At 45.5% G+C, this 57671-nt stretch carries 55 protein-coding genes and 3 pseudogenes (1 of these 58 only partly in view); 13 read left to right on the top strand and 45 right to left on the bottom strand.

Annotated features, from left to right (window positions below; genetic code table 11):
• The 5 genes from ADS79_RS16070 to ADS79_RS16050 form a co-directional block, all read right to left on the bottom strand.
• Positions 1-1196, bottom strand: partial view of a D-alanyl-D-alanine carboxypeptidase family protein gene (locus ADS79_RS16070; RefSeq protein ID WP_049739439.1) — the 5' portion only. 25 nt of this gene lie to the left of the window's left edge; only the first 1196 of its 1221 coding nucleotides appear in the window; its start codon is at positions 1194-1196; its stop codon lies beyond the left edge, outside the window.
• Between the two features lie 72 nt (positions 1197-1268).
• Positions 1269-2084: a GTP pyrophosphokinase gene (locus tag ADS79_RS16065; protein WP_049739438.1), complete on the bottom strand. Its 816-nt coding sequence runs from the start codon at positions 2082-2084 to the stop codon at positions 1269-1271.
• 16 nt (positions 2085-2100) lie between these two features.
• Entirely contained in the window at positions 2101-2979 is an 879-nt protein-coding gene (locus ADS79_RS16060; RefSeq protein WP_049739437.1) for a M23 family metallopeptidase, read from the bottom strand.
• A 92-nt stretch (positions 2980-3071) separates the two neighbouring features.
• Complete coding sequence (locus ADS79_RS16055) at positions 3072-3329, bottom strand: hypothetical protein (RefSeq protein WP_049739436.1); 258 nt, start codon at positions 3327-3329, stop codon at positions 3072-3074.
• 194 nt (positions 3330-3523) lie between these two features.
• Complete coding sequence (locus ADS79_RS16050) at positions 3524-3724, bottom strand: alpha/beta-type small acid-soluble spore protein (protein WP_049739435.1); 201 nt, start codon at positions 3722-3724, stop codon at positions 3524-3526.
• A gap of 241 nt (positions 3725-3965) precedes the next feature.
• On the opposite strand from ADS79_RS16050, the gene ADS79_RS16045 reads away from it, so the two are divergent.
• Positions 3966-4844 (top strand): 5'-3' exonuclease, encoded by an 879-nt coding sequence (locus ADS79_RS16045; protein WP_049739434.1) that lies wholly within the window; start codon positions 3966-3968, stop codon positions 4842-4844.
• 21 nt (positions 4845-4865) lie between these two features.
• Positions 4866-5555, top strand: a complete 690-nt coding sequence (locus ADS79_RS16040; RefSeq protein WP_049739433.1) for a YdeI/OmpD-associated family protein — start codon at positions 4866-4868, stop codon at positions 5553-5555.
• 67 nt (positions 5556-5622) lie between these two features.
• On the opposite strand, the gene ADS79_RS16035 is transcribed toward ADS79_RS16040, so the two are convergent.
• Positions 5623-7341: a hypothetical protein gene (locus ADS79_RS16035; RefSeq protein ID WP_049739432.1), complete on the bottom strand. Its 1719-nt coding sequence runs from the start codon at positions 7339-7341 to the stop codon at positions 5623-5625.
• Positions 7342-7353: 12 nt separating this feature from the next.
• Positions 7354-8655 (bottom strand): AAA family ATPase, encoded by a 1302-nt coding sequence (locus ADS79_RS16030; protein WP_049739431.1) that lies wholly within the window; start codon positions 8653-8655, stop codon positions 7354-7356.
• A gap of 256 nt (positions 8656-8911) precedes the next feature.
• On the opposite strand from ADS79_RS16030, the gene ADS79_RS16025 reads away from it, so the two are divergent.
• Together ADS79_RS16025 and ADS79_RS16020 are read left to right on the top strand one after the other, a co-directional pair.
• Positions 8912-10309, top strand: a complete 1398-nt coding sequence (locus ADS79_RS16025; protein ID WP_049739430.1) for a hypothetical protein — start codon at positions 8912-8914, stop codon at positions 10307-10309.
• 136 nt (positions 10310-10445) lie between these two features.
• Entirely contained in the window at positions 10446-11471 is a 1026-nt protein-coding gene (locus tag ADS79_RS16020; protein ID WP_049739429.1) for a YkvI family membrane protein, read from the top strand.
• Between the two features lie 14 nt (positions 11472-11485).
• Here ADS79_RS16020 and ADS79_RS16015 read toward each other — a convergent pair whose 3' ends face one another.
• Positions 11486-12079 (bottom strand): YdeI/OmpD-associated family protein, encoded by a 594-nt coding sequence (locus tag ADS79_RS16015; protein ID WP_049739428.1) that lies wholly within the window; start codon positions 12077-12079, stop codon positions 11486-11488.
• A gap of 289 nt (positions 12080-12368) precedes the next feature.
• On the opposite strand from ADS79_RS16015, the gene ADS79_RS16010 reads away from it, so the two are divergent.
• Positions 12369-13154 carry a DUF6492 family protein gene (locus ADS79_RS16010; RefSeq protein WP_049739427.1) on the top strand — a complete coding sequence of 262 codons (786 nt, stop codon included), beginning with the start codon at positions 12369-12371 and terminating at the stop codon, positions 13152-13154.
• A gap of 60 nt (positions 13155-13214) precedes the next feature.
• Here ADS79_RS16010 and ADS79_RS16005 read toward each other — a convergent pair whose 3' ends face one another.
• The 11 genes from ADS79_RS16005 to ADS79_RS15955 all read right to left on the bottom strand — a co-directional run bounded on the left by ADS79_RS16005 (position 13215) and on the right by ADS79_RS15955 (position 22759).
• Positions 13215-14198 (bottom strand): SPFH domain-containing protein, encoded by a 984-nt coding sequence (locus ADS79_RS16005; RefSeq protein ID WP_049739426.1) that lies wholly within the window; start codon positions 14196-14198, stop codon positions 13215-13217.
• 18 nt (positions 14199-14216) lie between these two features.
• The gene (locus ADS79_RS16000; protein ID WP_049739425.1) at positions 14217-15020 is read right to left on the bottom strand and encodes a TPM domain-containing protein; all 804 of its coding nucleotides are present in this window, start codon (positions 15018-15020) and stop codon (positions 14217-14219) included.
• Positions 15017-16048, bottom strand: coding sequence for a TFIIB-type zinc ribbon-containing protein (locus ADS79_RS15995; protein WP_049739424.1), 1032 nt, complete (start codon positions 16046-16048; stop codon positions 15017-15019). Before ADS79_RS15995 ends, ADS79_RS16000 begins: the two co-directional genes overlap by 4 nt.
• 23 nt (positions 16049-16071) lie before the next feature.
• Positions 16072-16752 (bottom strand): PspA/IM30 family protein, encoded by a 681-nt coding sequence (locus tag ADS79_RS15990; protein WP_049739423.1) that lies wholly within the window; start codon positions 16750-16752, stop codon positions 16072-16074.
• Between the two features lie 33 nt (positions 16753-16785).
• A complete protein-coding gene (locus ADS79_RS15985; RefSeq protein ID WP_049739422.1) occupies positions 16786-17721 on the bottom strand; it encodes a DUF4261 domain-containing protein in 936 nt (311 codons plus the stop codon).
• Positions 17722-17835: 114 nt separating this feature from the next.
• The gene (locus ADS79_RS15980; RefSeq protein WP_049739421.1) at positions 17836-18492 is read right to left on the bottom strand and encodes a hypothetical protein; all 657 of its coding nucleotides are present in this window, start codon (positions 18490-18492) and stop codon (positions 17836-17838) included.
• A gap of 42 nt (positions 18493-18534) precedes the next feature.
• Positions 18535-18933, bottom strand: a complete 399-nt coding sequence (locus ADS79_RS15975; protein ID WP_049739420.1) for a hypothetical protein — start codon at positions 18931-18933, stop codon at positions 18535-18537.
• 57 nt (positions 18934-18990) lie between these two features.
• The gene (locus tag ADS79_RS15970; RefSeq protein WP_236700074.1) at positions 18991-19752 is read right to left on the bottom strand and encodes an N-acetyltransferase; all 762 of its coding nucleotides are present in this window, start codon (positions 19750-19752) and stop codon (positions 18991-18993) included.
• A 202-nt stretch (positions 19753-19954) separates the two neighbouring features.
• Complete coding sequence (locus tag ADS79_RS15965; RefSeq protein ID WP_201783408.1) at positions 19955-20440, bottom strand: hypothetical protein; 486 nt, start codon at positions 20438-20440, stop codon at positions 19955-19957.
• Between the two features lie 162 nt (positions 20441-20602).
• On the bottom strand, positions 20603-21427 hold the full coding sequence (locus tag ADS79_RS15960; RefSeq protein WP_236699999.1) for a CsxC family protein: 825 nt from the start codon (positions 21425-21427) through the stop codon (positions 20603-20605).
• A 309-nt stretch (positions 21428-21736) separates the two neighbouring features.
• On the bottom strand, positions 21737-22759 hold the full coding sequence (locus ADS79_RS15955; protein ID WP_049739417.1) for a hypothetical protein: 1023 nt from the start codon (positions 22757-22759) through the stop codon (positions 21737-21739).
• A 331-nt stretch (positions 22760-23090) separates the two neighbouring features.
• On the opposite strand from ADS79_RS15955, the gene ADS79_RS15950 reads away from it, so the two are divergent.
• Positions 23091-23501 (top strand): YjdF family protein, encoded by a 411-nt coding sequence (locus ADS79_RS15950; RefSeq protein ID WP_049739416.1) that lies wholly within the window; start codon positions 23091-23093, stop codon positions 23499-23501.
• A 43-nt stretch (positions 23502-23544) separates the two neighbouring features.
• On the opposite strand, the gene ADS79_RS15945 is transcribed toward ADS79_RS15950, so the two are convergent.
• Positions 23545-25485: an AraC family transcriptional regulator gene (locus tag ADS79_RS15945; RefSeq protein WP_049739415.1), complete on the bottom strand. Its 1941-nt coding sequence runs from the start codon at positions 25483-25485 to the stop codon at positions 23545-23547.
• Positions 25486-25743: 258 nt separating this feature from the next.
• On the opposite strand from ADS79_RS15945, the pseudogene ADS79_RS15940 reads away from it, so the two are divergent.
• A pseudogene (locus tag ADS79_RS15940) lies at positions 25744-26139 on the top strand (DMT family transporter); the annotation flags it as partial.
• A 385-nt stretch (positions 26140-26524) separates the two neighbouring features.
• Here the strand turns inward: ADS79_RS15940 and ADS79_RS35855 are convergent.
• The 3 genes from ADS79_RS35855 to ADS79_RS15920 form a co-directional block, all read right to left on the bottom strand.
• On the bottom strand, positions 26525-27004 hold the full coding sequence (locus tag ADS79_RS35855; protein WP_049739413.1) for a TroA family protein: 480 nt from the start codon (positions 27002-27004) through the stop codon (positions 26525-26527).
• A 325-nt stretch (positions 27005-27329) separates the two neighbouring features.
• Entirely contained in the window at positions 27330-27776 is a 447-nt protein-coding gene (locus tag ADS79_RS15925) for a GNAT family N-acetyltransferase (RefSeq protein WP_084765914.1), read from the bottom strand.
• 176 nt (positions 27777-27952) lie between these two features.
• The gene (locus ADS79_RS15920; protein WP_049739412.1) at positions 27953-28534 is read right to left on the bottom strand and encodes a TetR/AcrR family transcriptional regulator; all 582 of its coding nucleotides are present in this window, start codon (positions 28532-28534) and stop codon (positions 27953-27955) included.
• Between the two features lie 306 nt (positions 28535-28840).
• Between ADS79_RS15920 and ADS79_RS15915 the strand changes: the two genes are divergently transcribed.
• Both ADS79_RS15915 and ADS79_RS15910 read left to right on the top strand, forming a co-directional pair.
• Positions 28841-30109, top strand: coding sequence for an MFS transporter (locus tag ADS79_RS15915; protein WP_049739411.1), 1269 nt, complete (start codon positions 28841-28843; stop codon positions 30107-30109).
• Positions 30110-30197: 88 nt separating this feature from the next.
• On the top strand, positions 30198-30962 hold the full coding sequence (locus ADS79_RS15910; RefSeq protein WP_049739410.1) for an SDR family oxidoreductase: 765 nt from the start codon (positions 30198-30200) through the stop codon (positions 30960-30962).
• 230 nt (positions 30963-31192) lie between these two features.
• Here ADS79_RS15910 and ADS79_RS15905 read toward each other — a convergent pair whose 3' ends face one another.
• From ADS79_RS15905 to ADS79_RS15875, 7 genes are all read right to left on the bottom strand, one after another.
• Complete coding sequence (locus ADS79_RS15905; RefSeq protein WP_049739409.1) at positions 31193-31831, bottom strand: RNA ligase family protein; 639 nt, start codon at positions 31829-31831, stop codon at positions 31193-31195.
• Positions 31832-31846: 15 nt separating this feature from the next.
• Complete coding sequence (locus tag ADS79_RS15900; protein ID WP_049739408.1) at positions 31847-32809, bottom strand: AAA family ATPase; 963 nt, start codon at positions 32807-32809, stop codon at positions 31847-31849.
• 111 nt (positions 32810-32920) lie between these two features.
• Positions 32921-33109, bottom strand: coding sequence for an alpha/beta-type small acid-soluble spore protein (locus ADS79_RS15895; protein ID WP_049739407.1), 189 nt, complete (start codon positions 33107-33109; stop codon positions 32921-32923).
• Between the two features lie 85 nt (positions 33110-33194).
• Positions 33195-34178 (bottom strand): ABC transporter substrate-binding protein, encoded by a 984-nt coding sequence (locus tag ADS79_RS15890; RefSeq protein ID WP_049739406.1) that lies wholly within the window; start codon positions 34176-34178, stop codon positions 33195-33197.
• Between the two features lie 111 nt (positions 34179-34289).
• On the bottom strand, positions 34290-35915 hold the full coding sequence (locus ADS79_RS15885; protein ID WP_049739405.1) for a helix-turn-helix domain-containing protein: 1626 nt from the start codon (positions 35913-35915) through the stop codon (positions 34290-34292).
• 35 nt (positions 35916-35950) lie between these two features.
• Positions 35951-36931, bottom strand: a complete 981-nt coding sequence (locus ADS79_RS15880) for an ABC transporter substrate-binding protein (protein WP_049739404.1) — start codon at positions 36929-36931, stop codon at positions 35951-35953.
• Positions 36932-37165: 234 nt separating this feature from the next.
• Positions 37166-38143 carry an AraC family transcriptional regulator gene (locus tag ADS79_RS15875; RefSeq protein WP_049739403.1) on the bottom strand — a complete coding sequence of 326 codons (978 nt, stop codon included), beginning with the start codon at positions 38141-38143 and terminating at the stop codon, positions 37166-37168.
• Positions 38144-38396: 253 nt separating this feature from the next.
• Here ADS79_RS15875 and ADS79_RS15870 point away from each other — a divergent pair.
• Positions 38397-39264, top strand: a pseudogene (locus ADS79_RS15870) (helix-turn-helix transcriptional regulator); the annotation flags it as partial.
• 82 nt (positions 39265-39346) lie between these two features.
• On the opposite strand, the gene ADS79_RS15865 reads toward ADS79_RS15870, so the two are convergent.
• The 3 genes from ADS79_RS15865 to ADS79_RS15855 form a co-directional block, all read right to left on the bottom strand.
• The gene (locus ADS79_RS15865) at positions 39347-40369 is read right to left on the bottom strand and encodes a serine hydrolase domain-containing protein (RefSeq protein WP_049739402.1); all 1023 of its coding nucleotides are present in this window, start codon (positions 40367-40369) and stop codon (positions 39347-39349) included.
• A 73-nt stretch (positions 40370-40442) separates the two neighbouring features.
• A complete protein-coding gene (locus ADS79_RS15860) occupies positions 40443-41267 on the bottom strand; it encodes a MerR family transcriptional regulator (protein WP_049739401.1) in 825 nt (274 codons plus the stop codon).
• Positions 41268-41485: 218 nt separating this feature from the next.
• The gene (locus ADS79_RS15855; protein WP_049739400.1) at positions 41486-41902 is read right to left on the bottom strand and encodes an SRPBCC family protein; all 417 of its coding nucleotides are present in this window, start codon (positions 41900-41902) and stop codon (positions 41486-41488) included.
• A 168-nt stretch (positions 41903-42070) separates the two neighbouring features.
• On the opposite strand from ADS79_RS15855, the gene ADS79_RS15850 reads away from it, so the two are divergent.
• Positions 42071-42499, top strand: a complete 429-nt coding sequence (locus ADS79_RS15850) for a VOC family protein (protein ID WP_049739399.1) — start codon at positions 42071-42073, stop codon at positions 42497-42499.
• Positions 42500-42569: 70 nt separating this feature from the next.
• On the opposite strand, the gene fahA is transcribed toward ADS79_RS15850, so the two are convergent.
• From fahA to pdhA, 6 genes are all read right to left on the bottom strand, one after another.
• Positions 42570-43832 (bottom strand): fumarylacetoacetase, encoded by a 1263-nt coding sequence (fahA, locus tag ADS79_RS15845; protein ID WP_049739398.1) that lies wholly within the window; start codon positions 43830-43832, stop codon positions 42570-42572.
• 136 nt (positions 43833-43968) lie between these two features.
• Entirely contained in the window at positions 43969-44202 is a 234-nt protein-coding gene (locus ADS79_RS36685) for a DUF1450 domain-containing protein (RefSeq protein ID WP_409362432.1), read from the bottom strand.
• 211 nt (positions 44203-44413) lie between these two features.
• Complete coding sequence (gene lpdA, locus ADS79_RS15835) at positions 44414-45841, bottom strand: dihydrolipoyl dehydrogenase (RefSeq protein ID WP_049739396.1); 1428 nt, start codon at positions 45839-45841, stop codon at positions 44414-44416.
• Positions 45842-47104, bottom strand: coding sequence for a dihydrolipoamide acetyltransferase family protein (locus tag ADS79_RS15830; RefSeq protein WP_049739395.1), 1263 nt, complete (start codon positions 47102-47104; stop codon positions 45842-45844).
• A 20-nt stretch (positions 47105-47124) separates the two neighbouring features.
• Positions 47125-48108, bottom strand: coding sequence for an alpha-ketoacid dehydrogenase subunit beta (locus tag ADS79_RS15825; RefSeq protein WP_049739394.1), 984 nt, complete (start codon positions 48106-48108; stop codon positions 47125-47127).
• Positions 48105-49181 carry a pyruvate dehydrogenase (acetyl-transferring) E1 component subunit alpha gene (gene pdhA / locus ADS79_RS15820; RefSeq protein ID WP_141261112.1) on the bottom strand — a complete coding sequence of 359 codons (1077 nt, stop codon included), beginning with the start codon at positions 49179-49181 and terminating at the stop codon, positions 48105-48107. Before pdhA ends, ADS79_RS15825 begins: the two co-directional genes overlap by 4 nt.
• 255 nt (positions 49182-49436) lie before the next feature.
• Here pdhA and ADS79_RS15815 point away from each other — a divergent pair, with 255 nt between their 5' ends.
• Positions 49437-50840 carry a sigma-54 interaction domain-containing protein gene (locus tag ADS79_RS15815; protein WP_049739393.1) on the top strand — a complete coding sequence of 468 codons (1404 nt, stop codon included), beginning with the start codon at positions 49437-49439 and terminating at the stop codon, positions 50838-50840.
• Between the two features lie 151 nt (positions 50841-50991).
• Positions 50992-51351 carry a winged helix-turn-helix transcriptional regulator gene (locus ADS79_RS15810; protein WP_049739392.1) on the top strand — a complete coding sequence of 120 codons (360 nt, stop codon included), beginning with the start codon at positions 50992-50994 and terminating at the stop codon, positions 51349-51351.
• A gap of 66 nt (positions 51352-51417) precedes the next feature.
• On the opposite strand, the gene ADS79_RS15805 is transcribed toward ADS79_RS15810, so the two are convergent.
• From ADS79_RS15805 to ADS79_RS36680, 6 genes and pseudogenes are all read right to left on the bottom strand, one after another.
• Positions 51418-51981 carry an NAD(P)H-dependent oxidoreductase gene (locus ADS79_RS15805; protein ID WP_049739391.1) on the bottom strand — a complete coding sequence of 188 codons (564 nt, stop codon included), beginning with the start codon at positions 51979-51981 and terminating at the stop codon, positions 51418-51420.
• A gap of 104 nt (positions 51982-52085) precedes the next feature.
• Positions 52086-53132: a glycosyl hydrolase family 18 protein gene (locus ADS79_RS15800; protein ID WP_161807298.1), complete on the bottom strand. Its 1047-nt coding sequence runs from the start codon at positions 53130-53132 to the stop codon at positions 52086-52088.
• A gap of 244 nt (positions 53133-53376) precedes the next feature.
• Positions 53377-53700 (bottom strand): hypothetical protein, encoded by a 324-nt coding sequence (locus tag ADS79_RS15795; protein ID WP_049739389.1) that lies wholly within the window; start codon positions 53698-53700, stop codon positions 53377-53379.
• A 358-nt stretch (positions 53701-54058) separates the two neighbouring features.
• A complete protein-coding gene (locus ADS79_RS15790) occupies positions 54059-55729 on the bottom strand; it encodes a peptide ABC transporter substrate-binding protein (RefSeq protein WP_049739388.1) in 1671 nt (556 codons plus the stop codon).
• Between the two features lie 205 nt (positions 55730-55934).
• On the bottom strand, positions 55935-56093 hold the full coding sequence (locus tag ADS79_RS36130) for an asparaginase (protein ID WP_328135265.1): 159 nt from the start codon (positions 56091-56093) through the stop codon (positions 55935-55937).
• Positions 56094-56792: 699 nt separating this feature from the next.
• A pseudogene (locus tag ADS79_RS36680) lies at positions 56793-56861 on the bottom strand (SOS response-associated peptidase family protein); the annotation flags it as partial.
• Between the last annotated feature and the right edge of the window lie 810 nt (positions 56862-57671).

Below are 57671 nucleotides of genomic sequence, written 5' to 3'. Positions count from 1 at the left end.
CGCTGTTTTAAACGTCTTTGTCTTCGCCTTTTGCTAAAGGTAAAGGCAATCAGAAAGAGATTCAGCCCTAACCAGACAACCATTAGACCGTAGCGAGCAAACGGATGCTCAGGTTCATTGGTTAGTGCTGCTCCTGCTGCTTGCTGGTGTGCAACAGGTGGTGAATTCCGGTGCAGCGGATATAGTGCCGAGAGCGGACCAGCTTGTACAGAAAGCTGCCCATCTGCTGATAAAGTAACCAATGGTTCTGCACCAATCGGAACTGTCGTATACAAATCGTCCATTGCGATATACGTAACAACAGAATCGCTTCCGGGAACTGCTAATTCCGTATAGACATTACCGCGTGTAGCAATCTGTCTCGTCTCAAACCCTGCAAATCCGTAGTCTAGCATCTTCATGACGTCTTTATAGGCATAAGGACTTGATGCAGCCTTCATTGTAACCGCAATCAATTCCGTGTTTCCGCGTTTGGCAGATCCAACTAACGTGTGCATCGCCTGATCTGTAAATCCATTTTTAATTCCGGTTGCCCCTTCATAATCACGCAAGAGCTTGTTGTGATTTATCAGCTCTGATTTCCACTCTTTCCCGTCCCAAGGCAGTCGATTCGTACCGACGATCTCGCGGAAAATCGGGTTTTTCATGGCGTATTGAGCGATTTTGGACATATCCGATGCTGTCGTGTAATGATCAGGATCATGCAGCCCATGAGCGTTTGTAAAATGGGTCTCTGTAACGCCCACTTTTTCTTGCAGGTACGCATTTAATTGCTCTGCAAATTGCTCCGTCGTCTGGCTCATATGCTCAGCAATCGCCGTCGCAGCATCGTTGCCGGAATGCATCAATAAACCATATTCCAGCTTTTTTAAAGAAACCTGTTCTCCTTCACCCAGATAGACGCGTGTTCCTTCTTCATATCGCGCTTTTTTGGATACCGTGACAATATCCTCCGGGTTTCCTTTTTCAATCGCGTAGATTCCAGTTGCAATCTTGGTAATACTGGCAGGGTACAACTTTTCATGAGGATTCTTCTCAAACAGGACTTGTCCGGTTGTAGCATCAATCAAAATAGCTGATTCTCCAAATAAGGCTTCCGGAGAGAGTGTTTGTCCCTCTTCAGCAAAAGCCATAGGTACGTCACAGCTCCATAGAAGTGTGGCTACAACGAGAAGGTTCGTTAGAAAAAAACGCATGGTTGTCGATATCCTTTCCTTGCTTGTCGCTATTTTACGAATGGCTTTTGTTGCATATGAAGTTATCTTTCCCTACTTTAGACGCTTACCTAACAGATCATAAATCATTTTAAACTTCGGGTTATCAGCAAAAGCTTCTTCAAAGCCACTTAGATGCTCTCGATACAGTGCGGCTGCAGATTCCAAATCCTGCTTAACGTACAAGGAAAAGATCTCTTCCAGCTTTTCCTCCAGACTCGAGTCTACCTCCGCAGGCGTTAGAATCTCCTGTCGCAAATTGTTCATCAGCACATCAAGCTGATGAGTAATCACGGATGCTTCGTGCAGCTGCTGCAACACATCCGCGGGAATGTTTCCATCGTACTTGTAGCGGAGCTCATGCTCGTTTGTTGCCCAAAAATTCATCCCGAGTGTACGAATTTGAATCTCACAAAACAATGTTTTCTTTTCACTTCCATGATAAACCGTATACGAAACGATCATATGGATGCTTCGGTATCCTGATTCTTTTGGACTCGCGATGTAATCCTTGCAATCATGAATCGTGATATCTTCCCGCTCCTGCAAAAGCTGCTGGACTTCTCGCACATCATCTACATAACGGCAAACAATACGCAAACCCGCAATATCCTGTACTTCTTTGGCTACCTCGTCTTGCCATTGGGCATTTTGAAAATCAATGCCCTTTTCCTTGGCCTTTTTCAAAAGGCTGTCTACTTTTTTCACCCGACCAACTACAAATTCGATCGGTGAGTATCGCCCGCTTTTCAGAAAGCCATATTTAATTCCTTTTAATTTCAACTTCAATTCTTCTACTGCCTGTTCATAAGGTGCCAGAAAATGAACCATGTTGTTCAAAACCTTGCTCGGCACGTGTGAAGCTCTCATGGCAGAACACCTCCCTTTACTTCCAGAGGAAAGGTGATTCTTCAAAAAACGGCTGTGGGTTCACGTACGTATTCCCGATCAGCATACCGTAATGAAGATGAGGACCTGTGGAGAAACCTGTGGTGCCCATTTGCCCAATCACCTGTCCCTGTTTTACCTCTTGCCCGGTTTTTACCTCGAGCTTGGACATATGAGCATAGATTGAAAAGACGTTTAAGCCATGGTCGATAATAATGGTATTACCTGTTAAGTACAGAGAATCCGCCAAAACGACTTTGCCGTGATTGCTCGCCCAGATTGGCGTACCTGTTTTGTTTGCGATATCGATTGCCGCGTGTCGATTGGCTGGTACTCCGTTGACGACCCGCTGATAACCGAATGGCGTGGTTAGCTTGCCTTCTGCTGGCTGCTTGAACGGCCCGTCGAAATACGGAGTCTTGGCAGATACGGATCTGGCCGCATTGATCTTTTTCTGATCTGCATTGATGCGATTCGTGTCTTGCCGCATTTGACTCATTTTTTGGCTTACAGTTATAGAATCGACTTCAAATTTTTTAGGTGAAATAGTTAAGGAAACAGACAGCTTTTTATCAGCGGATTGCAGCTGATAGGATCCCGGCTTCGCGTTAAATGGAATCGGGATAAAACGGGTATACTCACCTTCAGAAGGCTGTAGATGATAGGTTTGCGAAAACAACGTTACCGTCTTCGCCTCTTTGCTGCGCACAAAAATAACATCGCCCGGATACGTACTGGCTGGCGATACGCTCAGCGATGGCTGTTGTTGTTTCACATGTTGAACTTGAGCACCCTGTACCACCTGGCCGTACGTGCTTGTCCCCGAAACGAAAGTCAATGCAGCGACCAACATAAAACTGACTGTCGAATGCAACATAGCACGCTCCCTCCCATTTTCCAGTATAACAAAAGACAACCTGAAAGGAAAAAAGAAAAAGAAGGCTGTAGCGCCAGCCTCCTCCCCTCAAGTTACAATTTTTTGGTATACTCTGCCATCATATCCATAATCGACTGCACACCAGTCAGCATTTCACTTGCTCGCTTTGTTTTCTGTGAGATATTATCAAAATCAATCACGCTCTTTTTCCGATCATTCCACTGCTTGAACATCTCTTCGGCCATTCCCGGATTTTTGCGTACCGCTGTAACGCGAGTGGAGTCTTCGGAGAGCCAGGCTTCAAACTCAGGATTCTCTTTTAAGAGTCGTTTCACTTCTTTTCGTTTCATCCGCGAAATTGTCACTCCTTTCCGATGTACAAACGGTTTAGTTTTCTGTTCATAACACCATATGACTAGTCCGCGGATGTGCTTGTGTGTTTGCACTAGATAAAAAAGAAAAAGGGCGGAGTTAATACGACAAAAACAGAAAGGCCCCTCGAGGGGACCTTTCTCATCCAGATATTTACTTGTTTTGGCGTGGCTTAGCGGCCAGCCATTTGTTGCTCTGCGTAGCTTACCAGACGCTTAGTAATTTCGCCACCAACAGAACCGTTTTGACGAGAAGTAGTGTCTGGTCCGAGATTTACACCGAATTCAGATGCAATCTCATACTTCAGTTGATCCAAAGCTTGGTTCGCTTGAGGAACTACCAGGTTGTTGCTTCCAGAGTTGTTGTTAGCCATGATTGATTCCTCCCGACGCTTTTTTTCTTCCTGGACGGGGATGAACCGTCAGCATTGCTGCCTCTCGCTCTTGAGACCGGAAGTTGATGTACAAGAGGTGTTTGATTACCTCTTGTGCTACTATCATCCCACCACATTCGCCAACCATGCATGCTAAGGAAAATGTAATATCTGTCAAAGTTACTCGCGGGCATTATGCTATAATGTCCGTATAGTTTAGGTTGGAGAGGAGTTACCATTTGTGAGTCAATCAGGAAAAGTGTTGCTCATCGACGGTATGAGCTTTTTGTTTCGCGCATTTTATGGATCAGCCTGGGGTGGCGGGTATCGCCAAACCTCTTCAGGAGTGTACACAAACGCGGTTTACGGTTTCACCAAAATGATGCTGGATTACGCCGAGCTTGTACGTCCGACCCATCTCATTGTCGGGTGGGATGTCGCATCCAGAGAATCGCTGGTGAGAAGCCAGTGGTATGACGGTTATAAATCCAATCGTCAAGCGCCACCGGACGAGCTTATCCCGCAGTTTGATCTGGTAAAAGAAGTAACCCATGCCTTCTCCGTGCCGAATCTGGGATGTCCTGGCTTTGAGGGCGATGATGTTCTGGGTACACTAAGTTCACGCCTTGCCATGGAAGGGCATCAGGTAATCATTGCGACTGGTGATTACGACAGTCTCCAACTCATTTCTGAGCAAGTCAGTGTAAAGATACTGAAAAACGGTGGTAAGCACGAGCATTTTGATCCTGCTAGCCTGCTAGCCCTGCGTGGAATCATACCTGAGCAGGTAGTAGATGTGAAAGCACTCATGGGCGATGCCTCTGATTGTATTCCAGGCTGCCCAGGTATCGGTGAAAAAACAGCGACCAAGCTGATTATCGAGCACGGCAATTTGGACAACCTCTACGAAAATCTGGCAAACTGCACTCCGAAAATGCGAAGCAAGCTGGAAGAAAACCGCGAGCAGGTATATCTCAGCCAAAAGCTAGCCACGATCATTCGTGACGTCCCTGTAGAGTTTTCCTATGATGAAGCGGCGTGGCAATACGATCGCACTACTGTTCATAGCAAATTTGAGGAGCTGGAATTTGGGCGTACCTTGGCTGGCAGAGTCAGCTAGCAAGAGGAGGCAACAATACAGATGAATGCTGATCTGGCAAAAAAGCTCAGATGGAAGTCAGGGATGAATGTCCTTCTACTGAATCCGCCAGGAGGATTCTCAGGCGAGCTCATGCCTTCTGACGACGAGGGCGTCTTCACCATATGGGAAAAGCCCCAGCAACCTTTGAGCGATATACAATATAACTTTGCTTTGCTGTTTGTCTCAAGTGTGCAGGAGCTGTCAGAATGGGCGTCAAGCTTGCTTTCATCGCTAGCCTACGATGGCCTGCTGTGGATCGCCTATCCGAAAAAGAGCTCTAAAATCAAAACTGATATCAGCCGTGACCAAGGCTGGAATTCGATAACTAGCGCAGGAATGGAAGGAATCGCACTCGTCTCCATTAATGAAACGTGGTCATCCATGCGCTTTCGTCCAGTCGAATTGGTTCCCTCTCCTCGTTCTCAGCGTACAGCCGAAACAAAGGAAGCAAAGCCAGCCACAGAAACAATAAAAGATCGCACAGTCATTATTCCAGAGGATTTACAATTGGAGCTGGACAAGCATCCTGAGGAAAAAGCTTTTTTTGAGGCACTTGCTTATACTCATCGGAAAGAATACGTACGGTGGATCACCGATGCAAAACGACCGGAAACACGTATGAACCGGCTTGCAGCTACCATCGAGTATTTGAGCGAGGGTATTAAAAATCCATCCTCCAAGAAAAAGTAGCAAGCAGAAAAACCCCGGTTCGCTAGTTGACTTACGTCGTTGGCGTTATCAGGGGTTTTTTGGTTTTTTATTGGGCGGTTTGAAAGACATCGAGTAGCAGTCCCGTATTTTCCTCTCCATCCGTTTCCCAGCTGGAAGCAAAGCGTACACGATGTGAAACCCCAAGAATATCGTACTCTTGGACCAGGTGCTGACGAGCAGAACCAACGATCAGGCTATGGAGACGAATTTGCTTTCGTTGCCCCAGACTAAGAAGCTTCTCCTGCACATAAGCAGAAATTCCTCCTACTCCGTCTGTTACCATAACATAATCGGCACCCTGCATGGATTTTTGACTTTCGACGATTTCAATTGCTCTTTTCATAGGAGCATCAAAATGCGTTCCACCGCCAAAAGCCATTTGTGCAAGATTGTAAAACGATGTCCAATCCGGCTTGCGATGATAGAGAACTTGCTCGCGCAGCTCGCCTTTTGCCCCGAACAACAAAAGCACAAAATCGCGTTTTTCCAGCATGGAAAGAGCCCCGAAGGTCATCACGAAAATTTGCGCCAGCCTCAATTTATGCCCACGCATGGAGTGTGAGGTATCCAGCATGCAGATAACCGGTCCTTTTCGCGGCTGCTCGACCCAACCAGACGTATCGTACGTCATAAGCTTTTGCTCCAGCCATTTGAGCATAAAGTAGCTCTCGTAATCCGGATCAGCCAAAAGCACCGCTTCCCCTGGGAGCATATGAGCAATATCGCCAGATTGACGCAAATCGTAGTATTCCTCTGGCAGCTGCTTGGAACGAATTTCCTTGCGCCTTACCCGAAAGAGGTGCACATTTCTCCCCACCTCGTTGAGAAAAGCGATGAGGTCGGGATGACGCTTTAGCTTTTCCATCCACTTCATATAGTGCTCGAAGCTTTGTCTACGAAGCTTTCCTAGCTCATGCCCCCATGAACGATTGGCAAATCGTTGACTCGACGTCACTAATTCATTGACGAAGAGGCTATCCATCTCTTCCTGAGATAAGGATTCCTTCAAGGATTGCTCCAGCCACTGCCCCAGTTCATTTTCAAAGGCAGCAATGGCCTCCCGCTCCTGCTTGTGCAAACGATCCAGTTGTTTTTCTCGTTGCGAGAGCTCCTCTTCCAGCTTCTTCACTTTTTGCATGAGCTTTGTACGCTTGGTAAACTGTACACTCATTTCCTCGCGAAGGCTGGCAATCCGCTCCTGCAAAGCCCTGACTTCTGCTTTCACAAGTGGCTTGGTATCGATTGCCTCCTGCTTGTCTTCCACCATTCGTTTGCCTTGCTGAAGCGTATAGCCAACTAGCTGGAGCTTCTCCATCTGTTTTTCCGACAATAGCTCAGACATCTGGGCCTGCTGCTGCCCTTCCTGACCACGCTGCTCCTGAAGCCCCGCAATGAGGGGAGTGAGCTTGTTGTCTTTTTCCCGCTCCTTCACTTCTTTTTGAAAGGTTTCCGTCAGCCAGAGGAGCGACTTGATGGCTGTTTTAAAAGCAGCACTTTCCTGACCGACTGTGCGCGGGTGAATCATTTTTGTAAAATATTGCTTCATCAAGCTGCGAATCATCCAATGATGAAACGGTGTCACTTCCTGTGTCTGATCTACTTCCGCTTTTTCGAGATAAAAGACAAGAAAAAAGTCTGCAAGCAGCTCCAAATCAAACCAGGACGCATGCGCACGTGCCTCGTCCACCCATTCCTGTGCGGTTCGGGATGACTTGAGGTAGTTCTCAAACAGATACCGATCCACACCGCTGGCACGAATAATCATGATCCGCACCTCCTACAGCGTAAAATCGTACTCGGTCCCAGCGATTTCCTTGTCAAAAACCGTTCGATAAGTCCGCTGAAGCTGTTGCAAAATCCGTTCTCCCTCCACACGCAAATAGGCGTATTTAACGGTATATTTCTCTACGTTGTGAATGAGTCTGTTCTTTTCGAAAACAAATTGCTGCAAATCCTCTTCACGTCTCTGCCATTGGATCAGGTGGTTACGTAAATCTCTTGCTGTGTCCTCTAGCTCGATACGACTTTGTTCAAGCAAATGTTTACTTCGTTCCCATGCATCCTTGCCTAGCTTTGCTCCTACTTCCTTTTTAAATTGAAAGGCATGAAGCTCCGATTCCTTCTCACGCCATTTATCAGCAATCTGCCCAAAACGCAGTAAAGGCAACTCATTTTCCATCTCCGTCTTGAGCATATCTGTGAATTGCAGCTCAAACAGCTCTTTCATCACTGATAAATCTTCAGGCGCATCCCACATCATATGCGGGGTAAAGACAGTATCCCAAATCGTCACCTCTTCTCGACCGTGGAGAGCTGCTGAGGTCTTCCATACATGAGCAATTTTACTCCAGCGACGATCAGACAGGATGTACTCCTTCGCTTCCATTTCCTGCTTCAACCGGTACAGAAAATAGATAATCGTCTCTGGAATGGTTACTTGCTTGGCCGCGGCCTGAATATCTTTGACATCGTACAAGGAAAAGACGACTGGCAACGTCGTGGTAGGCAATGAAAACATTCGTTCATAGCTGGATGCCTGCTGCAAATAATGGACCTCATAGCGGAACAGGAAGCGGTCATAAAGTGCCGTCAATTGCTCATCCTCGTCTGGAAGCTCATTAGATGCCGCAATCAAAAATTGCAAAGGCACTGCCTCTTTTTCCCGACCATTGAAGTAAATCCTCTCGTTCAAGATGGACAGAAGTGCATTCAAAATGGCGCTGTTGGCCTTGAAGATTTCATCCAAAAAAGCAAACTGAGCGGCAGGCAGATACCCTTCCGTTTTACGTACGTATTGATCAAGCTTGAGCTGTTGCAAGGAAACAGGACCAAAAATTTCGTCCGGTGTAGTGAAGCGGGTCAATAAATATTCAAACCAGTGCTCAGAGCCGAATAGCTGTGAAACAGACCTGGCCAATTGTGATTTGGCAGTACCCGGCGGGCCGATTAATAGAGCATTTTCTCCACTCATCATGCCGAGCATCAAAAGGCGAATCAACTCACTTCTTTCTAGGAAACGGCGCTCTAAAAGTTCGATGGCCTGGTCCATTTTTCGTTGGATGGGTGTTGGTGTGTTCATAGCAAATGGCGCCCTCACTCTCGTCGTAGAGGTAAGAGAAACGCTGCTTCCCCCCTCTTGCTTGGAGTCCAAGTAATCCTTGGCTGTATGTATCTGTAGAAGCTTTTTTTATAGTGGCATATTGTGGACAAAAATGCCAGTTTTCTATCTGTGGCGGGTATTCTCCCATCTGTCTGTGCACTCACCCATATCTAGCCTCACGCATATTCTGTGGCAAAAGACTGCAAGACGGAGTACAGACAAAGGAGGGTTTCGCATGGGGGTTGAGCTTGCCTGGATACATGGTGTCTATGTGTTGTTCGTGCTAGGCATTATTTTCATGATGGTGATGCGAAGGGACACAAGTCTGATCAGCATCGTCGGGATAGCTATCTTAGGGCTCGTTGCGACAGGTTCGGTCACGACAGCGATCGGTGGAATTTTTGGCAGCTTTATCTACGCTATTACGGAGTTGTTACCTACAATCCTCGTGATCTGTATCATCGTAGCGATGAGTCACGTTCTGACCGATACGGGAGTAAACGAAACCATGATTAGACCCATGACACATCTCGTTCGGAATGCAACATTAGCGTATTGGGTCATCGGTATCGTCATGATGGTTATTTCCTGGTTTTTCTGGCCATCTCCAGCTGTAGCGCTAGTTGGGGCTGTCATGCTGCCCGTTGCCTTGCGTGCGGGCCTGCCGGCAATTGGTGTCGCTGTTGCGATGAACTTGTTTGGTCACGGAATCGCATTGTCAGGAGACTTCGTCATACAGGGAGCTCCGACACTCACGGCCAAAGCAGCAGGTATTCCCGTTAGTGATGTGATTTCAGCGAGTATTCCGCTAGTCATCGTCATGGGGGTCGTAACGACGATCACTGCCTTCTGGTATTTGCGCAAGGATATGAAGATGGGCGTCATTCCATCGCCGGGAAAAGATACTTCGATACCTGATGAGGTCTTTACCTCGGCAAAGGTTCCTCTGCGAGCTGGGTTGCGACGTAGTCTGGCCCTACTTGTTCCCGTTCTGTTTGCCCTTGATGTTGTCGCGATGTTTGCATTTGATTTACGCGGAGGAGACGCAACTGCTCTTGTTGGTGGAACGGCCTTGATAATCCTGATTATCGCAACCATGCTGGCGCATCAGAAAAAGGGTCTTGAACAAGTAACGACCCATCTGATACAAGGTTTTCAATTTGGCTTCAAAGTGTTTGGTCCCGTCATTCCGATTGCCGCCTTTTTCTATATGGGAGACAGCGGGTTTAACAGCGTTTTTGGTGAGGTCTTGCCCAGTGGGTCGCACGGAATCGTCAATGACCTCGGTGTTGCGCTCGCACAAGCTATTCCGATCAGTAAAGAGGTCGCCGCTCTTACTGTATCTGCCGTTGGCGTCATAACAGGCTTGGATGGTTCGGGCTTCTCTGGCATTACCCTCGTAGGTTCGCTGGCTCAGTTGTTTGCCACGGCATTAGGTACAGGAGCTGCAGTATTGACTGCTCTAGGTCAGATTTCAGCGATTTGGGTCGGTGGCGGAACCATTATCCCGTGGGCATTGATTCCTGCTGCGGCCATTTGCGGTGTCGACCCGTTCGAACTGGCAAGACGAAATTTGTATCCGGTTGCCATCGGGTTGCTTGTCACTACCATTGTTGCCATGTTTCTACTGTAAGAGTACTCATAGCCAAATAAGAAAGGCGAATGGTTGCATATCTGCACCGTTCGCCTTTTTTTCCGCGATCAAATTCTGTTTTTGCTGAGGCCTCATACACTTGTACTAGCATCCTAATTGGAAAGGAACACTCCGTATGAAGCTGTGGGGAAAAAGCATTCAGGTAGCGGCAACGTACGTCGGGACGGTTGTTGGGGCGGGTTTTGCCTCTGGTCAGGAGATTCTCGCTTTTTTTACTTCCTACGGCCATTCGGGAACGATCGGCATCCTGATCGCTACAGTGTTATTCGTTTGGCTTGGCTACAAGATGATGTGGCTTGCTCATACAATGCGCACACCTTCGTACGAATCGTTTAATCAAAAGCTGTTCGGTCCCTTGGTTGGCACAACGATGAATATTCTCGTCTTCCTTACCTTATTCGGCGTGACAACAGTGATGCTGGCTGGAGCTGGGTCTGTTCTCGAAGAACAATTCCAAATCCCGTATTTGGCAGGCACGGTTGCGACTGCCTTTTTTGCTCTCCTGATCCTGCGCAAAGGACTGGAGCAGCTGCTTGTAGTTAATGCCATCGTCGTTCCTTCCATGTTCTTGTTTGCCTTGTTCATCTTGCTAGATGGAAAGGTCGATTCACCCTTACCGATCTCGGCCCCTGTCAGCTATGAGTTTCTATGGAAAACCGTTTTGTATGTATCATTCAACCTGGCGATGGCCCAATCTGTATTAATTCCAATCGGTTATGCGATTCGCGAGCCCATCATTTTGCTGCGCGCTTCTGTGATTGGTGGTGTCATCCTCGGATTCATGCTGCTCGTTGTCCATACAGCCATGCTTGCCAACTGGAATGAGGTGCGCTTCCTGGACATCCCGATTTTGTTCGTCACCGACCGTTGGAACGAATGGCTGCAGCTATTCTTTGTGTTTGTGCTGTACTCGGAGATTTTCACCACATTGATTTCGAATGTATTCGGGATTGGTCAACAGCTACGCGAGCTAGTATATGCCCCGGAATCCCGTATCTACCTCTTTCTCTTGCTGTCAGCATTCGTGCTTTGCTTGATCGGATACAGTCAGCTCCTGATGTTTTTGTATCCCTTGTTTGGATATTTAGGGCTTTCTACATTGTGCCGGGTTGTGATGCCCAGCGGACAGTTGTCACGATAAAGTTGGTTTACACCCTAGTCATTCAATCCCTTTCCCTCAAGAATTTGCTGCATGCATTTTTCAACCCTTGCCGCCCGTGTTTTGGATTGTTTGGGCTGCGAAAAATGAAGAATGTATGCTCTTTGTCGTCCAGGCGTCAATGCTTCAAATGCTGTTTTCAAGGATGGGTTATCGTCCAGTATTATTTGAAATTCTTCAGGAATGTTGTATTCTTCATGCTTTTTATAACTCACTTCTACTCCGGATTTTTCAACCTCAATCGCTTCCTGTATATAGGCTTTCAGGATGGCTTCCATTTCAATAATTTCTTGAACATTAGTGAAGCGAATCTGGCGTCCCGCCTGTACATTCTCCGTTTGCTGGATAAGAATGCCATGCTCATCCTTTAGCAAGGCACCTTTATGAAAAAGAAGCGCACAATACTCTTTAAATCCATGTATCAAGACAATGTTTTTATTCTCAAAGGTGTAGCAAGGATGCATCCACTTAAAGTCCTCGGTCAATTCACAGTCAAGAACGATATCTCTTAGCTTCTCAAATTCTTCCTTCCACTTTTTCGCCTTACTTAAAAATTCATCCACCTTAGGATTCGTTCTGCGATCTGTCATCAAGACACACCCTCCTCATGGCATCGTATCGTGTCAAAATCTACCTGTCACGTTTTGATTGTACTGCTTTTTTATGGGTTGTACATCAAGAGTTTATCATTCGTCCTAAGCATCGCGTCATTGGGTTTCGGTAATCGATAGCACCAACGTTGTCCCATAAAGTAAGAATAATCGTTTTGGGCTCTCGGTATACTCTCGTTATTTCCATCCGTCCATCCGCACATGAACAATCACTCCCCTTTCTTCGTCATATGATAGTCCTGACTACTTTTTTATAGGGGATGAATGCATGCCAGGCTCATCAACAAGAATAGATGTTCTGATACCAGCAATCCCTAAAGACTTGGTCACTCTTCCACATGTGATCAATAGCATAAGAAAATATGTGAAGCATCCGATAGGCCGCATCATGATCATCGCACCGAAAAATCAACGAATCATTGATTTTTGCAGGCGAAAAGGCTGCCGATTTATCAACGAGGCCTCAGTCCTCCCGATTGGAAAAAAGGGGATCTATTCACACACGGGCAGGTGGAATCGGGCCGGGTGGCTCTATCAACAGTTGTTAAAGCTCAGTGGCGACAAGCTATCCTCGCAACGGTTTTTCCTGGTGATTGATGCCGATACAGTGCTCATTCGCCCCCATCTGTTCAGAATCAATAATAAAACGGTGTTCTACTGCAGAAATTGGACGCATCAAGAATATAAAAATGCGTACCGAAAACTGTTAGGAAAAAGAGCAACCTCCCCCGTCTCTTTTGTTACCCACTATATGTTATTTGACAGAGCAAAGCTGTCCCGCTTAAAGAGGATCATTGCATCTAGACACAATCGGAATTGGTACATTGCTATTCTTGACCGCATTAATAAAACCAAACCAATTAACTTTTCAGAATTCGAGACATACGGAAATTTTGTCCGTTCACATTATCCAGGCGCCATGATTATTCGCAGCTCTATGAACAAGAGCCTGTCAAGCAATTTTCTTTCATTATCGGGAAAGAAAGTGAAAAAGCTGGCAAGAAAATACCGCTCGATTTCATTCCATAAACGCAAGATCTATTTTCGAAAATAATGGCAACAAAAAACCACAACGTTGTGTGCGTTGTGGTTTTCGTTGTGACCAACCGAGACACTAGTTCAGCTTATGCCCGCAATTCGGACAGAAATTGGCCCCTTCGTTTTTCGCGCCGCAGTTTGGGCAAAAATTTGGCTTTTTTCCCTCAGATGTGGGTGAGGATGGGGCTGAATTGGATTCGCTCGCTGGCTTTTGATTGGCGTTTATATTTTTCATCATTTCATTGGCGATGTTCATTCCCATCATCATGCCAGCCATGTCTGCAGCAGTGCCGCCACCTTTTACGTTTCCAGATGCTATCCCGTCTGTCATGGCAATTTGTTGATACTTTTGCAGATTGCCGACCATTTCGTAGGAAGCTACTTTTGTAATTTTCTCTTGGATTTCTGGTGGATAGTTAAAGCTCATCACCTGCAAGCCTGTGATCGTCATCCCGATATCCATGATCTGCATGTCGAGATCCTCTTGAATGCCTTTGGCAATATCAAACGCATTTGCCTGCAGATTGAACATATCCTTGCCTTCACGGCTGATCCACTTCATGAGCAGCTGATCCAGCACTGAAGTAATTCGGATTTTGACGTCCTCCACCAGATAGCTTTCCTTTACCCCGGCGATTCTGTCAATCAAGGTTACATAGTCGTTCACTTTAAAATTAAGCGTGCCATTTGCCCGAATAGGCATGCCACCTGGGAGAGCTGGAGTCGGAATCAGAACGGGATTTTTCGTCCCCCATTTGACAGTAAACTCCTTCGTATTGACAAACAAGACCTCCACTCTCATCCCGCTATTAAAACCAAATTTAAATCCTTTTAATGTAGATAAAAACGGAATGATTTCAGAGGCAATTTGATACTCCCCTTCCGCCTCAAAAATCCCTTCGATTTTTCCATTATGAATAAAAATGGCGTCCTGGCCTGGGCGAATGATCAGTTTACTACCTTTTTTGATCTCCCGATTGCTCCACTTCCAGAAGATCATATCGTCGCGAAATTCTTCCCATTCCACTACATTCGCAAATTGGTTTGCAAAAAAAGACATGCTACATCATCCCTTCTATTAGAAACTTCCTCGGCTTCCGCTATGCGAGTGTCCGCCGCTGGTAGTTCCACCGCCTCCACCACCGCCACCTGAGCCGCTGTTGTTGTTCTTTTCGATTTTTTGCTTCGTGACAGTTGTTCGTATATATTGGTCCAGGTGGTCGAGAACACCAGACGCCTCAGCATCCTCGTACGTCATCCTATTCACCGTGACACGACCTCTAGAGCGTAAAGTCATCATGGCGACGACAATCCCTCCGATGATAACCGATGCACCTACTTGTACCCAAATGTTAAATAGTGGATTATCAGGATCGACTCCAGGGCGCACACCCATGTATTTATCCACTGTTTGAATATACGTTTGGAAGGCAAGCGCGTAGTCACCACTCGTCAAATCCGAAGTGATCTTGGTACGTATCTTGTCGAGCCGCTCGTTGTCCAGATACGTTTTTGCCTTGTAAAATCCCGCCAGGTAGATCTCTCTATTTTTCATGTCCAACGTCAAAATAACTGCATTGCCATGAGGTTTATCATATCCAGGCGCTTTCTCGTCGTAAAAATCTTCCGTCATTTTCATGACATCGCCGTCAACCTCATTATTGGTAGTTAAGATGATAATATCCGTTTCTCTTTTTGCCCCGTATTGTTTCGCCAACGCGCTTAGCTCATTGTATTCGTCCTGACTCAACAAACCGGCATCATCGTAAATCAGCTGTTTTGTTTCTACTCCTGCCGCTTCAACAATCTGAATCTGTAGGGCAAATGACATACAAAAAACGAATAAAAACAATACCGCTACAATCACACCACTTCTTCTCACCAAAATCCACCTCCCATCATCCAGGAGATCAGCTTCAGTGAAAGGAAGCACACACTGGATATGCCCGCAAACCATGCTGTCACTTTTGCTTTGCTAAGGGGAGGCTTGCCTACGACCTTACCCGTCTGGCCATTCATCGCAAACGTATACTCCAGTTTATTGTAGTCGTAGTGTACCACCCACACAGGCAGCAACGCATATTCAGCCGGCTTAAACTTCGTATCGACCTGCTTGCTGGTGTAATTCACAGTGGTATACTGTGTCATCGTTGACCGAATATACTCTTCAATGTATGGGCTGATTTTGTTTTTTGCCCGCGGAAAAAGCTCTTTGTCATCGTATGAGTATTTTTCAGCAACATAGCCCGCCAAATACGCTGTCTTAAAGCTTTCCAGCTGTTTATACGGAAAGGGCTCCAATTTATCCATCAGATCATCGTTCATTTTCTCCGAGGCATCGATTGGCACATCGACGTAGTTCAAGCGGATCCTCCGGTACACATCGAAATGCTGTGTTTCCGTGTACCGATAGTCACCACGCGTATACGTGCTCACTCTTGTACCATGGGCTTGAACCTCGACAAGATTATTTAATTCGTATAGCCAAAAGGGGACGTACATCCCGGTGATGCCTTTTATACGATCTGCGGTCATAAACCCCTTTGGAGTAAGCAGACCATTCCGGCACCATTTTCGGAATGCCTGCGTCGCTTCCTCTTTGCTTATGGAAAAGGGGATAACCACTGCCGGAGCCAGCTTGCCTGACAGTCGATCACCGAGTACGACGACGGACCCGCAAAAAGAGCAGGTCGTTGCAGTCGTTTCCGCTTCCGTAATTACGACGGCTCCACAGCTTTTGCAATGATACTCCGACGCTTCGTCGTCTGAAAAAACATTGCGCTTCAAAGGATCGGGCATCGTCTTAATATCGTCAGTTCGTCCACAGCTATGACAAGACAGCATTCCTGTGTCGCTGTCAAAAACCATGTCACTACCACAATTCGGGCATTTAAAATCGATAACTTGCATCCGCTCACCTCAGCGTGAAACTGTTAGTCTTTCTTTTGCATTTTTTCTTTGAGTGCCGCTAATTCATCTTCAGCATTCGTAGTCGCTTTCGCACTCTTCTCAAACTCAGCGAACATCTCGTCAAAATCGTTCTTCGCTTCCTTGCGAAGCTCGGCAATCGCCATCGCTTCGTCATAAGCTCTGTCTACTTTTTCTTCCGCCGCGTCGAATACGTGATCGATACCTCCCATAGGCGAGCCACTGGAATTTATGCTTTGCTGGGCTCTGGTTGCGGCTATCTTCTCTTTCAGCTTCGCATGGCGTTCTTTCAGCTTTTCTATGTTCGACTCCAATTTCGCTTCGATTTGCTTCATACTGGCGACGTTTGCCGAAGCTGCTTGATAGGCGGCTTGGAACTGAGCCTCCTTTTCGGATAGCTCGACTTTTTTCTCCAGAAATTTTCTGGCCTTCGCATCGTCACCCGCTGCTACAGCCTTCTCCGCATAATTTTGCAGCTTTCTGATCTCGGCACTGTATTCATCCAGTGCGCTTTTCGCCCTTCTTTCATTCGCCAGCATCGATGCTGTCTCTGCCTTCACCTTGCCCAAATCGCTGCTCATATTTCGCATGAAGTCATCGATGGTTTTCTGTGGGTCTTCATTTTTCTCCAAAAAAGCGTGCATATTGCTTGCTAGAAGCCCTTTGATCCTTGACAAGATTTCCATGATAACCTCCTTTGATTTACCTATGATTCTTGCTTACTCCAAGCCTGCAGGTTTTTCCTTTTCGTCCAGTGGATACCACCTGATGACTTGACGCGGTGGATTCGTCAAGCTTTCATCCAGCAAGACACCCTTCCAGTAAATCTCACCCGGACCGTCTGTAGTATCACCGTCTTTAATCACGGGTCCATTCTCATACACATAATTCGCGATATTTCTGAGAAAACTGGCTACCTCATTCGGATCATACATTTGACCATGGAAAATCGCCTCATGATCGATTGCATCTAATTGAAGCATACCAACAGTATCCATCATGAGCCAGTCTTCTGGTAAATTGAACAGGCGCACATTGGACCATAGCTCCAGCGGAGGCAGCTCTATTTCTTCGAAGCGTTGTTTCATCTCCTGCATCGTGTCAGCAGAAGCGAGCGACTCTCCATTAGGATTAAAATAGCAAAGTGATTCCGGCATTTGAAGAAGCGTCTCCGATACCGAATTCAAAGCCAAAAGCTCTGTAAATGGATCGTAATCCTCGGGCAGAACTGGAGCCTGCTCATCTGTTTGCCCCAACGTAAAGCTGGAACGGACGCGGATAAACGCGGTATGTTCAGCGGCAGCCTGTCGTCCCTCTGGGTACCCCCACGCCTGCTGTGCGGCACGTTCCAGATTATTCGGGTACGTAAAAGGTCCGAAAAAGCCCATCGTCCAGGCGCCAAACAGCATGGTGTCCCCGGCGGGATCTCCCATCTCATCCGGCCATTGTCTGTCTACAACATCAACTTGAATATATCCGTTGTCTTCAGGGCGAAACGGAATGAGCAAGCTGGGACCGCTAAATACCCATTGCTCGGATGATTCATTTACATTCATGATAGCAAACTTTTGTTGAAGTGCTTCTGCGATTTGCTGAATCGTTACAGACTTCGAAAGCAGAATGGCAACCCCTTGAGAATATAACCCTTTTGGCATCTTTTCCCTCTCCATTTCATATGATCCATGCAACGATTGATCATCCCCACTTTTCAAGGGATCACCATGCTCTTGCTGTATCCTTTTATTGTCCAGTCAAAAACGCGCTAACGCTCATCCTTGGCTTTGTCGCTGAACCAAAATACCGATCTCTTCTAATTCTTTTACGGCCGACTCGACATTTCGTTCCGGATTTAATTCTAAAATGATTGTTTCGCTCATGAAGAGGCTACGATAAATATGTGTAACGGCATCAAGCGAAAGCTCCATTTCGTAGTAGTCCTCTGCCCATTCGACATAGTCTTCAGCTAAATCATAAATCATTCCCAGCAGAAAGCCAGAACCATCATCAAGCTGCTGCGGATTATGTATATCACCTGTTTTCCACACCGTATCGCCCGGTTCTCTCCATAAGCAAAAAGTAACGTCGTCTTTGGTAAATGCTTCGTCTTCAAGGTGGGAGAGCAATGAAGCAGGCACCTGCTCGTAAATGCCAGGCCAAACCTCAAAATCTTCTCTAGCGTGTGGACTCATCTCTGATTCATGATCGAATCCTTTTACCAGTACCCCTTCAGGAGTGAATAGGACAAACATATCGTCTCCAGCGCCGTTGCTGATGCTCGCCATCGCTACTCCCTCATCCCAATGAGGATAAAACTGAAATCTGCGCAGCCAGTCTTCTGAGCATAGAATGATGTCGAGAGCACTACAAGCGAGTAGACGTTGTTTCAATTTTTCAGGATCAAGAAACGCTGTTGGCCAATTTTTCATTATTTTTACTTCCTTTCTTCCGATCCAATTGGTGGAGCTCTCCTAATCCCAGTCCATGTAAGACCGGCATACCAGATTTGCATGGCCGCAATCTGGACAAGCCAAGGCAACTGCTTCAATCTCGTCATCTATCGGCTTTGCAGGCATGACTCCTGAGCAGCGAGGACAATTGTAGCGATTTGTATAGATGTCCGAATGCGATTCCAAATGCAAATATACCGCATTTAACAAGAATTTACATTCATTACACAAATAAAGACCGTGATAACAGACATGCTTGGTAATCTCGTCCTTACTGAATTCGCGAAGACGTTCCTTGCCTATGGGCTCTTCGTACCATTCCAAAATATCTGTCAAATACATGTATCGGAACCCGATTCCCAAAAATACATTCTGATTATATGAGCACCGTTTGCAAGTCAGGTTATATGCTACGCCCATATGTTTTCCTTCCTTTCACATGTGTACGGTAAAAATCCTCAAATCCGTGTTCACTCCCTACGTCTTCCGCTTATTCAAGAACGCCTCAAACTTCTTCCGATTCAAAATCTCATGCGTTAAAAACTCTCCGTTCCAGTAAGCAGTGTAGGTTGTGAACGGGGAGGCTGCATTTTGCGCTTCCTCTCTGCTAGTTAGCTTGATCCGCTGGACAGGGATTTGGAATTCTTTTTGAATGGCGTCGAGTTCTTGATTCGCGTAAAAATCGGTGAATGGACATTGGTCGGTATACATGACTACCAACCCATCTGTTTGCTCGATTCGTGCTTTTTTTGCTGTTGCTTTGAATGTGGGGTATGGAGCTTGATCGTCAAAACGTTTAACCAATAGTTCAAAATACGGTGGGGCTGTATCACACACCTGAAAGCCGTTCTTGATAAAGTAACTCTTGTCTGTGAGGTACGGTTTTTTCTTCGCACTGGAGATAGCAACGATGCCGTGTTTTTCTTTCGCATCTTGCATGCACTCGTTTAGCAATCTCGCTCCATATCCCTGACCTTTATATCTCCCTGCAACCCAAAAGCAATTGATGAACAAATAGTTCGCAGCTTCGATTGGCGCCCACGCGTATTCAGCTGGTATATACTCGATGAAAACTTTTCCTCGAACATCCAGCTTTTTAAAAACCAGGCCTTCTTCCATTCGGCACTGTAGCCACTGCTTTTTAAGTGTGACCCCGTTTTGATTGTCTTTATCGGATAAGGAGCAACAGATGTGCTGATCAAAAATATTCTCCTGCGTCAATGCAAGAATATCCATCATTTCTTTCATCCTTTTTCTCCTTTCAACTATTACATCGGTTATGCGATCATTCGGTTTTTGCCGACATACTCGTCATTGCAAAAAGTATTACCCCCGTAAATTTTTACACTAAACAGCTTGAAACACAAAATAAAGCGAACGTTATTAGTTATTCGTCATAAAATATACGCTTTTTCATCTCTTATATATTCCCGAGCAATTTTCATCCTTTGCGCAATTTCATTTCTATGAAAGGCATTGCCTTTTCATAATCATTCTGATAACCATTGAAGCTCTCATTTTCAAGGATTTCGAAGCCCGCCTGAATATACAGCCCAATCGCTTTGTAGCTCCAGGTTTGCGTATGTAAATAATTTACTTCATCTACGTACGGCAGGTAGTGTTCACGAAAGTAAAGGTGGGCTTGTTCCACTGTTGTAAACTCGCCAACGGAAGTCTCAATCTCCGCCCACTTCTTCTCGTTACCAGGTTCAAACCAAGCATACGTATAGCCCGAGGGTAAGGAAAAAGAGGAAGCAGCTATACCCGAACGACGCCTCATAATCACGTTATAATAAGGAATATTTTTGTCTAACAAAGGAGTTTTCACCTCTGATCGTAGCAGTCTGGATTGTTTGCATGACAGTTTTTCGTTTTCTTTAAATTTTACCGCATATTTCCAACGCATACAAAATACTTTACTTTTCAATCTCCTAGGATTCTTTTCATGAAAGGGATGAAAAAGAAACAGACACTAACAATCGTAGTCAGTGTCTGGTCGATCACTAAGCATAATCCTTCCCAATCCATCATCTCTCTAGGTGCCCAGCTCAGATACCCAGGTTTCCATTGCTGGATTCTGAAGCTCTCCTCACCATTTCTTATTGCATTTCGGTGGTGGAGGCGGTGGAGGTGTCGGACAGATGACAGGCAAAGGAACTTGTTGATTTTGCAAAATTTTGAGTCCGATACGAAGCACAATTTTTTCCTGAACAGATGTAAAAGATTGTACGAACCCGGAGACATTTTTTAGATTTTTGCCGATATCCAGCTCAGTGAATTCTGTATAGATCAATTCGCAAAATGGCTTTTCGTTATATACCTGCCGATTGCTAAACAGTCCGGTGTTGATCTGTGCTCCGTTGCCACAATGATTCGCCAGAGCTCCAGATGACGAGAAATCTGGTGAAAGCTGCAGTGACGGACCTGTCTGTGGAAAGGTGATATCTGTGCAAAAATCAAAGGGCAAGAAAGCAGTCATGTGCCGAATATCTCCGCATACTGAGCTTGGTGAGGTATGGTCAACTGTTGCATACTCAATATTTTTACGAATGAAGCCCTTTACGAACAATTTTGCAGAATACGGATTAAAGGTAGGTACCAGCTCACATTGCTCGATAATTGCGCTTTTCCATGCGCGAATGATTTCCGTTGCGGGTTTTTCCAGATTCATATTTGCTTCCACGCACACAACAACGGAAGTCTCTGCAAGTGTGACTGGCACTTTAATCGTTTTGGGAAAAATGGTTTCGATTGAAGATGTCCCGAATACGTGCACATCCCCTACGCTGCAAGAATTCGATGGCGGCTTCTTGTGATCGTCCTTGTCATGCTTGTGATGATGCTTGTCGTCGTCATCCTTCCCATCACAGTAGTATTCGACTCTGAATTTACCACTGTCGTCATGTTTCCCCATGTTTTATTTTCCTCCTTAAAAGTTACCATCCCTCTCTATATGATATGGCTTGGCAGGAAGATGGCATTGGCGATTGCCAAGCGTTATCTGCCCTTTTTTCACCTATTCTTGCGACCAGCTATGTAAAATGTCTCGATAAAACGAGCAGGAGTATGTAGGCTTATCCCGTTCGGAAGCAGCCAAGATTCATCCCCTGTGCAATGACAAAAATGCTAGAGTCGCTCTTGCTGTTTACTGGTTCCTTATCCCGCTACCTATGCAGAAAACAACCGGCCGCTTTGTTTGATGATCACAGCTTTTGTTGTAGCCTCATAAGGAACCTTGCATTCGGTTTATCATGTGCACGGGGATAAGCTGTTTTCGAAACCACCATATGCGCCCGCTAATTGAAGCCAGCCCGTTGTATACCCCTGCTCCCGATGAAAAATGATGAAACGGATCTGAGAGAAGCATCGCTCTCCACTCCCCTGTCTCAATCCATTTTTCATTCAGTGGAGCGGGTTCATGTTCTCCACTTGCTTTCGTTTCCTTGCTGCGTTTTGATATAGCTGGATGTAAAATAGTGGAAGTAAATGGAAAGCAAAGTGTTTCATAGACAAGCTTTCGATCCTGGGCCAGCGTACCCTTTGCGGTCAGTTCCAAATCTCCTCTGATCCACACAATCTTTTTTTGATAATCCTGACGGACGTCCTGAACATGAATCTTGATTTCTGATTGAATCTCTTCCCAATCTTGGTTCCAAACCACCTCAAACGGTTGGACCCAATCTACGTCCCAAATTTCTTCAAGTACCGATACCTGGATCAGGGAAGCGTCTACCTGGTCCGTGTAAGCTACGTTAGCCAATATCACCTGATTGTTGGACTTCGTTTGTACAAAGGATTTGCTTTGCAACATAGGTGCTTCCTGTTTCATAGTAACGGGTGCAGTTGCTTGCTTCGCTGGTTCAGTTTCAACCGCTACTGACTCGGCACCTTCTGCGGAAGGGAGATGCTCATTCTGCTCGGGTAGTGTCTCGCTTTTTCCCTTTTGTCCCTCAACAAAGTCAGGCTCAGCAAGGGAATATTTCGCTATCGGATAAATCGACGAGGTCTTTTTTTCTTTTTGGGCTTGTGATTTTCTCCATCCGTCCCTACTCGGGTGCTTACTCTGTTGTCTATTTTTTTTAGATAATGGATCGAAAGGTTGTCGCGGGCTATCATCGACTTCCCGCTGTTTTACCGGTTGTTTAAAATAGGCTACTTTTTTTCCAGGCGTAATCGGTATGTTCTGGAATCCCTGATGATTGATATACGGCTTCTTTTTCGAGGGCGTTCGCTTCTGGATTGCCATCTCTGACCCTCCTTGTCTCCGCTGTAGCTTTACAGACTTCCTTTTTATTACACCTTCTCTATAAATACGTTCGACTTCTCATTTCGGTATAGACGCTTGCCCTTTATTGGTGATCAAACAAATGGACTGGATCAGGCTCGGCCCCATAAGTAACAGCACTTCATCCCACTTGCAAAGAATGCAGAATCATTAGATAATCTTACATAGAATGTAAAAACACAGCTCCGGTTGGTAGTCCGGACGCAGGTGAGATGCACACGTATCCCCTGTCAGTAACCTTCCCCCCTTGGGATGTCCATCATTCGCGATCCAAATAAAGGGGGCGGTTAATTTGAAACTAACCGTATTTTTCAATGGTCAGTATTGGGTAGGAGTCGTTGAGCTTCAGGAAGGGACAAAATTAAGAGCTTCCCAATTTATCTTTGGTCCTGAACCAAAAGATGCGGAAGTGATGGATTTTGTTCAGCATCAATTGCTCGCTCTCCTGTCATCCAGCAAGGAGCAGGTCGACATCAAGAAGGCGCCACACCATAAGATCAATCCGAAGCGACTCGCTAGGCAGGTTGCCAAGGAAGTGCGGGTGACTGGCGTCTCCACGTTTGCCCAAGAAGCTATGAAGCTAGATCTGGATTTACGAAAAAAGGAAAGAAAAGCAACGAATAAGAAAAAAGATGAACTGCTTCAAGAGAAAAAATACCTTCTGAAGGTCCAGAAGGCAAAAGAAAAGCACAGAGGAAGATAAGGGTTGCCCAAGGCAGCCCTTTTTTGTGCATGCGGCGATTAGTTTATTGTTCTTTTGTCAACCAAGCTGCGATCTCCTCAGTCTGCGACAGGACTGCAATCGGGTCGTAGTACCAGGATCGCTCCTCTTTCCATATGTAGACACGATTGTTTTTCACGGCATCAAAAGTCGACCAGATCGGATCTGCTTTGAGATCTTCAATGGTACGATCATTTGATGTCAGGATGATATAGTCTCCGGCGTATTTGGGTAAAAGCTCATTAGATAGCTCTGCCCACTGCTTTTCAAAAATGTCTTTGGCTACCGCAGCTGGCGGTTTTAATCCGAGTGCCTGATACACGGCTTGTCCACCGCGTCCGAAATTTTCTCCATAGGCATACGTATTTTTCTCCGCCGATTCCAGAATGGAGAAGGTTGCGTTCTCCGGTATGACCTTTTTGACCTTCTCTTTGGCTGCAGCAATCCGTTGATCATAGTCTGCAAGCCATGCTTCTGCTTCTTTTTCTCTTCCGAGGAGCTTGCCGAAATAGGTCAGTTCTTCATGAGCATTTTTCAAATTGCCGTAAGGAATAGAGATGGTTGGAGCAATTTTTGATAAAGACTCATATCTGTTTTGTGTGTCGCCTGTTACGATGAGATCCGGCTGCAGCTCGACGACTTTTTCCAAAGATCCAGTTACATCGCCCGTATCCTCTACCGCTTTGAGCGCTTCTGCCAAATACGGATTCTGTCTGTGCAAGCCTGGTGCACCGATTGGTATAACTCCAAGAGCAATGAAACTGCCCAAGTACTGATCAGCAACGATGCGGTTAGGATGATCCGGAATCTCGATATCACCGTTGATCGTTGAAATGACTTTTGTTTTTGTTTGCGCAGAGCTTGGTGGTGCGGAAGTCGTTGCAGAAGACGACTGCTTCCCTGACGGTGCCTGCAAATTGGGAGCATGGCTAGTGCAGGCACTTAATAGCAGCGCTAAGCAGAGCATCAAGTAAGCAACTGTGACGGATTTGGATTGTTTGAACATCAGTATTCGTCCCTCTCTGTTATGTTTGTATTGATAATGATTATCATCACTAATATATCGCCAGAGTCGGTCCAAGGCAATAGACGATCTGATGGGAACAGAAGGACTATTCTCTGCTTTTCGTTCTGTGCGCTCAAGTCTTCTAAATTGTCCGGGGGATTCCCCAACGCCCTTTTTAAATAGGCGCCCAAAATAAAACGAATCCTTGTACCCTACACTCGCAGCAATTTCTTTTACAGTTGCATCAGTCTGAGTTAGCAACGACTTTGCACAATCAATTCGTTTCCGTATGACATAATCGATGACGCTGTAGCCCGTCTTTTTCTTGAAGAGCACAGATAACTGCGGGATGCTGTAGTTCAAAATTTCTGCTAACGACTCCAGCGTAATCGGCTTTGCATAATGCTCCTCGATGTACAACATGGCTTGTAGGGCAAGGTCCGGTTCTATCATTTCGATACCTTCCTTATGTATTTGCTGTAAAACAAGAGAGACGAACTGATAAAACAATGATTTAACCTGGAAACGCTCCAAATAGCGGAACTCTCTCCACTCCTGCTCCATGTCCTTGACGATCCGACAAATGGACAGCGGATCGATCGGCAAAAAACGGTATTGCAGCTGAAATGGATTGTATTGCTTCAAAAGCGCGACCAGTTTAGGCTGGAGGGTCAGCGGAAACGAAGCTTTATAAAAAATCATGTAGTACTCGAATTCCTCTTCTGCCAAAAAGATGTCCAGCATGGTTCCCTTGCCACAGTGAACGATCTGAAATCGCCCTGCGACATGCTTTGCTTCATCCAGCTTGATGTATGCTTCTCCCCGAGTGGCGAACATAAAGACGCTGGCAGGCAGCCTATAAGACTGTACGGCTTCTCCTGCCCGTAAAACAGAGTGGCGTACATCCAGTACCTTTATAGACGCGTGATTCCACAAAAGTAGTTGGTCATTAATGATCATAGCGCTTGTTCAACCCCGTTCATTTCCATTTGACCAGCTTCATTATAATTGATAATGATTATCATTTCTATCAATTATCATCTTTCAGGAAACTGCTAATCGTTGTAAAATATTAGACAGCTTTGAAAGGAGATGAAAGCTGATGATGTATTCACCACTTTTTGAAAATGATGTGCCTGTAATTATTCTCCCTTAACGGAAGAATAATTACGTCTCCGTTAAGGACATGAATCCTTGTCTATTAAACGGAGGGCAACAATGAAAAATACATTACTTGGTTCTTTCTATTTATCACTCGCCGCAAGTATCTGGGGCGGTATGTATGTTGTCGTGAAAGTCGTGGTCGATGTTGTACCACCACTTGAATTAGTATGGCTGCGCTATGTAATTGCTCTTTTCGCATTACTACTGATCGGAGGAGTAACAAAACAATCATGGTGTGTTGCAAAACGTGACTGGCTTCTGATCATTTTGATTGGGGTATTTGGGAACACGGTTTCAATCGTAACCCAAGAGGTCGGAACCATGCTTTCCTCTGCACAAATGGGAGCCATACTTACATCAACGACACCTGCCTTTATGGTCCTGTTCGCCCGCATGATCTTGAAAGAAAAAATTACGGTAAAAAAATCCATTTCTGTTATGCTCGCGACATTCGACTAAGGAAGCTCTCTTTTGTACAAGCGGAGGAAAAAGCGCTTGTCGGTAGGCGATGAGCATCCGTTTTCTCTCCTTGAAAAAATTAGCCTCCCCACTCAAATGAATGGAGTGCCACTTTGTACCTGCATGTGTTTTACAACTTTTTGTACGATGAAGACTCTCTACGATATAATCAAGCTGCTTATCCAAAGAGTAAATGTCATTGTAATAGGCCAGACCAAAGCTGATATCGATAAGCCAGCGGGTATATTATTCCACACGGAGTTTTGGGACAAATCTACCATGCCTTAGTAGGAGGAGCGCAAGATGTAATCGCCCGCGTACTCGGACAAAACCTCGAATGAGACATCATGTATGATTGTGTTGTTACCCGATGCGGCTACTTCCTCGGCGCTCTGATCCCCAAGTATTCATATATCACTTGCGAACCGCGGCCGTATTGCTTGCTACTGACGACACCCATGTTTCCTTTTCCGCCCTCCATGATGCTCACGGTTTTGTCCAGAACCCCCGCTTCCTTCAATCGTTTCTTACTTTCTTCCACTTTTGCATAGAAGTTTGCCAGTAAGGCTTGAGACTCGCCTTCTTTTCCTAATACTTCCCCTAATTTCTTCAGTCTCTCGTCTACTGACATGCTTTCATGAGGATGTAGACCGTCGGAGCCACTTTCTGTAACGCTTGGTAGGTTTCTTCGGAGGGAACAATGATCAGTTGTTCCATTGTCTATGTCCTTCTGTATGATCGCAGGCGCTTTCATCCCCAAATAATCATAAATGACTTGTGAGCCTCGACCGTATTCTTTGCTCATAATGACGGACAGGCTTTTTTTGCCTTCCATAATTGAAATCGTTTTATCCAAGATCCCCGCTTCTTTTAATTTGTGCTTGCTCTGATCTATACCAATTTTGTACCAGTTTCCAAATAACTCAGGTGGAGGTTTGCCATGACTCGTCTCATGTTTTTGAAAGGAAACGACTGAGAGCCTATTTAATAATATTCAATTAACATAATATTTATTATGTAAATTCTCTTTGCATTCACTAAATGATTTATATAAGGTGTACAAATAAAACGGCCTCAGTCCCATAAAAGTCAGGGCGAGGCCGTCTACTCAATCATTTTGTACCAATTGGTATTTGGTTATCCACTCATAACCTGCAGTACTTTTTTAGGCAGCAGCATGATTAGGTTATCTGCAAAAGCCGCACGATCTCCCCATCTATGACTTCCTCACTGACCTTTTCGAATCCGAGAGACTCATACAAGCGCCCGGCAATTTGGTTATTTGGCCTGTGTCCAATCATTAGCCTTTTGAAGCCCATTTCACTCATAAGCTCAATGAGTATTTGGAGTGCAGCCTTCCCGTATCCTCTTCCCTGGTATTTCTCGTCAATCATCACTGCAGGAATCCAGTAGTTACCGTCGCCATCGGGTTTATTGCAGAAAACAATAAATCCGACTAATTCCTCATTCCCGTATACAGCTCGCAGTTGAAACTCACTCACAAATTTCGCTTCAGCAATCCAGGAGACAACCGGTGCCGGAAAAACACGCTGTTGCTCCGGTTTGACTTTGAGGTTAGTACAATCATACCAATTTTCAATGGTTACAGGCTCTAGTCTGATCCTCATGTTTTGTTCCTCCAGAAAATGAATTCACAGAGGAATCTCACAGTCTCCTCTGTGGCTAAAACGATACCTCTTCTCTTCTTTCCATCACCATAAATTGGATATTTTTCATACCACATCACTCCCTTCAAAATCAAAAACTATTCGCTTGTGATTTGTTTCGCTGCGTCAAAATACTGCTAATCAAGTAAAGACAAGATCGTTTCAACAGACTGATTTACAAATCCTCGATCCGGACGTGATTTCATCATTACCGTCAATCCGATCAATGAAACGACCAATGTATTCGCGAGTGCTTTGGCATTTACACCCGGCTGAAACTCTCCTGACTTCTTTCCCCGCTCAATCGTCTCCAGAAAAATGACAGACAAATACAGCTGATGCTCCCGTGTAAGCACTTCAAATCTTGGCTCATGAGGGGCAAGCTCTACCATCGTATTAATACAAAAGCATCCGCGATTCCGATCATCTTCATATGACTGCCTCGTAATTTCTTCAAAAAGGGAACGAATTGCTTCCTTGGCAGAGGAGACGCTTTGCAGCTGTCGTCTGATAAAAGAAGCGTGTTCGTGTATATATTTTCGCAGCGCTGCCTCGAATAAGTCTTTTTTATCTCCAAAAGCAGCGTAAATGCTCGGTTTTTGAATCCCCATGCTGGATGTGAGATCGCTCAAGGAAGTGGCCTCATACCCCTTCGCCCAAAACAGATGCATTGCTTTTTCCAGCGCTTTATCCTCTTGAAACTCACGTGGTCGCACCATATCTTTGCCTCTTTTCTATGCGGAAAATCCCGAGTTCATTCGAGATCGATAGTTAAATACCATTCGGTACACTCACAGTACCAAGGATATCTTTTGCTGTCAAATGTATCTATCCATCAAATAACACCGTTTAATTTTTGTTTGTGAATAAAGTTTCTCAGCAGATTAATTATTGATCACAAAAATGATAAACGATGGTTGACAAACGAAGTAATAAGGAATTAAATTGAGTTCATCACAGTTATGTACCATTTGGTATATAACAGTACAACCACCATTCATCCGAAAAAAGGAGCTGTAAATCTTATGGTTGATCTTCAGCGTGACGCTTCTACAAAAGACGACTCTGCAAGACAAACAGCACAAACCTATGCAATCAGGCAGGAAGCAAAATCGATTTCCACCCCCTCGTTTTCACGCTTGTTAACATTTCTGTTTGCTGCGGCTTGCGGGATGGCCGTTGCCACCATCTACTTTGCACACCCCCTTCTCGATAACATCGCTAACGATTTTGGCATGACTCACTCGTCGATTGGCATCGTCATCACCGTAACACAAATCTGTTATGCACTCGGACTGTTCTTGCTAGTCCCACTTGGCGATCTTTTCAATCGCCGTCGCTTAATTCTTGCTCACATGGTTCTCATGGTATTTGCCTTGCTCGGTGTTGGCTTTTCCTCATCGGGTGTTCTGCTGTTTGTCAGTCTGGCTGTCGTCGGTCTTCTTGCGGTAGTGACACAAACCCTGGTTTCCTATGCAGCTTCCTTGACTGACGCGACTCAAAGAGGCAGTGTCGTTGGTTTTGTAACTAGCGGTGTCGTGATTGGGATTTTGCTGGCCCGTTCCTTTGCAGGGATCATAACCGATCTGGCAGGCTGGCGCTCTGTTTACCTCGTTGCAGCTTTCCTTACGCTGGCAATCTCTATGTTTTTGTACGGGAAGCTCCCTGATGATGAACGAAAAAAAGAGCGCTTGTCTTACCTGCAGCTCCTGCGCTCCACAATTGCTCTGTATGCCCAAGAACGCCTTCTACGTATCCGCAGTATGTTAGCACTTCTCATCTTCATGGCGTTCAGCATTTTATGGACATCCTTGGTACTTCCGCTTCATGCCGCTCCGTTTTCGTTGTCCCACTCGGCTATCGGGGCATTTGGCTTGGCTGGAGTCGCAGGTGCCATCGCGGCAGCTCGCGCAGGCAAGCTAGCCGATCGCGGATTCGGGCAAAGGACGACAGGTATTGCCCTCCTGCTATTACTCCTCTCCTGGTGGCCGATCTACTCACTTGATTTTTCCTTATGGGCTTTGGCTGCAGGGATTATCCTGCTTGATCTGGCCGTTCAAGCGGTGCACGTGACCAATCAAAGTCTTATTTTTTCCGTTCGCCCTGAAGCACGCAGCAGAATCACAGCTAGCTACATGATCTTTTATTCGATTGGCAGCGCATCCGGGTCGATAGCCTCTACAAGCATGTATGGATACGCTGGCTGGTATGGTGTTTGTCTGTTGGGTGCCTCTGTCAGTGCGGCTGCGCTGTTGTTTTGGGGCTTGACTCTGCGTGAGTCGCGCCACAGATGATGGACATAGGCTCTTGAATGACAGAGCAACTTTTCAATCATCTCCCTGTGATATAACTGACATGAATCCAAAACAGGGAGATGGGAAAATGAGCAAGCTACAAGGGAAAATTGCATTAGTAACTGGAGCGAGTCGAGGAATCGGTCGAGGAATTGCGCTTCGTTTGGCACAGGAAGGCGCTATCGTCGCCGTGCACTATGCCAATAGAGAAAAGGAAGCAGCGCAAGTCGTTGATGAGATCTCGCAGCAAGGAGGTTCTGCCTTTACCATTGGTACCAGCTTAACAACACAAGACGGCATTCGTGACTTATACGCCAAATTGGATGAAGAGCTGCGAAAACGTACAGGCGAGAATCGGTTTGATATTTTGGTAAACAACGCAGGTATCGGGCAAATCTTGACTCTGGAGGAAGCGACAGAGGAATCATTTGACGAGGTTATGAACATCAATGTCAAAGCGCCATTGTTTGTTACCCAGCAAGCGTTGCCTCGTTTGAAGGATGGAGGCCGTATCATCAATATTTCATCATTCGTGACGCGCGCCGCTTCCCCGAGTGTTTTCACCTACAGTGTATCAAAGGGAGCAATCAACACATTTACGCTTGCCTTGGCTCGGCAGCTTGGCAGCCGTCAAATCACGGTTAATGCTATATTGCCTGGCATCATTAATACAGAAATGAACGCTGGAACCTTGCAAAATCCGGATGGACAGAAATATGCAGCTGGACTCTCCGCTTTCAACAGATGGGGCGAGCCTGATGATGTAGCCGATATCGCTGCCTTTCTCGCTTCATCGGAAAGTCGCTGGATTACTGGCCAGTTGATTGACGCAAGCGGCGGATCTCATTTGTGATCGATTAGGATTCGAAGCCTCGCAGGCAATGAAAAAAGCATGTGGATTCCTTTTCGCAAAGGGATCTCCATGCTTTGCTTTTCGCATGCTCGGTTGTAAGATAGCTTTTTACAATCTCCAATCACTTAGGGATTCTATAAAACCATCTTTCTTCCTAACGATAATCTGTTTGAACGTAAAGTACCCGTTGCGAATTACATTGCCCTCAATCCCTTCCTAACGAATTTCTTTTAGTTGTTCGTTGTTATTCCATTCGGCACAACTGCTTGCGCCAGCCAGTGCTGATCAGTTTGCACATGATTTTTTCTGACAAATTTGGCTGCTGACCACTTGAAGTCTTCGTACAGAAAACGATCCGCGACCCTCGCTACATATCCTTCCTGCTCACCGCCAAAAACTGAAACTTTCGTGTAGCAGCTTTTGACTCTGTCTTCGTTCCATATTCCACGATATAAAACAGGAGCTACTTCCAAGCCTAAAAGTGTTGCCCACTCGTTCGTTTCATCCCACGACAGACACTCATTATTTTCATTCCAGATCGAGAACACGTAAAAGTAGCTTGTGAGCGTCTCATAATAAATAGAGTGCTTGGCAAAAACATTTTCCCCGCAAATTCTCCAGCCATCAGGAATGTGAAAGGATATCATGCCATGTAGCATTTTTACCCAATGCCTCGATTCGTGGTCTTTACTATCAATGGATCTGGCGTGAATGTAATCCCGGTATAGCGTAGTGTTTTCGCCATCCAGTTTTTCAGTGACTACCACTTCCTTTCCCTCGAAGTGAGTGACGGTTCTCAAGATTTTATCATCGTCCGTTCTACTTCGCGACCAGGGCAAATGGAAGGTTCTCGGGTATTTCTTCCTCATTTTCTATTCACCTTCTTACTTGGCGTAGGCATCCGCTTCTTTAAAGAAATACAACCTCCATAAAGCTTCATCGCCTAACAAATGATAAATCTCAGAGATGTCTTGCTGAGTACCATAGTTAATTTTCATGTGCATTTGAATCAAGTTTACGGCCTGAAAAATGAATTCATCCTCGAATCCCATCTCTTTCAGAAAATGACACGCGATTTGAGCCGAAACGTACTCATGCCCATAGTAGGAGTAATGCCCCTTTAATGGTTTGAACGTTTTGCAAAACGGTTTACCAGCATCGTGAAACAAGGCGACTACCTGCATCAGAAACTTATCAGACTCTGTGTAAAAAGCGTTCACATAGTCCAGTACATGAAAGGTGTGTTTGCAAAGCGTATGCTGATGATGCGGGTTTTCTTGATTGAAACTAAGCATCTCTTGAATGGCTGGGATCATGCTCAATTTCTCAAATAAGGCATCATAGGTTGGTTCACTTTTCACGAGCTGGGTAAATTCCTCTTTGGTAATCGAATAGGGCATCGGTTCATGCAGAAGATGAATGCCCTCCCATCCCTCATTTAAAACCGGAAAGTGGAAGTTTTTCCTCATCTTCGTCAAGATGAAATCGTCTACCTTTCGCTTACGACCTCGATTTCGATTCAGGCAAATCGGATAAGGTACATCCAAGTAGTAGCATTCTTTTTGCGTATCTGGAAATTTCGACAGAACCTTCATCCGCTTCTCGCGGTCAATATTAGTGGCATCCAGGATGACATTTTTTCCTTTCGCCAGCTCGCTTTCCATTTTGGAATAGACCTCGTAAAAAACTTGCGCTGTTCGCTTTTGCTTGTCTTCATCACCAAAGAGTTGCTGTCTTATTTCGTCCGTGGATATAATCGTTGCTCGTTCTTTTTTGGCAATTTCTTTTGCCCACGTACTTTTTCCGCTACCAGCAATGCCAGTCATAACAATAAGCTTCGTCTTCACTATATCTCACCTCCTTTCAATGGAAGGTAATTCATATCATCATACCAAATTTTAGGGAGGCGTCCAGATCTTTTTTTCCACCTATAGAAAAAATCCCTCCAGAGAGGGATTTTACATGTGAAACATTTGCTGTTCTGCATATTGGACCAACCGCTTTGTCATCTCTCCACCGACAGAACCATTTTGGCGGGATGTCGTGTCTGCGCCAAGATTCACACCAAATTCTGCAGCGATTTCGTACTTGAGCTGATCAAGCGCTGCTCTTGCCTGGTATTTTAGTATCGTGTTGGAGTTTGCCATGTTTACCACCTCTGGATGTTATTGGCCTTTCGTAGAGGTAGTATGTGCAGGATTTGGGCATACATTCAATGGTGTAATTAACAAATTATGGAGATGTAATATACTTCACGACATCGTCTATTTTCATTTCGTTTGCAATCGCCCCGCTTGCCATCCAATAGGTGTTGTCGACTTCAAATACGTGTCCATTTTTGACAGCAGGCAGGCCTTTCCAGATCGAGCTGTCTGTCAATTCCTTCACTTTTACTTTCGCAGCCTCTCCCTGCACTAGCAAGAAGATATAATCGGCATCCAGCTCAGGTAAAACTTCTAGTGAAAGTGGTTTATGATACTCCCATGCTAATTCACGCACAAGCTTATGCGGCTGCAAGCCAAGGTCTTGGTAAAGAATAGGACCGCTATAGTAAGTGCCGTCCATCAACAGGACTTCCTTTGGCTTGATTCGAATGACAGCAAACGTTTTACCGTTGGTGATCGGCTGTAGCTTCTCTTTTGCTTCCGCTACTTTCTGATCATAATGCTGAATCGCTTTTTCTGCGGCATCTGTTTTATTCAGCATTTGTCCGAGTATATGTAACGTTCCCCTCCAATCGACCGTTGCGTCATCAAAAGCATAGGTAGGCGCAATCTTGTTGAACTGTTCATACGCTCCATTCTCAGCCAAATTTTTCGTATAGAGCACAATCAGATCCGGATTCGCTTGAATCAGGGCCTCCATGTTTACACCGTCCGTAAAATCGAGCCGTGGTACGTCTTTCAAATGTGGCTGCAAATATTCTTGGACCAAATCTCCCAACGCCCATTGCATGGCCGGCTTTACCCCAAGTGTGATGAGGGCGTCTTCTACATAAGGAGCTACGATTCGCTTGGGTTCAGCTGGAATCTCGACGGCTCCAATGACGTCTTGATAAGTGCGGCTTGTATTTTCTACTGGCGATTTGGCATCGTTTGCAGCAGGTACAGCAGGCTCTCCTGAGCTTTGAGACCCCTGAGCCCCGCAAGCTGATAGGAATAAAGCGAATAGAAGAATAAAGCCGAGTAACAAATTGCCGTTTTTATTTCCGTTCATGACGCCCTCCTGAGATATTGATTCTCATTATCACAGAAGATTGTAGCACATGGCCCATTTTCTCTCTATGGACATCCGTGCGAAAAAAACAAGGAGAATTGTGCGATCAGACTACCCAAACAGACGTGCGGCTTCATCGAGCACCATCGTATGGGTAAACGGCGAATATTCCAGCCACGGAATTTCTTGCACAGACGTAACCTGCCCACGCTGCACTGCCTGTAAACCAATCCACTGCTCTCTCATTTGCAGTTCATTCCATGCTTGTTTGGATAGCTTGTCCTCATCAACTACGACTAGCAGTCTATCACTGTCATAACATGATAGCTCATCTATCTCGATCTCTTTGCACACTTCGATAACATTCGAATTATGCACAGGTGTGAGCTCCAAGTCCTGGTACAAGACAGAGCCCCCATTTCTCATCCCGTATACTAGCAGCTTTCCATTCATAACATGCAAAAGCGCAACTCGCTCTGAGCCCAGTCTAGTCTTTAGCTGCTTACGAATCAACTGCGCCTTGCGTTCGTACGAGGACAACCATTGATCCGCTTCTTTTTTTCTCCCTACAAAAGAAGAAATTTCTCGAAAATGCTCCCGCCAATCCATCCCCAGCCAAGGAATCTCCACAACTGGAGCTATTTTTTCAAGCATGCCTTTTTCCTGCCCGTCAAATAGCTCATCGCAAAGAATCACTTCCGGCTTCGCTTGCACCAATGCGCGCAGATTGTATTCCATGTCAATTGTATCCAGATGCCTCGCCCGTCTCAGATGACAGGCGATGGAGGGATGAAACTGTCTACGGTGACCTTCACGCTTTTGCTCCACATAGGTAGCATAGGGAACGATGTTTAGGGTTAATAAATGGGCCGCGTAATGATAGCTCAAGGCAGCAATTTTATCCCGTTTCCGCTTCACAAACATGGTAGGGGACAGCCCCACCTGCTCTTTGAAAATGCTTCGAAAATAAGCTTCATCCCGGTACCCAACCCGATGGGCCACTTCACTGATCGAAGAATCTTGTCGCAGTAGCTGCTTCTTCGCCATACGAATGCGGATATCCCGAAGCATGATACTAGGACTATGACCCGTTACTTCCTTGTACTTGTGCGAAAAATACCAAGGGCTCATTCCCGCGATGCCAGCTAACGTATCACGACTTATTTCTTGATCGTAATGCTGCTCCATATAAGTTGTGGCAAGCGCTATCGGATCAAGTCCATCACACCGGCACTCTTCCTCTTTTCGTTCCAATAATGTACCAAGCACTTGATGGAAAATGGTTTGATGCTTGTACGACCGTTCCTCACTTGCGCTCATATAGCTTGTATGCATGTGAGGCAGAAGGCTAGCCAATTCGCTGCTGTAAGAAGGTGATAATTGTGTGTGCTGCGGAAAGATGGCTCCATCTGTTACCTTTTCATAGGAAATGATCTGGTCGTCTTGAGCGACTTGCCGCAATGCCTGAAACGTCAAGCAATAATAATGAAGCGGTTGTTTGGCACTTTGATTCCATTTTATGAGCATGGCAGGCAGTAAAAGGATGGCTTTTCCCCTGAGCAAATCTACCTTTTGCCCGTCTATCATAAGCTGTCCAGTCCCACCTACTATGTAGAGCAAGGTGTAATCTTTTACGAACATCTCGCTCACGATCTGTTGGGAACCGCATGTGATGAGTCTCATATCCAGAAATGAAAACACACTCACCTGACCGTTCCCCGGCTTGTTTCTCCACAAACTGGTTATCCTCCTTGTTCAAAGACAACCATGTTTTACTCTTTTCCCATCGCCTTCATAATTTCCTCGATCCCATCGATTTTTGCGAGTGCCATCGGTCCAGGCAATGAAGGGTCTGCGAGCTCGTACACATGGTTGTTTTTGACGGCATTCAAGCTATTCCACACATTGCTGTCCTTCAAAGCAGCCTTCACACCCCCCTGCACGGGATTTTGCCAGTTATTAATGACAAACAGATGATCCGGATTCAGTGCTACCAATGATTCCAATGATAATTGCCCGTTTCTGTTTGCGCTCTCGACTGGCTTTAGCCCCAGTCCCTTGTAAAACGGATCGAAGCGTCCATCATTCCAGGTCGTAAATTGTTCTTTTCCGTTGTACATGACGAACAAAACGGTTTCGTTGCTTCGAAAAGCCAGTTTTTCTTTATATTCAGCAGATTTTTGGTCAAAATCGGCTAGTACCTTTTTGGCGGTGTCTTCTTTCCCGATTGCCTCCCCCAACTGAAGCAGCGTCTCACGCCAGTCCCCTGCCTGCGGCAAAATAATTGTAGGAGCAATTTGGGAAAGCATTTCATACTTATCCTGCATATCATCCGCAGCAATGATCAGATCTGGCTTGGAGGCGAGCAGCTTTTCCAAATCAACCTCCATCCCCAGGTCCTCAACCGCTTTTCCTTCCAGGCGCTGGCTGAGGTTTGGAAAATTGCTTTTAATGACAGAGACACCCTGAGCAGCTATTGGATATTCATCCAACACGGCTAAATAATCTACGAAAGCGATATACGGTGTAGCGATTTTTTCAGGTTCTTGTGCTACTGTGGTCTCGCCACTGAGGTGCTTGATCGTTCTTGGAAATGAAGTCGTTTTGTTAGCAGTTGAACTGGAAGCTGTCGTTTCCGCTGTTTCTTTGTTTGCATTTTGTGCTGCCTGTTGCTCCGTCGATTGTCCACATCCGGAAAGAATCATCATCAGGATGCATACGAGCAGAACAGGTAATCGAAATCTGTGTTGCATTTTTGGCGCTCTCCTTTTCCTACCATATTCGATTTGTCCAAAGTCTTTGGCTTAACTGGACACGAACTGGTTCATTGAGATTTATTATCAATAGAGACATGATACTAACATCCGACCTTCCCTCTCCACCTGTAGACGGAGTACTTCACTGGTTGGAGGGAAAATACGATCAATATCCATCGTCTCTATCCATAACACGCTCTCGGAGAGTAAATACATTTCCTTCACGCCGGGTTATATATGTGAACGTCGCACGAATGCACTCGGATTGATCCCGTATTTCTCGCGGAATGCCTCAGCAAAATAACTCGAATTGGAATATCCGACAGCAAAGGATGTTTCGGTCACATTCATATCTCCCTGCTTAAGCAAAAGCAGTGCTTTTTCCAAACGCTTCTCCCTGAGGTAACCAAACACTGTCGTATGATACATTTCTTTAAAACCGATCTTCAGCTTGTAATCATTCATGCCAATCATTCGAGATAGCTCAATCAATGATGGAGGGTCTACCATGCGCTCCAAAATAATGTCGCGAGCCTGTTGAATTTTTCGCATGTCACTGGTGGAAAGCGCCGTCGAGTGGTAGTTGGTATCTACAAGGAATGTTTGAAAAGCAGTAGCGAGCAGCTGTAGAACGCCACTCTCGATTTCGATATTTTTACTGGTCCCGCTGCTTGCCGCGTCAATGACTCGCTTGAGCAAAAGCTTGGTGGACGGTGTCATCGTCTCTTGAAAAATGCGTAATGCTCGTTTTCCTAACAGCGAAGAAAAATCGGGAGAGTTTGCCCCATCAGCCTGTTGCATAAAATGATCAAATGTCGAAACCGGAATCCCGATTCCCAGCATCAGGAACGGCTCTTTTTCACTATAAGTGAAGTGTGCACTCAGCTCATTCATGAATTGTAAGGAACTCATACCTGCTGTAAATTCATAGGTCTTCCCGTCAACAGCTACTTCTCGAGTGCCATGCAAGCAAAAATTGAGCTCGACCATAGCAAATGGGTTAAAAAGCGGTACGCGATGCTCCCGATGGAACTTGAAATCGGTCACAACCACCTCCATATCGTAACGAGGAATAAACCGATGAATTCCTCCCTCACCTGTTTGCTTTTGAAGCTGCATATACAGTGTGCCTGCTTCTTGCTGGCGCTCTGATTGCGCTAGCTCATCATAAAATAAATAAAAGTTTTGGTGAAAATCTAATGTCTCCATCCCGTATGCACCTCAATGCTATTACCAACAGATAATGATAATTACTATCATTTATATTAAATGAGGTCTTCATTTTTGACTATCCCCTATAAGAAAAACGCCAAAGAAAAACACCCTCCCATGAGAGCTGTGAAGTGTTAGACTGTATTTGCTTAGTCAAAGCAGCTTTTTCTTGAGAAATGATGGTTTACCACAAGAAATATCAAAAGAAAAAAATAGAGCGCTCTTATCATTGCACGTAGGAGTGAGGATAATGATTGAACAAATACAGCGTATGATTGATTGGATGGATGGAAGACCATGTAAAAGATTTTTCTTTAGGCGAGCTCGCTACCTATATGGGATATTCCCCTTATTATTGTTCGTTTACTTTTCACCGGGTAACAGGTATCAGTATTCGACGCTATATTCTTCTGAGAAGGTTGTATTTGTCTACGATAGATTTGGCAAATCACAAGAGGATCATCGATGTCGCTATCGATTACAATTACTCATCGCAAGAAGCATATAGCAGAGCTTTTAAAACGGTTTTTGGTGTCAATCCAAGAGAGTATCAACTGAACAAGATGCCTGTACAATCATTTGCAAAGCTCACGATTCAAAAAGGAGAGGAATGGTGTGGATTGAATATCGCTAAAAAAATGGTGGTTGTACAGTTACAAAATGCGAAGAGTGAGCTGTTTGACAAAGATGTACTCAACATCTTGAATGGTCAGGCTATGTATGAAGAATTTACAGAAAAAAAGCTGATGGGAGACTCTGATTACGCGCCTTTTAATGAAGCGATGTGTATAAACACAGCTACGTCGCAGGTTTTTGATGAGGCGTTTATCCAGACACGAGCAGGTGGTCATCAGGATTCAGTGGAAAATTATCAGAAGAAAGTTATCGATCCATTAGACAAGCTTTTTCATAAAAGGCATACTTATATCGTTTTATGGTTTGGGGAAGACATGTTTTGTCAAATGAACCTGCTTACAATCCTTGCCTATCTTGAACAGTCCGGTTATGCCGGAAAAGTTTTCTTAAACAGTTTTCGAGAAGACGAATTAATAGTAAGTCAGACTGAGCTTAAATTAGGTCACTATGCTTCTGTATACAATGACGTTTTGGTAAATCATGTAACGCGCTAATTCATAAAACGAGATGAAAAGCCAGTTTTCTATGACTGGCTTTTTCTGTATTTTTGTGGGAATTTTTTGTCTACGCAAGGATTGTTGAGAGAATTTGTTCCTTAATGAGTGCCCACCTGTCGCGAGGATTCATCATAAATTGTGAGGAAATAGCCACCACCAGGTCTTTTTCTGGAATGCAGCAAATCACATTGCCTGCATCCCCTATTGCTGAATATGCAAAAATGCCGTTTTCTTCACGTAGCCACCAAAGATAGCCGTAATGATAAGGATTCATCCTTGTTGATTCCTCAATCCATGCATTCGAAATGATCGGTTCAGTGCCCCAGATACCGTGATTCAAATAGAGCAAGCCAAAACGTGCCATATCACGCGGATGCAGGGTAAGTCCCCACCCACCGGTGGAAATGCCGTTTGGATCTTTCACCCACCCTCTCACCTTCTTCCCGAATAAATCATCATATGAAAAGGATTGCATCTCGTGATCCGGGATTTCTTGCATGCCGATCGGTTTGAATAAGCGTTCGTTGGCAAATTCCCGAGCGCTTTTGCCTGTACTGCGTGTAAGAATGGCTGAAAGCAAGTGTGCTCCTGCAGTGGAGTACTTAAATGCTCCAATCTTGCCCTTTTTCCCCAAGATATCCAGTGTGTACTTGACCCAATCAGGCTGCATGCACAGCTGATCCAATGGCTCCTGCCAGTCTTCAAATGGATAAGGGGCTGTCATCGTAAGAAGATGGCGAATCGTGATTTCCCGTTTTTGTTGGTCATCAGCGCTGGGGACATATTCGGGGAAGAAATCCAGCACCTTCTGATTGACATCGTTTATATACCCAGCTTCTATCGCAATGCCTACTAGTGCAGACAGAACACTTTTCGTGACAGACGCCACATGGTGAGTGTCATCCGATCCATAATTGTTAAAATACTTTTCATAAGCGAGATAGCCATGCCGCACAACCACGATGCCGTTTATGTTACTATAATCAGATTTTATGAGAGGCTCTAGCTCTGCAAGCTTCTTCGCGTCCATTCTCACGGTCGCAGGGTCTATAGCTGGCCATTCCGTAGTGGGCAAATAATTACTTATCATCGAATCGAACCCTCCCCAAATATCTTTCATGTTTTAACTCGCTAGCTTGAATGGCATTTTGCAAGCATGACCCCTATTTTTTCTTGATCGGAAAGTAAACCTCGGTAATCATGTCTTCGGATGCTTTCGATAGATTAGGGTCGGTTACATACACTTCATATGGCGACTTTACCATTTCGTATCCTTCTTTTTCGATCCACTCCCTCAACCTGGCGTAAATCGATGTCAAATCGGAATAGGCCCCCTTGCAAACAGACCTAGCACAAAGGCAACCGGGCAAATCTCTTGTTCCTTTTACCGCTTCACGGATTGGGATGGCAAACTCTGTATCATTTCTGTCAGGATTGTATTCAGCACTGTGGTAAATCGTCATGGGTGTCCCTAGCAAAGTGAGTCTTTCCTTCGCTACCTTTTCATACAGACTGCTAAAATACATTCCATAGCCTGCTGCATAGTCATTTCTGCTCATCTGCTTACGCGCGTACAGGATCGTCATTGGCTTCGTTTCCACAAGCTGCACATCTATATCGTCAAGGTAGGACATAATCGGAATGCCCTTTTCCAATTGAAGAAGATCACAATTCATTTGCTTGAGGGTATATTCCAGAGCATTCAGCTTCTCCTGTATTTCCCTTCGTTTGCGAGTAAGTACAGCATAAAGCTTCTCTTCTGGTTGATCGTCCTCTGCATCCCGTATGGCTTTGATTTCATCCAGCGAAAAATGATACGATTTCAATCGATTAATATAGAGCATCGATTTTAACTGCTCGATGGAATAATACCGATAACCACTTTCAGGATTAATCTCCACAGGTGGCAGTAATCCCATTTCCTCATAATAGCGAAGCGTTTTTGTAGATACTTCGCATATCTTCGAAAATTCGCCAATTGATAGCAATGGCTCGCCTCCATTCCTCTACTTTTTATAAAGTCTCGAAGCATTATGATCGTCGCTTTGTTCCCTTCAACTATGCGCCTTCCCCTAAGGGTAAAGTCAACGGCAAAATGAGCTCTGCGTTTTGGCATAAAAAAGGACCTAACCATTCAGTCAGGCCCGGTAAAGTGTGTAATTCGTTTGCCAGCATAAGCAAAGCAGCGTCTTGCAAATGGCATATCTCAGCGAAGAGCAGCCTCAATCTTCGCCAAAGCCTGCTCCCAATGCTCCTTCATTTCTTCTCTTGTATCCGCATCAGCCAGCTTTTCCTGATGAAAACTGATCGTCGTTTTTTCAGGGCTCGGTGTCAAAAAGCGAACCTGGAGAGTGGACGGCTCTTCCCAATCAGCCTTTTTCCAGCTCATTCTCACGTGCCCACCCGGCTTTACCACGCGAAGCTCACCCGAACGCCCATCTTTTGTCTGGAAGGACTGACCTTTTTGCATGGGGAGATGCTGAATGTCTCCGAGCCAGATAGACAAGCCTTCCGGTGATAAAAAGAAGTCCCATACATGCTTCGTCTCGACTGGAATGGTTCTTCTCACGCCAATCTGGTAGCCTACGCTTGCCGTTAATCCAACGGGCTTTTCTGTGGTCATTTAGATTCCTCCGATCAGGGATGATCTAGCCAATACTCTTCCACATCCGTCGCCTAATCCCTTCTGCCTATTTCGCATTCTTAGGTATATTTGCCTGAGATTCGCTACAAGCTAGAGACGTCATCGGGGCGACTTTCAACAAATTCGAAAAACAAAGGAATGAAACGAATGGCAGTAAATGTATATCTTAGCTTTAACGGGAATTGTCGGGAAGCAGTAGAGTATTATGCGAATGTTTTCGGTACTGACATTCCGCAGATGATGCGATTTGGTGATACACCACCCGATCCGAATTTTGCTCTCCCAGAAGAAGCGAAGGACCTCATCATGCATACTCGCTTGACGATCAGTGGGAGTCCGGTCATGTTTTCCGATACGTTTCCTGGCATGCCTTTTCAAACAGGAAACAATTTCAGCCTCGCAATGGTTAGTGCGAATCGGGAGGAGATCGAATCCGCTTTTCACAAGCTAAAAGAAGGCGCGCAAGTACGGTTGGAGCTACAGGAAACCTTCTGGAGCAAATGCTATGGGAGTTTAATCGATAAATTCGGCATCGAATGGCAGTTTAACTACGAACCCGGCGAGTGCAGCCAATAAAATTACCATGAAAAAGAGGGCATCCACTATGGATACCCTCTTTTTCTGTGTTCCGTTTCAAAAATCCCTGCTAGTCCAAAGCAGGCATAACGCAGCCCGTCACTTCTCCAAAACCGATCCGGTACCCATCTCCTTGGCACCAGCCCGTCATCACGACTTGATCGCCATCCTCAAGCCACGCTCGTTTTTCTCCCTTTCCAAGCTCAATCGGCTCTGTTCCGCGCCAACCCAGCTCCAGCATGCAGCCACGGCTTTCTTTTTCGGGTCCACTGATCGTTCCCGATGCCAATAAATCGCCAGGCCGCAAATTGCATCCAGTCACCGTATGATGAGCGATTTGTTGGGACATGCTCCAGTACAAATGGCGGAAGTTACTCGTCGCAATGCGCTCTGGCTCTTCCATACGTGATCCGCGCAAGTGTACCTCCAACCGAATATCAAACGCGGCTTTGTCTGGCGTCTGTAAATATGGCAACGGCTCTGGCTCTTGCCTCGGTCCCGCCACACGAAACGGTTCCAATGCCGCAAGCGGAACGACCCATGGCGAGATGGAGGTCGCGAAGTTTTTTGCCAAAAATGGTCCAAGCGGCTGGTATTCCCACGATTGAATATCGCGCGCGCTCCAATCGTTTACGAGAACAAGACCAAAGATGTGGTCCTCTGCATTTTTAACAGAGATCGGTTCTTCTCTCGGATTTCCAGGGCCAATAAACCATCCCATCTCCAATTCAAAATCCAATTGCCGACATGCTCCAAAATGAGGGATGGCCTCATCTGGTGCTTTCATTTGCCCTTTTGGCCGACGCACATCTGTTCCGCTCAGCACGACAGAGCTCGCCCGTCCGTGATACCCTACAGGCAAGTGAGTCCAGTTCGGCATCAGGGCGTTCTCTTTGCCCCGAAACATGATTCCTACGTTCGTCGCATGCTCTTTGGACGCGTAAAAGTCCGTGTAGTCACCGATCTGTGCTGGCAGTAACATCTGGACGTCTGTTTGACGCAATAACGCAGCCTCTCTCAGCTTCACATGATCGCGCAAGGTTGGTTCATCAGCGCTCAGCAATTGCTGGAGCCTACGACGCACCTCAGTCCATGTCGATTTTCCAAGCGCCATGAATGCATTCAGGGAGGACTGATGAAAGATTCCTTTCCCTCCAGCTGCTGTGTCCGCAAGAAGACCAGCATCATCGATAACGGATAAATCAAGTATGTATTCACCAATCGCAACACCGACTCTGCCTTCACCACCACGTTTCGGACGGAAGACACCGTACGGAAGATTCTGAATCGGAAAGTGAGAATCAGGCCAAACCTCTATAAAGGAACGTAACACGAATACTCCTCCTCGGATGCGCTTTTTGGAAATAGATAAGGCATCCTGCGAATAAAAAGGCATTAGAAAACTCCGAAAACATCATGCATCATGAAATAGATTCGTCATGCAATAGGCATTCCCTTTGTACGAGCGGTCATTCCCCCAAGTAATGGAAAATGTTGTTCATCAGCTCTTGCTCTGTGCACCCCGTGATATTCCTTCCATTCACCAAAGCAAATCCCTCTACCAGACATTGACCACAGAAATTCAGGCATTTATGATCTTCCACGACTGTATCTGGCCTACTCCTTAGCATTTCTTTCATTTCGGATGCACAAGTCAGTTGATTGCACGGACAAAAACGGATTTTGTTTCCCAATTGGATCACTCCTGAAAACGCTATCTATTTGAATAATCTGATAGTACTATCCCGCTTTCAACTGCGCAAACGCATGCGGTGACGCGTCTGTACTTTGACCCGGTTGTCCTTTTATTCGTTTCATCTGTGCATGATGAAAGTGTTTTTGCGAAATGCCAAAACCCCAGTCGCATCAACTCGCTTTTTACAGATTCGAGTGGATCCACCGGGGCTTCTTTTCTTATTTCTTATTCACCACATGAATAGCATGTCCGAGTACGCATGCCGCAGCCTCCATCCAAACCTCGCTCAGTGTAGGATGGGGGTGCATCGTCATAGCAAGATCCTCTGCCCGAGCTGACAATTCCAACGCGAGCACGCCTTCTCCAATCAAGTTTGATGCCTCAGCTCCAATGACATGCATGCCTAAAAGCAGATGACTTTCTGCATCTACGATTACCTCTGCAAAGCCATTGCCCTCATCGGTTGCGAGTGCCCTGCCATTTGCTGCATAAGGAAATGTGGCGGATTTCACCGTATATCCGTGCCGCTCAGCCTCTTCTTTTGTCAATCCGACTCCTGCTACCTGTGGTTCTGTAAAAATCACATAGGGAACCAAATCAGAATCATTCGCACTTGGCAAACCACCAATGACTTCAGCCGCTACGACACCTTGCTTGGCTGCCCGATGCGCTAGCGCCACCCCTGGAGTCACATCGCCAATCGCATAGATATGCGGCTGATTTGTTCGACATGCTTGATCAACAGGGATGTAGCCCCGTTCATCTGTCTGTACCTTCGCTTGCTCCAGCCCAATCATACCCGTATTCGGCACACGTCCGATCGTGACCAATACCTTGTCTTGAATAAGCCGTTCTTCGCCATCCTTTTCAGAAGTTATCTTCAGCTCTACATGACCGTCTGCGACTGTAGCGGACTCCACTCTGGTAGAAGTTTTGATAGTCATTCCAAGTTTCTTGGCTTGCTTTTGAATTTCTTTGGAAAAAGCAGCGCCAATTTGCGGCAAAATCCGCTCAGCAGCCTCGATAATGGTGACATTTACTCCGAGCTTGGCAAGCGCCATGCCCATTTCCATCCCGATATAGCCTCCACCGATGATCGCCAAATTCTCAGGAACTTCTTCGAGCTGTAGGATATCACTAGAATCAAGAATATGAATGCCATCCCGTTCCAGGAAACCAGGGATAAATGGCCGTGAGCCGCTGGCAATTATCGCTTGGGCAAACTTGTAGGTCTCAAAATCCCGTCCAGTCTCTACACCGATGCGATCTTCTGACAAAAAGGTAGCGGTTCCTTTAACCACTGTCACTCCGTTTGCCTCACAAAGATGACTGACACCTTTGTTTAATTGTGAGATGACGGACGATTTCCAGCCTTGCCACTCATTCATGTGAAACGAGACACGACCTTGTGGCAAGCGTATCCCCATTTTGGAAACAGCAGAGAGCTTGTGGAATTCGCCAGCAGCATGGATGAATGCCTTGGAAGGGATGCAGCCTTTATTTAGACAAACGCCGCCAAGCTCTTCTTTTTCAATCAGAACGACCGATTTCCCCAATTGGCCTAATCGAATCGCTGCAGCATAGCCACCAGGGCCTCCCCCAATCACAACTACGTCAGTTTCTACCGCTACTTCCCCTACTACCATCTATATCATCTCCGCAAACAACAGATTCGGTTCCTCGATCAGTTCCTTGATCCGATTGGTAAATTTCACAGCTGTCACTCCGTCAATCAAGCGATGGTCGAACGATAATGACGTGTTCATCATCCAGCGGATTACTCCCTCATCTTCTCGAACAACCCAACGCTTCTCCATTTTATGAAGGCTGAGAATTGCTGCTTCAGGATGGTTAATAATTGGTGTCGCCTGTAATCCGCCGATTGCCCCCACGTTGCTAATCGTAAAGGTACCACCCGTGATCTGATCCATGGTGAGCTTTCCATCCCGCGCCAGCTGTGCCAGGCTGCTAATCTCCCTGGCAAGCTCAAAAATGGATTTTTGATCCACATCCTTGATAACAGGAACGATTAAGCCTTGGGGTGTATCTGTTGCGATGCCAATATGATAATAATGCTTCAATACAATTTCGTTTGTCTCTTCATCGAGGGAAGAATTAAGCATAGGGAATTCTCTCAAGGCAAGTACCAACGCTTTGATGAAAAATGGCAGGAAGGTCAGCTTGACGCCTTTTTTCTCAGCGAATGGCTTCACTCTCTCCCGTACGGCCTTCAACTCATCCATTTCAAACTCATCAACAGATGTGACGTGTGGAATCGTCGTGACGGATTTCACCATATGCTCTGCAATCTTTTTACGGATGCCTTTTAACACGATACGCTCTTCTCTGTTCTGATTGGTCGGCAAAGATGACTTCACAGGTGAATGAGCAGTCTGCACCGGTTGCTCTGCGATCGTACTCTTTGACGGTTTCGCATTCGCTCCTTGCGTAAAACGGCGTAAATCTTCTTCTGTTACTCGCCCGATCGGACCGGTTCCCTGTACATGCTCGATGTCGATTTTCATCTCTCTCGCCATTTGCCGGACAAACGGCGTCGCCAGTACACGCTTGATCGCCTGCCCTGCAGGTGCAGGAGCTACTGGCTCTTCTTCTTTCCTCTCAATCTGTTTGACATCCTCGCTTGCAGATATCGTCGTCGACTCCTCTGTTTTCGTCCCATTGTCAATGGTTAGCAGGGTGGTACCTACATGAACCGTATCTCCCTCGGTATAGAAAATCTCAGTGATCACACCTGAAGCCGGTGCAGACAGCTCCGCATTCACCTTGTCGGTTTGCACCTCTAAAATCGGCTGATCCATTTGGACAAACTCGCCGGTTTTCACAAGCACGCGCAAAATTTCACCCTCATGCATGCCTTCTCCCACATCTGGAAGCTTAAACTCCACCATAAGACAAGCTCCTCCTTTTGCTAGAATTGAATGGTCTGAGCGATCCCTTGTTTTACTCGTTCGCTCGTCGGCAAATAATCGTCCTCAATCGAGAATTGTGGTACAGGTACATCAAAACCAGCAATCCGTTTTACAGGAGCTTTCATATAAATCAGCGCTTCCTCGTTAATGATGGAAATAATTTCGGCACCCATGCCTGCTGTTTTGTGTGCTTCATGGACCACAAGCGCGCGACCTGTCTTTTTCACCGATTTCACTATCGCATCCCGATCCAGTGGATAAATCGTGCGTAGATCCACGACTTCACATGACCAGCTGCGCTCACGCTCCAACTGCTTCGCGGCATCCTCGGCTACGCGCACCATTGCTCCCCACGCAAAGATAGATACGTCACTGCCTTCACGAATCACCTTTGCTTTTCCAATCGGTACCCGATACATTTCCTCAGGCACTTCTTCTTTAAAGGCACGGTAAATTTTCGTTGGTTCTAAAAAGACCACAGGGTCCGGGTCCTCAATGGCAGATATGAGCAAGCCTTTGGCATCATACGGTGAGCTAGGTGCCACTACCTTCAGTCCGGGCACATGGGCAAAAAAAGTTTCCACGCTCTCGGAGTGGAGCTCTGGTCCACGAATACCAGCACCATAAGGGGTACGAATAACCATCGGAACGTGATATTGACCACGCGTACGATATCTCATTCGCGCTGCATGGGAGACGATTTGTTCGAAGCCCGGGTAAATAAAAGCGAGAAACTGAATTTCGACGATGGGAATCATCCCGTTCATCCCAAGACCAATCGCAGAGCCGATGATACCTGCTTCGGCCAGTGGTGTATCGACTACTCGATCCGAACCGTATTTTTCAAGCAAACCGTCAGTTGCACGGAATACACCGCCATTGACGCCGATATCCTCGCCAAGCAGCATGACACGCTGATCTTCGGACATCTTTTGATCCATCGCTTCCGTAATGGCTTGGATGATCGTTAATTTTCTGCTCATGCTGTTACCCCTCTCTCGCCTTTTGGCTGCGGTAGTTCCTGCTCCTGTTCCTGGATCATCCACGTCGGTTCTGCATAAACGTGCTGGAACATATCAGACGGTTTGGACTTCGGATAGCTTTCTGCTTCAATCAGTGCTTTTTCGATCTGATCGGCTACCTTCTTGTTCAGAGCGGCTTCTCTCATTTCATTCCACAGGCCGTGCTTTTCCATATATTTGCGCAGGCGATCAATGGGGTCACGCTTGGTTCTCCACTCTTCTGCCAGATTGTGCTGGTCGCGGTATTTCGTTGGGTCATCGGCAGTCGTATGCGCTCCATAACGATAGGTCACCGCTTCAATCAACGTAGGACCAAGTCCTGAATCTCCTCGCTCAATCGCTGCTTTCATCGTCAACCAGACTGCAAACACATCGTTCCCGTCAACGCGAATTCCCGGAATGTCATACGCTGCCCCGCGCTGGGCAATCGTTTTCGAAGCGGACTGCTGCGATAATGGAACGCTAATCGCATATCCGTTGTTTTGACACAAAAAGATCGTTGGCGTCTTAAAGACACCTGCAAAGTTAAGCGCCTCATGGAAATCACCCTCCGAGCTGGCACCATCTCCGAAAAAGGCGAGACTGACATGCTTCTCCTGCTTGAGCTTGCTAGCCCAGGCAGTACCAACTGCATGAACCATTTGTGTTGCAATCGGTACACACGGCGGCATAATGTTTTTCCCTTGTGGACTAATGCTGCCTTCCATATGGCCCATCCAGTACAAAAACACACGAGACAAAGACTGACCATGGATAATAGCCGCCGCATGGTCCCGATAGGTTGGGAACATCCAGTCTCCAGGAGACAGTGCTAAAGCGCTTCCAATTTGTGCTGCTTCTTGCCCTTCAAACGGTGCATACGTCCCCATACGACCTTGGCGCTGCAAATGGACAGATTTGCGGTCAAAAGCACGAACGAGTACCATACTCTCGTACATTTTTACAATCATCGCAGCGTCCAGCTTGTCGCCTATATTTTCAAGAAGCTCTCCATCCGGAGTAAGCACTTGATACATGTTTGTTCCATCATTCATTACAATCCCTCGCTTTCAACTGAATGAAAACCATATGATATTTGGCTGTTATCATATAAAATGAATAGAGCAAAAAGTATGCCAATTCGAATTTTGCCAAATACAGTGCCATGTACAAGGATTGCTTCTTACAACTTCCATTTTTGCATATGCAAAAATGCACATGAATGATTATTTTTGACTATTGGTTATGTACGCGCTTCCATTCAATCTTGTGTGAAATTCAATCGTTGCGGTAAACAGGAGGGGACCAACATGCATAAAACTCATCACTTCCAAACCAATGATAAGAACGAGCTACTCGGTCTCATTTCCACCATCTTTAATACATCCCATGACGGTTTGGCCATTTGTGACCGAAAAGGATACGTACTTCTTTATAATCAAGCCTATTTGCAGTTGACAGGGGTTTCTGCTGACATCCTGGACAATTACAGCTTTATTCAACAGCTGGATATGGAAATCGTTTCGGATTCCACAGCGGTTAAAGCGATTCAGACGAAGAAAATCTACAGCACCGCGATTGATTACGGAAATGGGCGAAAAACAATCAATACAGCAACTCCTGTTCTCGATGAAAATCAGCAGCTGCTCTTTGTTGTTGGCAACGTCAGGGATATTACCGAATTAAATCAATTGCAGAGAGAATTGGAGGAAACGCGGCAAATCAACGCTGAATTCCAGAAGGCATTGGAACAAATCCAAAACGGCAGCGAATCCAATGAACAGCTGGTTTACCGCAGTGGCATTATGCACCGGATCGTTGCACTTGCGCAGCGCTTTGCCAAGAACGACTCCCCTTTGCTGCTGCTAGGAGAATCCGGTGTCGGAAAGGATGTCCTGGCCAATTACATTCATACTCAAAGCGGTCTTGGCGGGGATTTCATTAAAATCAACTGTGGAGCGATTCCTGACCATCTGCTGGAATCGGAATTATTCGGATACGAAAAAGGAGCATTTACGGGGGCGAATCATGCCAAGGAAGGACTATTCGAGCTGGCTGACAAAGGCACGATCTTTCTCGATGAAATTGGCGATCTGCCCTATCCACTCCAGGTCAAGCTGCTGAATGTCTTGCAGGATGGAAAGATCAGAAGACTGGGGGGAAAAAACGTACGTCGTGTCCAAATGCGTATTATCGCCGCAACCAATAGTGATCTCGAAGCGATGGTTGAGCAGAAGCGATTTCGTCAGGATTTGTACTATCGGCTTAATGTACTTTCTATCACGATCCCGCCGCTGCGAGAGAGGCGTGAGGACATTCCTGCCCTGGTTTTTTACTACCTGAAAAAAATGGAGCAAAAATACGAGCTGGAAAAACGAATCGAGCCAGAAGCGATGGAGACATTGACGCAGTACGATTGGCCCGGGAATATTCGAGAGCTGAAAAACGTTGTAGAACGCACCTATCATATGTGTGAAAATGGAAAAATAAAGGTCGATGAGCTCCCTACCTCGATCCAGCGTTCCACAAAAGTCTCGCTGCCCGTGACCATCGAGTCTTTCGATACACCCCTGCCGCTTAAAGAAGCCGTTCAGCGGTTTGAAAAGGAATATATCTATCGCATGCTCGCCCAGACCAAAACGATGCAAGAGTGCGCTGATCTTCTAAAGGTAAACATTTCCACGCTTGTCCGCAAAAAGAGAGACGGCAAATAGCCTGCTGTGAATCCACCACCCAATCTATTGCAAAGGGAGGTTTCAGTCTGTCATCTACTTATTGATCTTGCTTTACCTTCGCTTATCAACCCTATAAAATATCACGTATGTACATGTTTATCTTCTACGCATCGAAAGGAGCGTGTAACGCGTGCGCGAAACCTGTGTGCCAACCGGCGTAGAGCTAAAAAACACTGGCTTTGGATATACGTTGTCCTTAATTGGCGGAAAATATAAAATGATCATTTTGTATTGGCTTTATGAAAATAAGGTTTTGCGACATAATGAGCTGAAGCGAAGTATCGGCACCATTTCTTTTAAAACACTGAGCATCATGTTAAAAGAGCTGGAGGCGGATGGTCTCATTATTCGCAAGGAATTTCCCCAAGTACCTCCAAAAGTTGAATATTCCTTATCGGAACGTGGTCTTTCTCTCATTCCCCTGTTACATATGATGTGCGAGTGGGGAGAGAAAGACATGTTGTCAGAGCTGGAGCTAGCAAAGGGATAAACACAGCTATTTCGTCTAAGGAAAAGAAGTATCTCCTGTACAAGGAAATACTTCTTCTTTGTTTTCTTACAGGGTGTCAACAAAATCCAAATAATCACGTGCACTTTTTTCCAGCTGGCGCTCTGGCGTCTCATTTTCTGCACCAGGCATATTTTCACCAGGTGCATCTTCTGTCCCATAAAAGGCAAAGAACGAGCGATAATCAGCGTGGCAATACAGGAAGGTAATTTCAAAAGGAGTCAATAATTTTGCCAGTGTATAGCGGTATCTACCCTGTTCACTATAATCTTCTTTTTTTATTCTGGCAGATACGGCTAAGCCAACTTTACGGTTCTTTAATTTATCCCCGCCATTCGAGCCATATGCCCAGCCATAAGCAAATACATCGTCAAGCCATTTTTTAAGGAGAGGCGGACAATTAAACCAGTAGATCGGGAACTGCAAAATCAGCTGATCATGGGATTCAATCCATTTCTGTTCTTTTTCCACATCAATGTTTCCGTCTGGATACATCTTATACAATTCATGAACAGTGTACTTCTCAGGATATTTTTTGAGCTCTTGAACCCATCTCTTATTGATAACAGATGCTTCCATGCTCGGGTGCGATACGACTATCAGAGTCTTCATCGTGTTGACCTCCTCAAATACGATTTACTCCTAGAGCATAAAGCACCCGCTGCAAATGAGTAAGTATGCACTTTTATTTCAGCTACTTACCTAAAAGTTAGTGTTCAATGAAAAACAGGCCAAATCTCCGGTGTTTCTTGCCCGATGAACCAGGCTGCGGTTCCTTTTAAATCGTACTTGTTCACAAGCTCTACTCTTTGCTGCAAGGATTCTTTGTCTTCCAGCCAAATTTGATGCTTTTCATCGTTTTCTACAAACTCCACATAATTTTGTTTGACATTCTTGTCCCATTTCTTTTTCAAGCCCTTGTCTTTTATGATTTCGTCTACCTCGAGCATGTTTCGATCATATCGCGTTTCTTTTTTGGTTTTTAAATTCGTGACCCACTCTCTCATATAAAAAGGAACTGCCAATATTACCTTTGAGGGTGGCACATCTTTGATCAAACGCTGGATCCCTTCCTCTACCCAAGGCAACGAAGCGACAGAGCCAATTTTTTCACCAGCTCCCAAATCCTCGTCATACCCCATCATGATGATGTAATCTGCGATTTTTCCAAGCTCCGCACGATCATAGCTCCCTGACCAGTACGGGTCCGGATTTTCACGGGTGATATCGACTGACACGATGATGCCATGTGGCGAAAATGACTTCTTCAACTGCCGAACGAATGATACGAAGTCGTCCTTATTCTCCATTTTGATATTTTCAAAGTCGACATTGATCCCGTCAATTTTATGCTCTACAAATACTTTTTCCAGCTTTTCTGCCATTTTCACATGATTGTTCTTATCGCTGAGCAGTTTATCAGTCAACTCTGGGTCAAACTGATTCCCCAAAAATGCCCAAACCTGTTTACCCGATTGATGCGCCCATTCGACATAGGCGGGGTCTACTTCACCCGTGATGAGATGCTCTGAATCCAGAGATAGCCAGCGTGGTGAAACCACATTTAAATTGGGAGAGACATGATTTTGTTCGATATACGTATCCGTTGTCCCAAAAGCATTCCAGCCCATCACAATACGCTCTGGTACAGCTTTCCCGGCTCCATCAATCTGGTACGATTTTGGATTGCCTTGTTGATTCTGCTCAGACTGCTTGTATGTATGGCACGAGCTCAGAAAAAGAAGGAGAAGAATCAAAATCACGAAGCGATATGTCCTCAATGCCTTGGTTCCTTTCATGAGATGATTTGTCGTTGTTAGTTTATCCAAGATCACGAGGGATGATTGCAGGCTTTTGTGGTCAAACATGGCAAAGAAAAAGCCCGTCTCGCTATACGCAAGCGAAAACGGGCTACATCACGTACTTTCCAATTCCTAGAGTGGTATGTAGATATCGATGCTGCTGACATTTTGATCGAAAGCAACTACCCTTTTCCAATATTCGAAATCAAACGCGCGAGTATCCCCTAGCCCTCTGCATCGACTGTTCTATAAAATCTTCATCTGATAGGTCCCCATACCACGTCTGTAAGAAAGAAATGGGGATAGGCAATTTCGTTGAATTGTTACTATTTACTACCTCTTTTATTTCTTTCATGAATAATTCCTGATCAAATATTGCTTTTCTAACTAATATCTCTATAAATTTAAAGAAATTAAAGCGTATTATATCGTTCGATGATAAATTATATTTTCTATCGAACATTTCTAGATAATCTTCTTTATGATTTTTATCGAGTACTGCATTCGCATTTTGGATTCTTCTAGACATCAATTTCTCTTTAAACTTAATTCTGTCCAACTAAGTGTAGCCGATCCAGTTCAGTAACTTGTGGGCAGTCGAGGGGAACGTATCTCCCGATAGCACATCAATTAGGGGAGGCAACCATTATGAATAAGATTTTTTCCTCCTTGCGGAAGCTCAAAGAGGAAATCGAGAAGCAGAATCTCTACTCGTGACTCAGTTCGACCCGGATCACTTCGATGTGATTATCCTCAGAGATGCTTAACTCATGGCACTAACGGTCCATTTTCGCAACAAAGGCTACTTGTTTTTTTCATCTCGCTCCTGGATGTAAAATGAAGACAAGAGCTTCCTTTTAACACAAACCTTGTCTTCATTGATCTTACTATTTTTTTCTGACCTCCGCCCACTTGTAGTCTGTTGTTCCTACAGGGTGGCGAACGATGCCGTTTACATTTGGTTGATCCATGAATATTTTTGTAGCGAAATAGATCGGCACGAGCGGCATGTCATCCATGAAAATTTTCTCCGCGTCATGCATCAATTTGAAACGTTCCGTCTCATCGGCTGTGTTGCGGATTTTTTCTACAAGTGCGTCGTACTCTTTATTGCTGTAGTTGATCCTGTTTCCTGGGTGATCGGTTACGTACAGCTCCAGGTAGTTGATCGGGTCGCCATAGTCTGCCGGAATGGTAGATCGGGAGAACTGCAAATTACGAGCACGCTGGTCAGACAGGAACACTTTCCATTCCTTGCTTTCTAGTTTTATTTCTATACCGAGGTTTTTCTTGTACATTTCTTGCAGTACCTGTGCGATTGCCTTGTGTCCATCACTCGTATTGTAGGTCATTGTTACCAGTGGGAGAGTAGTCCAGCCTTCCTCTTCCATGCCTTTTTTCAATAGTTCTTTTGCTTGTTCGATGTCGTTGTCCTTTAGGTAATCCCCGCCCTTTTCGCGGAAATCTCCGCCTGCCGGCTCAGGGAAACCGTAAGGTACGTGGGCCAATGCCCGAGTCTGTTTGCCTTGTACAACGTTGTCGATCAACGATTGGCGATCGATGGCGAGCGCAAAAGCCTTGCGGATGTTCACGTTGTTAAATGGAGGCATCTTTGTGTTCATACGATAGTAATAGATCGATGCGTCTGAATCGACTTTGGCTTCTCCGGAGTCAATCAACTGCTTTTTCATGTCATTCGGGACGCTTGACACCTTATCTAGCTGACCTGTTTTATACATTTGGTACTGGGTATTTTCATCATTGACCATGAACCAGTTAATTCCGGCTAACTTCACAGAATCCTTGTCCCAATAGCCATCGTTCTTAACGATTTTGATAGACTGGTCATGTACCCAATCTTCCATCTTGAATGGACCGTTAGTTACAATACTCGAAGCATTTTCAGCCCATTTCGAATTGCTCTCGACGACCTTCTTATTTACTGGGAAGAAAGTCGGCTGGGTGAGGATGTGCGTGAAGAAGCCTGCCGGTGCATTGAGTTTCACTTCCAATGTCTTGTCATCAAAAGCTTTCACCAAAACAGCGTCTGCGTTCCCTTTTCCAGTGTTGTACTCTTCTGCGCCCGCAATGTAGTATGCGAGGAAAGCGGATGGGAATGCATTGTTCGGATCGAGAATGCGCTTGAAAGCGAATTCAAAATCCTGTGCAGTAACTGGATCTCCATTGGACCATTTGCTGTCACGCAGAGTGAACGTGTAGGTTTTGCCATCCTCGCTCACGGTCCACTTTTCTGCCATCGCCGGTTGTGGCTTGTGATCCTTGTCCAGACGTGCCAATCCTTCCATGGTGGCATTCAACACTTCATTGGATGTGGTGTCAAATCCTTTTGGTGGATCGAGAGAAGGTGGTTCCGTCTTCAAATTGAGTCTTAGCATCGCGGTCATGTCAGCTTGTCCACCGTCATCTTGCGGCGTCTGTCCCGTAGTAGCCTCTGTGCCTGGTTGTGTCGGAGCTGCCGTTTGGCTACAACCTGTCAAAGCAAGAACTACTGCCAGGGCTGCCGAGCTGAGCAGCTTCCATCCTTTTTGCAACTTCATGAATGATTGACCCCCTTTTTTGGGTGAAGAAATGGTTATAGATAAATGGCCCCAGGATGAGATGCCATTTATACACGCAAGGAATGGTTCTCAGGCTGAAGCGTGAATGCAGCCAACAACTGTGCCGCTCATGATCGTGATCGCCCGATTGGTGTATTCCGCAAGATTGTTCAATGGTCCGCCGATTCCTAGCTGGTGAAGCACTTCATGCTCGTGCTCCTCTGTCTTCGATCTTTACGGCGATGCCTAGATCCGTATCTCTACCACCCAAGCCGTATGCAGATTCAACACCGGCTTTCCCGATGATCCTGCCACCAAAAGCCATCATCAGATCTGTCCAATAACGGTTATTTCCCCCAACCATTTCGGGGTGGTGGCCGAGATGTGAGAGTATATGTCAGCTACGGGATTCGTAAGAAGTCTCCTTTTATTTGCGAATATTGGAATGTTTTACTCTTTTATACAAGCAAGCGCCATGCCAATTGGAATTATTTTTCTAATAATAATGAATTTTCTTACTAATAACAAAAGAAAACAGGCGACACACTTTTTCTGGAGGTCATTAATAGGTCAACCTGTTAAAATTGAAAGGTTGTTCGATTCTTGCAATAGGTTTGTCTTTCCTATTTTCGCACGTAGACATACCTTCAACCGTTACCAATCTCCCTAGTGCTATCACACAATCATCCGGTTTTTCCTTCTGCAGTATGAGCCATATCGCTTGGACATTTATCAACATTTATCAACATTTATCACCTGCGAGGAAAGGAGGCTCCTCATTGTTCACAAAGGAAGAGTTTTTACACTCTAGGGTACAGCCACATGCTCATCAAGTGAAGGAGATCAGTTACTCCTCAAAACGAAAACACGCTATTCTTTCGGTAGATTGCCTAACGAAAGAATAGCGTGTTATACGATATTCATTTTTGAATCAGCAGAGAACACTCGTGATTTTAATCATGAGATGAATCGTCTTCAGACAAGGCGTGTCTTTTGACACGCCTTGTCCGACATATGTAGAAGCCAGCCATTGCAAAAGGTTCTCCTGTCTTCAAAATGACCCTCATTGGCTGCTTTTAATTTCCATCTCCTTCCACTCGTAATAGCCATCCGCAGGAATAATGCAACGCTTTCAGGCAAATAGACTTTTAAGGCGGGTTTCTCTGGTAAGGTCTCCATTTTGCGTTGATCATCTCTTACCCTACTTATTAATTTTTGGGCTAGTAAGGAACTATACCGCATTTCAGCTGGACTACCGCCTTTCTCCTTTGTCCTCAATGATTGCTGGAATTTTCTGTCCTGGAGCAAAGTTCTAACCCTCTCGCCAATCGAACGGGAAATCCTCAATATCAAAGCGATTTAGTAATGCGTCAGCATCAATTACGATTGTAAATCTACCGTATCTACAGGATCACCTCTTACAATCATCATAACTCTTGAACATGTTGCTTAACTAATGCTAAGCGGACAAAATAGATTCGACAAAAACGGGTGACCGTAACATGCCACTTTTAGTCAAGTTGCGGAATTTGACGCGGACTTTAATAAGCGGCTGAACGTATAGAAAATCGCTATCCTCCCCTGTTAACAAAGCCACTTCGACATAATGTCTAGCTGTATATGAGTAAACCATGTATAAACTATAAAAATGTAGTACTAAGTAACACAAAATGGTATAATTTAGTCATATGGAGGTGACAAGCTTGGGATGGATAAAAGAATGGCTTCCACTGATACTTTCCTATACACGGTTATAAAAGGCCAGATACTACCGAGAGACAGAACGAAGCCAAAACAAAAGCGACGCCCCCAGAAAGGTAAACGTCGCAGATGATCCAAAGAGGGAAGAACTCCCCCTCCCTTTATCCCAAGTATACCATGAGAAGAAGAAAATTAGACGCTTCCAATTTACTCTCCACCCGTGGCTCCTTAGCTCTCGCAC

It is taken from the genome of Brevibacillus reuszeri (genome assembly GCF_001187725.1).
GTDB lineage: Bacteria > Bacillota > Bacilli > Brevibacillales > Brevibacillaceae > Brevibacillus > Brevibacillus reuszeri.
The sequence above is the reverse complement of the archived record's forward strand: the minus strand, read 5'-3'. Positions and strand labels throughout refer to the sequence as shown.

Coding starts and splice junctions, on each gene's coding strand:
- ADS79_RS15980 (WP_049739421.1), bottom strand. CDS start 18,492: ATGAAAAATTGGCCAACAGCGTTTCTTGATCCTGAAAAATTGAAACAA.
- ADS79_RS16025 (WP_049739430.1), top strand. CDS start 8,912: ATGGGGGTTGAGCTTGCCTGGATACATGGTGTCTATGTGTTGTTCGTG.
- ADS79_RS15985 (WP_049739422.1), bottom strand. CDS start 17,721: ATGCCAAAAGGGTTATATTCTCAAGGGGTTGCCATTCTGCTTTCGAAG.
- ADS79_RS16040 (WP_049739433.1), top strand. CDS start 4,866: ATGAATGCTGATCTGGCAAAAAAGCTCAGATGGAAGTCAGGGATGAAT.
- ADS79_RS15825 (WP_049739394.1), bottom strand. CDS start 48,108: ATGAGCAGAAAATTAACGATCATCCAAGCCATTACGGAAGCGATGGAT.
- ADS79_RS15995 (WP_049739424.1), bottom strand. CDS start 16,048: ATGCAAGTTATCGATTTTAAATGCCCGAATTGTGGTAGTGACATGGTT.
- ADS79_RS15910 (WP_049739410.1), top strand. CDS start 30,198: ATGAGCAAGCTACAAGGGAAAATTGCATTAGTAACTGGAGCGAGTCGA.
- ADS79_RS16010 (WP_049739427.1), top strand. CDS start 12,369: ATGCCAGGCTCATCAACAAGAATAGATGTTCTGATACCAGCAATCCCT.
- ADS79_RS16005 (WP_049739426.1), bottom strand. CDS start 14,198: ATGTCTTTTTTTGCAAACCAATTTGCGAATGTAGTGGAATGGGAAGAA.
- ADS79_RS15875 (WP_049739403.1), bottom strand. CDS start 38,143: ATGGAGACATTAGATTTTCACCAAAACTTTTATTTATTTTATGATGAG.
- ADS79_RS16055 (WP_049739436.1), bottom strand. CDS start 3,329: ATGAAACGAAAAGAAGTGAAACGACTCTTAAAAGAGAATCCTGAGTTT.
- ADS79_RS15880 (WP_049739404.1), bottom strand. CDS start 36,931: ATGCAACACAGATTTCGATTACCTGTTCTGCTCGTATGCATCCTGATG.
- ADS79_RS15895 (WP_049739407.1), bottom strand. CDS start 33,109: ATGGCAAACTCCAACACGATACTAAAATACCAGGCAAGAGCAGCGCTT.
- ADS79_RS16065 (WP_049739438.1), bottom strand. CDS start 2,084: ATGAGAGCTTCACACGTGCCGAGCAAGGTTTTGAACAACATGGTTCAT.
- ADS79_RS15865 (WP_049739402.1), bottom strand. CDS start 40,369: ATGATAAGTAATTATTTGCCCACTACGGAATGGCCAGCTATAGACCCT.
- ADS79_RS15890 (WP_049739406.1), bottom strand. CDS start 34,178: ATGAACGGAAATAAAAACGGCAATTTGTTACTCGGCTTTATTCTTCTA.
- ADS79_RS15795 (WP_049739389.1), bottom strand. CDS start 53,700: ATGTCTAGAAGAATCCAAAATGCGAATGCAGTACTCGATAAAAATCAT.
- ADS79_RS15945 (WP_049739415.1), bottom strand. CDS start 25,485: ATGATCATTAATGACCAACTACTTTTGTGGAATCACGCGTCTATAAAG.
- ADS79_RS15915 (WP_049739411.1), top strand. CDS start 28,841: ATGGTTGATCTTCAGCGTGACGCTTCTACAAAAGACGACTCTGCAAGA.
- ADS79_RS16050 (WP_049739435.1), bottom strand. CDS start 3,724: ATGGCTAACAACAACTCTGGAAGCAACAACCTGGTAGTTCCTCAAGCG.
- ADS79_RS15925 (WP_084765914.1), bottom strand. CDS start 27,776: ATGAGGATCAGACTAGAGCCTGTAACCATTGAAAATTGGTATGATTGT.
- ADS79_RS16060 (WP_049739437.1), bottom strand. CDS start 2,979: ATGTTGCATTCGACAGTCAGTTTTATGTTGGTCGCTGCATTGACTTTC.
- ADS79_RS16030 (WP_049739431.1), bottom strand. CDS start 8,655: ATGAACACACCAACACCCATCCAACGAAAAATGGACCAGGCCATCGAA.
- ADS79_RS15815 (WP_049739393.1), top strand. CDS start 49,437: ATGCATAAAACTCATCACTTCCAAACCAATGATAAGAACGAGCTACTC.
- ADS79_RS15990 (WP_049739423.1), bottom strand. CDS start 16,752: ATGGAAATCTTGTCAAGGATCAAAGGGCTTCTAGCAAGCAATATGCAC.
- ADS79_RS36130 (WP_328135265.1), bottom strand. CDS start 56,093: ATGGTTGGGGGAAATAACCGTTATTGGACAGATCTGATGATGGCTTTT.
- ADS79_RS15955 (WP_049739417.1), bottom strand. CDS start 22,759: ATGGCAATCCAGAAGCGAACGCCCTCGAAAAAGAAGCCGTATATCAAT.
- ADS79_RS15855 (WP_049739400.1), bottom strand. CDS start 41,902: ATGACCACAGAAAAGCCCGTTGGATTAACGGCAAGCGTAGGCTACCAG.
- ADS79_RS16015 (WP_049739428.1), bottom strand. CDS start 12,079: ATGACAGATCGCAGAACGAATCCTAAGGTGGATGAATTTTTAAGTAAG.
- ADS79_RS15790 (WP_049739388.1), bottom strand. CDS start 55,729: ATGAAGTTGCAAAAAGGATGGAAGCTGCTCAGCTCGGCAGCCCTGGCA.
- ADS79_RS16035 (WP_049739432.1), bottom strand. CDS start 7,341: ATGATTATTCGTGCCAGCGGTGTGGATCGGTATCTGTTTGAGAACTAC.
- lpdA (WP_049739396.1), bottom strand. CDS start 45,841: ATGGTAGTAGGGGAAGTAGCGGTAGAAACTGACGTAGTTGTGATTGGG.
- ADS79_RS16020 (WP_049739429.1), top strand. CDS start 10,446: ATGAAGCTGTGGGGAAAAAGCATTCAGGTAGCGGCAACGTACGTCGGG.
- ADS79_RS15905 (WP_049739409.1), bottom strand. CDS start 31,831: ATGAGGAAGAAATACCCGAGAACCTTCCATTTGCCCTGGTCGCGAAGT.
- ADS79_RS15975 (WP_049739420.1), bottom strand. CDS start 18,933: ATGGGCGTAGCATATAACCTGACTTGCAAACGGTGCTCATATAATCAG.
- pdhA (WP_141261112.1), bottom strand. CDS start 49,181: ATGAATGATGGAACAAACATGTATCAAGTGCTTACTCCGGATGGAGAG.
- ADS79_RS15920 (WP_049739412.1), bottom strand. CDS start 28,534: ATGGTGCGACCACGTGAGTTTCAAGAGGATAAAGCGCTGGAAAAAGCA.
- ADS79_RS15830 (WP_049739395.1), bottom strand. CDS start 47,104: ATGGTGGAGTTTAAGCTTCCAGATGTGGGAGAAGGCATGCATGAGGGT.
- ADS79_RS15850 (WP_049739399.1), top strand. CDS start 42,071: ATGGCAGTAAATGTATATCTTAGCTTTAACGGGAATTGTCGGGAAGCA.
- ADS79_RS15805 (WP_049739391.1), bottom strand. CDS start 51,981: ATGAAGACTCTGATAGTCGTATCGCACCCGAGCATGGAAGCATCTGTT.
- ADS79_RS15960 (WP_236699999.1), bottom strand. CDS start 21,427: ATGGGGAAACATGACGACAGTGGTAAATTCAGAGTCGAATACTACTGT.
- ADS79_RS15970 (WP_236700074.1), bottom strand. CDS start 19,752: ATGATGGATATTCTTGCATTGACGCAGGAGAATATTTTTGATCAGCAC.